The 56,393-nt window shown below is 56.1% G+C and carries 66 protein-coding genes, 1 CRISPR repeat array and 1 riboswitch (2 of these 68 running past the window's edge); of the genes, 16 read left to right on the forward strand and 50 right to left on the reverse strand.

Annotated features, from left to right (window positions below):
* The 3 genes from glnL to glnA all read right to left on the reverse strand — a co-directional run.
* Nucleotides 1-698: the 5' portion of a nitrogen regulation protein NR(II) gene (gene glnL / locus HALO_RS21565; RefSeq protein WP_050714225.1), read on the reverse strand. The gene continues 361 nt to the left of window position 1, outside the view; 698 of the gene's 1,059 nt are visible here — the first part of the coding sequence; the start codon lies at nt 696-698; its stop codon lies off the left edge, out of view.
* A 250-nt stretch (nt 699-948) separates the two neighbouring features.
* Nucleotides 949-1,509 carry a DUF4124 domain-containing protein gene (locus HALO_RS21570; protein WP_035582761.1) on the reverse strand — a complete coding sequence of 187 codons (561 nt, stop codon included), beginning with the start codon at nt 1,507-1,509 and terminating at the stop codon, nt 949-951.
* 119 nt (nt 1,510-1,628) lie between these two features.
* Entirely contained in the window at nt 1,629-3,035 is a 1,407-nt protein-coding gene (gene glnA / locus HALO_RS21575) for a glutamate--ammonia ligase (protein ID WP_035582759.1), read from the reverse strand.
* 542 nt (nt 3,036-3,577) lie between these two features.
* Here glnA and HALO_RS21580 point away from each other — a divergent pair.
* Entirely contained in the window at nt 3,578-4,201 is a 624-nt protein-coding gene (locus HALO_RS21580) for a hypothetical protein (RefSeq protein ID WP_035582757.1), read from the forward strand.
* A gap of 49 nt (nt 4,202-4,250) precedes the next feature.
* Here HALO_RS21580 and HALO_RS21585 read toward each other — a convergent pair whose 3' ends face one another.
* Nucleotides 4,251-5,279, reverse strand: a complete 1,029-nt coding sequence (locus tag HALO_RS21585) for an acyltransferase family protein (protein ID WP_035582755.1) — start codon at nt 5,277-5,279, stop codon at nt 4,251-4,253.
* 152 nt (nt 5,280-5,431) lie between these two features.
* On the opposite strand from HALO_RS21585, the gene HALO_RS21590 reads away from it, so the two are divergent.
* Together HALO_RS21590 and HALO_RS21595 are read left to right on the forward strand one after the other, a co-directional pair.
* Nucleotides 5,432-6,379, forward strand: coding sequence for an alpha/beta hydrolase (locus HALO_RS21590; protein WP_035582753.1), 948 nt, complete (start codon nt 5,432-5,434; stop codon nt 6,377-6,379).
* 75 nt (nt 6,380-6,454) lie between these two features.
* A complete protein-coding gene (locus tag HALO_RS21595) occupies nt 6,455-6,757 on the forward strand; it encodes a hypothetical protein (RefSeq protein WP_050714013.1) in 303 nt (100 codons plus the stop codon).
* Nucleotides 6,758-7,194: 437 nt separating this feature from the next.
* Nucleotides 7,195-11,067: a CRISPR direct-repeat array (repeat unit 29 nt; unit sequence CGGTTCATCCCCGCAGGCGCGGGGATCGG).
* 110 nt (nt 11,068-11,177) lie between these two features.
* Here the strand turns inward: HALO_RS21595 and cas2e are convergent.
* From cas2e to HALO_RS21635, 8 genes are all read right to left on the reverse strand, one after another.
* Nucleotides 11,178-11,471, reverse strand: a complete 294-nt coding sequence (gene cas2e, locus HALO_RS21600; RefSeq protein WP_035564117.1) for a type I-E CRISPR-associated endoribonuclease Cas2e — start codon at nt 11,469-11,471, stop codon at nt 11,178-11,180.
* Nucleotides 11,472-12,392 carry a type I-E CRISPR-associated endonuclease Cas1e gene (cas1e, locus tag HALO_RS21605; protein ID WP_050714014.1) on the reverse strand — a complete coding sequence of 307 codons (921 nt, stop codon included), beginning with the start codon at nt 12,390-12,392 and terminating at the stop codon, nt 11,472-11,474. It lies immediately after the preceding gene.
* Nucleotides 12,393-12,401: 9 nt separating this feature from the next.
* The gene (gene cas6e / locus HALO_RS21610; RefSeq protein WP_035582746.1) at nt 12,402-13,091 is read right to left on the reverse strand and encodes a type I-E CRISPR-associated protein Cas6/Cse3/CasE; all 690 of its coding nucleotides are present in this window, start codon (nt 13,089-13,091) and stop codon (nt 12,402-12,404) included.
* Nucleotides 13,091-13,843, reverse strand: coding sequence for a type I-E CRISPR-associated protein Cas5/CasD (gene cas5e, locus HALO_RS21615; RefSeq protein ID WP_050714015.1), 753 nt, complete (start codon nt 13,841-13,843; stop codon nt 13,091-13,093). Before cas5e ends, cas6e begins: the two co-directional genes overlap by 1 nt.
* A 9-nt stretch (nt 13,844-13,852) precedes the next feature.
* A complete protein-coding gene (gene cas7e, locus HALO_RS21620; protein ID WP_050714016.1) occupies nt 13,853-14,944 on the reverse strand; it encodes a type I-E CRISPR-associated protein Cas7/Cse4/CasC in 1,092 nt (363 codons plus the stop codon).
* 60 nt (nt 14,945-15,004) lie between these two features.
* Nucleotides 15,005-15,670, reverse strand: a complete 666-nt coding sequence (gene casB, locus HALO_RS21625) for a type I-E CRISPR-associated protein Cse2/CasB (RefSeq protein WP_050714017.1) — start codon at nt 15,668-15,670, stop codon at nt 15,005-15,007.
* Nucleotides 15,670-17,373: a type I-E CRISPR-associated protein Cse1/CasA gene (casA, locus tag HALO_RS21630; protein ID WP_035582738.1), complete on the reverse strand. Its 1,704-nt coding sequence runs from the start codon at nt 17,371-17,373 to the stop codon at nt 15,670-15,672. The genes casB and casA overlap by 1 nt, the downstream gene beginning before the upstream one ends.
* 545 nt (nt 17,374-17,918) lie before the next feature.
* Nucleotides 17,919-20,597: a CRISPR-associated helicase/endonuclease Cas3 gene (locus HALO_RS21635; RefSeq protein WP_050714018.1), complete on the reverse strand. Its 2,679-nt coding sequence runs from the start codon at nt 20,595-20,597 to the stop codon at nt 17,919-17,921.
* Between the two features lie 160 nt (nt 20,598-20,757).
* Between HALO_RS21635 and HALO_RS21640 the strand changes: the two genes are divergently transcribed.
* From HALO_RS21640 to HALO_RS21655, 5 genes are all read left to right on the forward strand, one after another.
* Nucleotides 20,758-21,429: a hypothetical protein gene (locus HALO_RS21640; RefSeq protein WP_035582734.1), complete on the forward strand. Its 672-nt coding sequence runs from the start codon at nt 20,758-20,760 to the stop codon at nt 21,427-21,429.
* Nucleotides 21,430-21,584: 155 nt separating this feature from the next.
* Nucleotides 21,585-21,734 carry a hypothetical protein gene (locus tag HALO_RS23250; protein ID WP_166650368.1) on the forward strand — a complete coding sequence of 50 codons (150 nt, stop codon included), beginning with the start codon at nt 21,585-21,587 and terminating at the stop codon, nt 21,732-21,734.
* Entirely contained in the window at nt 21,731-22,468 is a 738-nt protein-coding gene (locus HALO_RS21645) for a metal ABC transporter ATP-binding protein (RefSeq protein WP_035582732.1), read from the forward strand. Before HALO_RS23250 ends, HALO_RS21645 begins: the two co-directional genes overlap by 4 nt.
* Nucleotides 22,452-23,342 carry a metal ABC transporter permease gene (locus tag HALO_RS21650; protein ID WP_035582730.1) on the forward strand — a complete coding sequence of 297 codons (891 nt, stop codon included), beginning with the start codon at nt 22,452-22,454 and terminating at the stop codon, nt 23,340-23,342. Before HALO_RS21645 ends, HALO_RS21650 begins: the two co-directional genes overlap by 17 nt.
* Nucleotides 23,343-23,377: 35 nt before the next feature.
* A complete protein-coding gene (locus HALO_RS21655) occupies nt 23,378-24,451 on the forward strand; it encodes a metal ABC transporter solute-binding protein, Zn/Mn family (RefSeq protein ID WP_035582727.1) in 1,074 nt (357 codons plus the stop codon).
* A 24-nt stretch (nt 24,452-24,475) separates the two neighbouring features.
* Here the strand turns inward: HALO_RS21655 and HALO_RS21660 are convergent, their stop codons facing one another.
* Nucleotides 24,476-25,348, reverse strand: coding sequence for a LysR family transcriptional regulator (locus HALO_RS21660; protein WP_269449311.1), 873 nt, complete (start codon nt 25,346-25,348; stop codon nt 24,476-24,478).
* A 161-nt stretch (nt 25,349-25,509) separates the two neighbouring features.
* Between HALO_RS21660 and ampC the strand changes: the two genes are divergently transcribed.
* Both ampC and HALO_RS21670 read left to right on the forward strand, forming a co-directional pair.
* Nucleotides 25,510-26,676, forward strand: a complete 1,167-nt coding sequence (ampC, locus tag HALO_RS21665) for a class C beta-lactamase (protein ID WP_442906071.1) — start codon at nt 25,510-25,512, stop codon at nt 26,674-26,676.
* A 103-nt stretch (nt 26,677-26,779) separates the two neighbouring features.
* Nucleotides 26,780-27,445, forward strand: coding sequence for a cupin domain-containing protein (locus HALO_RS21670; protein WP_035582721.1), 666 nt, complete (start codon nt 26,780-26,782; stop codon nt 27,443-27,445).
* On the opposite strand, the gene HALO_RS21675 is transcribed toward HALO_RS21670, so the two are convergent.
* Together HALO_RS21675 and gloA are read right to left on the reverse strand one after the other, a co-directional pair.
* Nucleotides 27,442-27,810, reverse strand: coding sequence for a DUF6164 family protein (locus HALO_RS21675; protein ID WP_035582719.1), 369 nt, complete (start codon nt 27,808-27,810; stop codon nt 27,442-27,444). The genes HALO_RS21670 and HALO_RS21675 overlap by 4 nt on opposite strands.
* Nucleotides 27,811-27,819: 9 nt before the next feature.
* Nucleotides 27,820-28,356: a lactoylglutathione lyase gene (gene gloA / locus HALO_RS21680; protein WP_035582717.1), complete on the reverse strand. Its 537-nt coding sequence runs from the start codon at nt 28,354-28,356 to the stop codon at nt 27,820-27,822.
* A gap of 236 nt (nt 28,357-28,592) precedes the next feature.
* Here gloA and HALO_RS21685 point away from each other — a divergent pair, with 236 nt between their 5' ends.
* The 6 genes from HALO_RS21685 (at nt 28,593) to HALO_RS21710 (ending at nt 32,820) form a co-directional block, all read left to right on the forward strand.
* Entirely contained in the window at nt 28,593-28,937 is a 345-nt protein-coding gene (locus tag HALO_RS21685; protein ID WP_050714020.1) for a hypothetical protein, read from the forward strand.
* Nucleotides 28,938-28,991: 54 nt separating this feature from the next.
* Nucleotides 28,992-29,090: riboswitch (TPP riboswitch) on the forward strand.
* A 23-nt stretch (nt 29,091-29,113) separates the two neighbouring features.
* Entirely contained in the window at nt 29,114-29,923 is an 810-nt protein-coding gene (gene thiM / locus HALO_RS21690; RefSeq protein ID WP_035582712.1) for a hydroxyethylthiazole kinase, read from the forward strand.
* Entirely contained in the window at nt 29,913-30,545 is a 633-nt protein-coding gene (gene thiE / locus HALO_RS21695; RefSeq protein ID WP_035582710.1) for a thiamine phosphate synthase, read from the forward strand. Before thiM ends, thiE begins: the two co-directional genes overlap by 11 nt.
* A complete protein-coding gene (locus tag HALO_RS21700) occupies nt 30,542-31,459 on the forward strand; it encodes a LysR family transcriptional regulator (protein WP_035582708.1) in 918 nt (305 codons plus the stop codon). Before thiE ends, HALO_RS21700 begins: the two co-directional genes overlap by 4 nt.
* An 81-nt stretch (nt 31,460-31,540) precedes the next feature.
* Nucleotides 31,541-31,966, forward strand: a complete 426-nt coding sequence (locus HALO_RS21705; protein WP_050714021.1) for a DoxX family protein — start codon at nt 31,541-31,543, stop codon at nt 31,964-31,966.
* Between the two features lie 116 nt (nt 31,967-32,082).
* Nucleotides 32,083-32,820 (forward strand): DODA-type extradiol aromatic ring-opening family dioxygenase, encoded by a 738-nt coding sequence (locus HALO_RS21710; RefSeq protein ID WP_035582704.1) that lies wholly within the window; start codon nt 32,083-32,085, stop codon nt 32,818-32,820.
* On the opposite strand, the gene HALO_RS21715 is transcribed toward HALO_RS21710, so the two are convergent.
* The 35 genes from HALO_RS21715 to rpoC all read right to left on the reverse strand — a co-directional run.
* Nucleotides 32,817-33,692, reverse strand: coding sequence for a DMT family transporter (locus HALO_RS21715; RefSeq protein WP_231896767.1), 876 nt, complete (start codon nt 33,690-33,692; stop codon nt 32,817-32,819). The genes HALO_RS21710 and HALO_RS21715 overlap by 4 nt on opposite strands.
* Before the next feature lie 80 nt (nt 33,693-33,772).
* Nucleotides 33,773-35,155 carry a D-alanyl-D-alanine carboxypeptidase family protein gene (locus HALO_RS21720; RefSeq protein ID WP_231896768.1) on the reverse strand — a complete coding sequence of 461 codons (1,383 nt, stop codon included), beginning with the start codon at nt 35,153-35,155 and terminating at the stop codon, nt 33,773-33,775.
* 240 nt (nt 35,156-35,395) lie between these two features.
* The gene (gene rplQ / locus HALO_RS21725; protein ID WP_008959150.1) at nt 35,396-35,782 is read right to left on the reverse strand and encodes a 50S ribosomal protein L17; all 387 of its coding nucleotides are present in this window, start codon (nt 35,780-35,782) and stop codon (nt 35,396-35,398) included.
* Nucleotides 35,783-35,821: 39 nt separating this feature from the next.
* Nucleotides 35,822-36,817: a DNA-directed RNA polymerase subunit alpha gene (locus HALO_RS21730; protein ID WP_050714023.1), complete on the reverse strand. Its 996-nt coding sequence runs from the start codon at nt 36,815-36,817 to the stop codon at nt 35,822-35,824.
* Between the two features lie 98 nt (nt 36,818-36,915).
* Entirely contained in the window at nt 36,916-37,536 is a 621-nt protein-coding gene (gene rpsD / locus HALO_RS21735; protein ID WP_050714024.1) for a 30S ribosomal protein S4, read from the reverse strand.
* 12 nt (nt 37,537-37,548) lie between these two features.
* The gene (rpsK, locus tag HALO_RS21740) at nt 37,549-37,935 is read right to left on the reverse strand and encodes a 30S ribosomal protein S11 (RefSeq protein ID WP_007111985.1); all 387 of its coding nucleotides are present in this window, start codon (nt 37,933-37,935) and stop codon (nt 37,549-37,551) included.
* 39 nt (nt 37,936-37,974) lie between these two features.
* Nucleotides 37,975-38,331, reverse strand: coding sequence for a 30S ribosomal protein S13 (rpsM, locus tag HALO_RS21745; RefSeq protein WP_007111986.1), 357 nt, complete (start codon nt 38,329-38,331; stop codon nt 37,975-37,977).
* A gap of 124 nt (nt 38,332-38,455) precedes the next feature.
* Nucleotides 38,456-38,569 carry a 50S ribosomal protein L36 gene (gene rpmJ, locus HALO_RS21750; protein WP_008959154.1) on the reverse strand — a complete coding sequence of 38 codons (114 nt, stop codon included), beginning with the start codon at nt 38,567-38,569 and terminating at the stop codon, nt 38,456-38,458.
* A gap of 62 nt (nt 38,570-38,631) precedes the next feature.
* Complete coding sequence (gene secY / locus HALO_RS21755; RefSeq protein ID WP_035582695.1) at nt 38,632-39,963, reverse strand: preprotein translocase subunit SecY; 1,332 nt, start codon at nt 39,961-39,963, stop codon at nt 38,632-38,634.
* Nucleotides 39,964-40,398: a 50S ribosomal protein L15 gene (gene rplO / locus HALO_RS21760; RefSeq protein ID WP_050714025.1), complete on the reverse strand. Its 435-nt coding sequence runs from the start codon at nt 40,396-40,398 to the stop codon at nt 39,964-39,966.
* A gap of 3 nt (nt 40,399-40,401) precedes the next feature.
* Nucleotides 40,402-40,584: a 50S ribosomal protein L30 gene (rpmD, locus tag HALO_RS21765; RefSeq protein WP_050714026.1), complete on the reverse strand. Its 183-nt coding sequence runs from the start codon at nt 40,582-40,584 to the stop codon at nt 40,402-40,404.
* Between the two features lie 6 nt (nt 40,585-40,590).
* Nucleotides 40,591-41,091: a 30S ribosomal protein S5 gene (gene rpsE, locus HALO_RS21770; RefSeq protein WP_009723889.1), complete on the reverse strand. Its 501-nt coding sequence runs from the start codon at nt 41,089-41,091 to the stop codon at nt 40,591-40,593.
* An 11-nt stretch (nt 41,092-41,102) separates the two neighbouring features.
* Nucleotides 41,103-41,453, reverse strand: a complete 351-nt coding sequence (rplR, locus tag HALO_RS21775; protein ID WP_008959159.1) for a 50S ribosomal protein L18 — start codon at nt 41,451-41,453, stop codon at nt 41,103-41,105.
* A 9-nt stretch (nt 41,454-41,462) separates the two neighbouring features.
* Nucleotides 41,463-41,993, reverse strand: a complete 531-nt coding sequence (gene rplF / locus HALO_RS21780) for a 50S ribosomal protein L6 (protein ID WP_009288139.1) — start codon at nt 41,991-41,993, stop codon at nt 41,463-41,465.
* 9 nt (nt 41,994-42,002) lie between these two features.
* Nucleotides 42,003-42,395: a 30S ribosomal protein S8 gene (gene rpsH, locus HALO_RS21785; RefSeq protein WP_035582690.1), complete on the reverse strand. Its 393-nt coding sequence runs from the start codon at nt 42,393-42,395 to the stop codon at nt 42,003-42,005.
* A 32-nt stretch (nt 42,396-42,427) separates the two neighbouring features.
* Nucleotides 42,428-42,733 carry a 30S ribosomal protein S14 gene (rpsN, locus tag HALO_RS21790; RefSeq protein WP_050714027.1) on the reverse strand — a complete coding sequence of 102 codons (306 nt, stop codon included), beginning with the start codon at nt 42,731-42,733 and terminating at the stop codon, nt 42,428-42,430.
* A 10-nt stretch (nt 42,734-42,743) separates the two neighbouring features.
* Nucleotides 42,744-43,283 (reverse strand): 50S ribosomal protein L5, encoded by a 540-nt coding sequence (rplE, locus tag HALO_RS21795; RefSeq protein WP_035582688.1) that lies wholly within the window; start codon nt 43,281-43,283, stop codon nt 42,744-42,746.
* Between the two features lie 18 nt (nt 43,284-43,301).
* Nucleotides 43,302-43,616 carry a 50S ribosomal protein L24 gene (gene rplX, locus HALO_RS21800; protein WP_007111996.1) on the reverse strand — a complete coding sequence of 105 codons (315 nt, stop codon included), beginning with the start codon at nt 43,614-43,616 and terminating at the stop codon, nt 43,302-43,304.
* A gap of 14 nt (nt 43,617-43,630) precedes the next feature.
* Entirely contained in the window at nt 43,631-44,002 is a 372-nt protein-coding gene (gene rplN, locus HALO_RS21805) for a 50S ribosomal protein L14 (RefSeq protein WP_008959163.1), read from the reverse strand.
* 48 nt (nt 44,003-44,050) lie between these two features.
* Nucleotides 44,051-44,311 carry a 30S ribosomal protein S17 gene (gene rpsQ, locus HALO_RS21810; protein ID WP_007111998.1) on the reverse strand — a complete coding sequence of 87 codons (261 nt, stop codon included), beginning with the start codon at nt 44,309-44,311 and terminating at the stop codon, nt 44,051-44,053.
* Between the two features lies 1 nt (nt 44,312).
* Nucleotides 44,313-44,504 (reverse strand): 50S ribosomal protein L29, encoded by a 192-nt coding sequence (gene rpmC / locus HALO_RS21815; protein WP_007111999.1) that lies wholly within the window; start codon nt 44,502-44,504, stop codon nt 44,313-44,315.
* The gene (gene rplP, locus HALO_RS21820; protein WP_007112000.1) at nt 44,504-44,917 is read right to left on the reverse strand and encodes a 50S ribosomal protein L16; all 414 of its coding nucleotides are present in this window, start codon (nt 44,915-44,917) and stop codon (nt 44,504-44,506) included. Before rplP ends, rpmC begins: the two co-directional genes overlap by 1 nt.
* Nucleotides 44,918-44,932: 15 nt before the next feature.
* Complete coding sequence (rpsC, locus tag HALO_RS21825) at nt 44,933-45,634, reverse strand: 30S ribosomal protein S3 (RefSeq protein ID WP_009288141.1); 702 nt, start codon at nt 45,632-45,634, stop codon at nt 44,933-44,935.
* 10 nt (nt 45,635-45,644) lie between these two features.
* The gene (rplV, locus tag HALO_RS21830; RefSeq protein ID WP_007112002.1) at nt 45,645-45,977 is read right to left on the reverse strand and encodes a 50S ribosomal protein L22; all 333 of its coding nucleotides are present in this window, start codon (nt 45,975-45,977) and stop codon (nt 45,645-45,647) included.
* A gap of 18 nt (nt 45,978-45,995) precedes the next feature.
* Entirely contained in the window at nt 45,996-46,271 is a 276-nt protein-coding gene (gene rpsS / locus HALO_RS21835) for a 30S ribosomal protein S19 (RefSeq protein ID WP_009098993.1), read from the reverse strand.
* A 33-nt stretch (nt 46,272-46,304) separates the two neighbouring features.
* Nucleotides 46,305-47,135: a 50S ribosomal protein L2 gene (gene rplB / locus HALO_RS21840; protein WP_008959166.1), complete on the reverse strand. Its 831-nt coding sequence runs from the start codon at nt 47,133-47,135 to the stop codon at nt 46,305-46,307.
* A 17-nt stretch (nt 47,136-47,152) separates the two neighbouring features.
* Complete coding sequence (rplW, locus tag HALO_RS21845) at nt 47,153-47,449, reverse strand: 50S ribosomal protein L23 (RefSeq protein WP_008959167.1); 297 nt, start codon at nt 47,447-47,449, stop codon at nt 47,153-47,155.
* Complete coding sequence (rplD, locus tag HALO_RS21850) at nt 47,446-48,051, reverse strand: 50S ribosomal protein L4 (RefSeq protein ID WP_050714028.1); 606 nt, start codon at nt 48,049-48,051, stop codon at nt 47,446-47,448. The genes rplW and rplD overlap by 4 nt, the downstream gene beginning before the upstream one ends.
* A gap of 15 nt (nt 48,052-48,066) precedes the next feature.
* A complete protein-coding gene (rplC, locus tag HALO_RS21855; protein ID WP_035582685.1) occupies nt 48,067-48,705 on the reverse strand; it encodes a 50S ribosomal protein L3 in 639 nt (212 codons plus the stop codon).
* A 161-nt stretch (nt 48,706-48,866) separates the two neighbouring features.
* Nucleotides 48,867-49,178 carry a 30S ribosomal protein S10 gene (gene rpsJ, locus HALO_RS21860; protein WP_007112007.1) on the reverse strand — a complete coding sequence of 104 codons (312 nt, stop codon included), beginning with the start codon at nt 49,176-49,178 and terminating at the stop codon, nt 48,867-48,869.
* Between the two features lie 159 nt (nt 49,179-49,337).
* Nucleotides 49,338-50,531 (reverse strand): elongation factor Tu, encoded by a 1,194-nt coding sequence (gene tuf / locus HALO_RS21865; protein WP_007112008.1) that lies wholly within the window; start codon nt 50,529-50,531, stop codon nt 49,338-49,340.
* Nucleotides 50,532-50,560: 29 nt separating this feature from the next.
* Nucleotides 50,561-52,684 carry an elongation factor G gene (gene fusA / locus HALO_RS21870; RefSeq protein ID WP_035582682.1) on the reverse strand — a complete coding sequence of 708 codons (2,124 nt, stop codon included), beginning with the start codon at nt 52,682-52,684 and terminating at the stop codon, nt 50,561-50,563.
* 230 nt (nt 52,685-52,914) lie between these two features.
* Nucleotides 52,915-53,385, reverse strand: coding sequence for a 30S ribosomal protein S7 (gene rpsG / locus HALO_RS21880; protein WP_009288145.1), 471 nt, complete (start codon nt 53,383-53,385; stop codon nt 52,915-52,917).
* Nucleotides 53,386-53,560: 175 nt separating this feature from the next.
* A complete protein-coding gene (gene rpsL, locus HALO_RS21885; RefSeq protein WP_008959173.1) occupies nt 53,561-53,935 on the reverse strand; it encodes a 30S ribosomal protein S12 in 375 nt (124 codons plus the stop codon).
* Nucleotides 53,936-54,143: 208 nt separating this feature from the next.
* Nucleotides 54,144-56,393 carry the 3' portion of a DNA-directed RNA polymerase subunit beta' gene (gene rpoC, locus HALO_RS21890; RefSeq protein ID WP_050714029.1) on the reverse strand. Its footprint extends 1,965 nt past the window's final position, so only the last 2,250 of its 4,215 coding nucleotides appear in the window; its start codon lies beyond the right edge, outside the window — the gene reads right to left on this strand; its stop codon occupies nt 54,144-54,146.

The raw sequence follows: 56,393 nt of genomic DNA on the forward strand, positions 1-56,393 counted from the left end.
TGAATCATTTGTGACTCATCGCCGGAAAGGTCGGGCAGGCTGGGGTCGTAATCACGGCTGATCGTCACGCAAGGGTGCTCGGCAATCAGCAGCGCCCGTACCCGTTCTAGCMCTTTGTGAATATTGACCGGCTCGTGCTTAAGAATACGGTTAGGGCCGAGCATGGAGTCGACCAAATCGCGCAGCCTATCCACCTCTTCCACAATGATATGGGTATATTCGCGCAGCGCCGGGTCGTCTAGATCCCGCTCTAATAGCTGCGCCGCACCGCGGATGCCGCCCAGGGGATTTTTGACTTCATGGGCAAGCCCGCGGGCAAGCACCTTGATCGTCTCCTGACGGGTAGTGAGCGCCTCTTCCCGGGAAATCTGCATCAACCTATCCCGCGGCTCCACTTCCAACAGCAGCTCATCGTCGGATAACGGCGTGACCGTGTAGTCAACCGTGAGCGGTTCACTGTTCAGCGGGGTAATGCGCGCTTCACGCTGGGTATAAGGGTGAAAGGCATCCCGGGCCTTGGCCAATACATCGTCAATGCTTTCATCCCCGCCGAGCAGCGTGTCCAGGCTGATCCCGTGAACACGGCTAAGACTGACCGCTAACAACGCTTCAGCGGCAGGGTTCATCCAGCGCACACGCAGCTCGCCATCTAGCAGCAATACCGCCGTGGTGAGATGTTCAAGCAAACGCTGATGCATGGTGGTGTCCTGAAAAATCGCGTCTTCCATCGCCGATACAGACCTACAGGTGGATGATCAATGAGGGAACTGCAAAAAGCGCGCCAATTACGCACTTATGCCCATTTGCACGGCTTGCGGGCATCGTAAGGAGCGCGGGCGAATCGTTTTAGCGCACCCACGACGGCAAATGCACCTACCCACGCACCACTTTAGTGCACGCACGCGTCGGAAGGGAATGCTTAGTCGCGAGCTTTACGTATAAACGCTTTTAAGGAACCGTAATCGTCACGGCTGCCGAACGGTGCTGCAAACGCTGACGACTATCCAGTAGCTCTGCCTGAAGCTCGTGGCGCCCCGGTGGAAGCCCCGTTAGCCAGAAGACATCGCTGTGCAGCGCGGACTGGCTGATGTCGCCATTCACTAGCAGCCGCACCTGGTGATCGTCGCGCAGCGGAGGCGCAAGGGCCACCTCCACCGCCGTCATGCCACCTTCCACCCGTGCGCCTTGCTGGGGCAGGGCAATCGAGAAATGGTCATAAGGCATAAAGGGCTGCCCCGGCTTGTCCCGCGGCCGCTGTGGCGCTGATGGGGCCGCATTCGTGCCAGAATTGACGAGCGCCGCGCTTAATGCAGGCGGCAGGCTTGGCAACGGCGACAACTCTAAGGCCTCACCACCGCGACCAGGGTCATCGGTAAAGGTCACGTTGCCGTCCTCATCGGTAACTCGATATACCGTCTGCCCGAATGCCAAAACGGCTGCGCCAGCAAGCGTCGCGCCCAAAAGAGTCACCAGCACGCCGCGCATCGCGACTGTATTGATCCTACTCATCGCACCCCTTGCACTGCTTATAAGCCCCAATAATAAAAAACCCCGCCGAAGCGAGGTTCTATTAATAATCACCGTTTCCGCCGCCTGGCTGATAAACAGCCAGGGGTTAAAAACGCTGATTAGCAGCTGTAGTACATATCAAACTCAATCGGGTGCGTAGTCATGCGAATACGCTCAACTTCTTCCATTTTGAGTTCGATGTAGGCATCGATCATCTCGTCGGTGAACACGCCACCTTCGGTCAAGAACGCACGGTCAGCGTCGAGTGCTTCCAGTGCTTGATCCAGGCTATGCGCCACGGTCGGTACTGACTTGCCTTCTTCTGGCGGCAGGTCGTACAGGTTTTTGTCCATGGCATCGCCAGGATGGATCTTGTTTTTGATGCCGTCGATACCCGCCATCAACATGGCAGAGAACGCCAGGTAGGGGTTAGCGGTCGGGTCAGGGAAACGTGCTTCTACACGCTTACCTTTCGGGCTAGCGGTGTAAGGAATGCGGATTGAAGCAGAACGGTTGCGGGCGCTGTAAGCCAGCATTACCGGGGCTTCAAAACCAGGTACCAGACGCTTGTACGAGTTGGTAGACGCGTTAGTAAAGGCGTTCAGAGCACGAGCGTGCTTGATGATACCGCCAATGTAGAACAGCGCCATTTCAGACAGACCAGCATACTCGTCACCGGCGAACTGGTTCTCACCGCCTTTCCAGAACGACTGGTGCACGTGCATACCTGAACCGTTGTCACCTACCAGCGGCTTCGGCATAAAGGTGGCGGTTTTGCCATACGCGTGGGCCACGTTGTGGATCACGTATTTCATTTCCTGCACTTCGTCAGCTTTCTTCACCAGCGTGTTGAATTTCACGCCAATTTCGTTCTGACCTGCGTTGGAAACTTCGTGGTGGTGAACTTCCACGGTCTGACCAATCGCTTCCAGGGTGTTACACATGGCACCACGAATATCGTGGAAGCTATCCACCGGGGGAACCGGGAAGTAGCCGCCTTTAACGCGCGGACGGTGCCCCAGGTTGCCGCCTTCAACGACACTGTCGGTTGCCCAAGCGCCTTCGTCGGAAGTGATTTTATACATGGAGCCCTGGATATCAGACTTCCAGTGCACTTCGTCAAAGATGAAGAATTCAGGCTCAGGACCAAAGAAAGCGGTGTCGCCCAGGCCAGTAGACTGAAGGTAAGCCTCTGCACGCTTAGCAATGGAGCGCGGGTCACGGTCGTAGCCCTGCATGGTGGCCGGCTCGATGATGTCGCAGCGTAGAACCAGCGTGGCATCTTCAGTGAAGGGGTCCAGGTAACCAGTACCATCTTCCGGGCGCAGAATCATGTCGGATTCGTTGATGCCCTTCCAGCCTTCAATAGAAGAGCCATCAAACATTTGGCCATTCTCGAAGAATTCTTCGTCCACATCGCGAGCAGGCACGGTAACGTGCTGCTCTTTACCGCGAGTGTCGGTAAAACGCAGGTCTACCCATTTAACATCATGTTCTTCAATTAGCGCGAGGGTCTTGGCTGACATAGTGTCCTCCGGTATGAGCGTGGCTTAAAGCTAACGACAGTAAGCTACCGATAAAAGTGTTGTTCGACAAACTACGTGCTAAACCGCACGTTTGTCATTCTTGTTCGCTCAACGTTTGCCTGACATTTTTAACAAATCGCTCAGCGAGCATTTCAGACCGGCTATCGTTTTAGCATGCCGCAGGGCTTATGCCTACGGCCACTAGCCGCTTCAAAACTTACTACACAGTCAAAGCACATTTCATGCCAACACTGCACCAATATGGCGTAAAAAAACAATAAATGATTGTTTTGTATATCATAAAAAATAAAGCTAAATGCCTCTTGATGACGCATAACGGCTAAACAAGGTGTCTCAAGCCAGCTAAAAACCCCTCAATGCACCAAAATAGAACAAAAATAATGCTTTATGCGCCATTAAAGAGCACTAAATATACTGAACCCTCTTTTTTAGCTCGCAAGTTTTTTTACTTGCTACCCAAATAAACCAGATACTACAATAAATTACAAATTGATAGATTAGCTCACAATTGGAGTCGGCAAATGGGATCGGTCTGCTTTATCGTTGATGCCATGGTGACGGGTGAGATGTTGCCACGCCATTTAAAATCCATACGTGAGTCAGGTGTTGCCGACCACTTGCTGCCCATTTTAGTGACAGCCACTCAAGCTCAAGCGCGCCTGAGTGCTATTGAACAGCGCTACCACACCCACTCGCTGATTACCCCAACGCGAACGCTAGGGGCTCGCCTTAATAAAGCCGCGTTTGCCAGTCAAGCCGAATGGCTCATCATTGCGCTGCAAAAAAAACCGCTGCCTGCCGCACTTTGGGGCGCGCTCTATCCACAGCTCAACACTTACACCCTGGACGCGTTAATTATCGGCCTCACCCGGCCATCGCTGTCGGAACGCATTCTGCGGCGCCTGTTGGCAAGTGCGTTAATTTTGCCGCCCTACATCGCCGTTAGGCGCGTCTGGCTTGAACGCTTGGGTGGGTTTGACCCTGAGTTGGGCGATGACAGCACGATAGTCGATTTTTTGCAGCGCTTACACGCCTGCCCCACCCGCTTGAAAACCTACAGCGGCCACCTGCTTAGCCAAATGGATGATCCAGACGATTGTTCGCTACCTACCCCGCCCGGTGCGGCTTGCACTACGCGCCCTTGACACGGGCCCTATCACTATCTCTTACCGTCACTGCTTTTTTTGCTGCTGCCTAGCTGACCTTCAACTGCTTACCAAATAGCATGGCGCCGAGTGTGGTGGTATTGGCCAGCTTATTAAGGCCCACAGACCCCACTGCGCCCACCACTATGAGCACCAGCGCATACACCCCAACCGGTAACGACAAAGGCTCAATCGCCAGATCGGTGAGCACAAAGAACATAGGGTGCGCCAAGTAAATACCGAACGAATACGCATTGATGTGGCGCACCCATAAAGGCGCAGGACGCCTGGCCAAGTAGCGCATGGCGCACAGCGTAAACAGCACGAAGAAAGGAATTACCCATACCTCTTTGGAAGAGAAGGCCAGCCAGCCAGCGAAGGTCGCAGCAATAATCAGTGCCACCATTAGCGCTAACCAGAACGGGCGGGCCATTTGTTGCATCCAGACAGGCCGCGCCAACATAACGCTCTCAGGGGCTAGCGGGTAGTAGCGCACCAGCACCAGAGCAAGAAAAAACACATAGATCCAGCCCAGTGGAGCAATCCAGAGCAGATAACCGGGCAGGTCAACGTCAAACCAGTAAGCCAGCCCCCAATACGCCATGCTGATCACACAGGCGCCCCACAGCCACGGCACCGGGTTCAAGCGCCACAGCTGCCAACGGGTAAACAACCAATAAGCCACATAAAACTGCATCGCGATGATCAAAAAATAGCCATGCCAGCCCGCGTAGACATAATACTCAATGGTATTGGCCACAAACCCCACCGGCTCATCTGAGGCCTGCAGCCTTACCCATTCAGCCGTCGAATAGATAAAGCCATACACAAAGTACGGCACCATCACATACTTAACGCGCTGGGCTAGAAAACCTTCCGGCACGGCCTTGTCGTAGCGAACGGCAAATACAAAGACCGCAATAAACAGGAAAATCGGCGTACCCAAAACCAGCGGTATGCGCATCAAATCGGTGGCAACGTTATCGAGGCGTTGATTGACGTGATCTAATAAGTGAAACAAAAAAACGGCTATACAGCCGTAAGCACGTAACCAATAGATCTCTTCAATTTTCCGCATTGGGCCTCCCGCCGCTACCTATTCCTACCCTGGCATTTTGAATGGCGATGATGAATGACTATGCTAACTGACTGTCTTATATGGCTATGATGAACAATGAGGGCCTTCACGCTGTCCGACCCTATTGAACAGTTTTAATTCCCGGAGGAAACGTGTTCATCCCCAAACTACCGCTACTCTCGTACCGATGTAACGCCCTACTCACCGCGTTTATTGGCTGGCTAACGTTTAGCGGCCACAGTTTAGCCAGCGAGGTTGAACACCATCAGTTTTTCTCACCCACGCTTGGGTACGACTACCCCTATAGCGTTTATTTACCCGACCATTATGACGACCAAATGACCGACGCTTATCCGGTCGTTTATATGCTGCACGGCTCGTTTGGCACCGACCGCGACTGGGTTTCCCGCGGCAACTTACAGCAGGTGGCAGATAGGTTAATTCGCGCCGGGCATATTCCTCCGGCGGTGTTCGTTATGCCCGGCAGCCGCAGTTGGTGGGTGGATGGCCACAATGAGCCCGCCCGCAGCGCATTTTTTAACGACCTAATGCCCCACATAGAAGCGACCTACCGTGTGGGACAAGAGCGCCACTTGCGTGGCGTGGCAGGGCTCTCCGCTGGCGGCTACGGCGCGCTCAATTTTGCCCTGGAACGGCCTGAACTGTTTGCCGCAGTGGCCGCGTTAAGCCCCGCAAGCTATGCTCCCCTGCCACCGCGTAACTCCTCCGCCTGGCGCCACCCGGCCTTTCGCAATGACCAGGGGCAATTTGATCGCGAGCTATGGAAATCCCTTAACTACGTTGAACATTTGGAAGAGTACCGCCTGCGCGTGACACCCCGCGGCACTGAAGAAGAGGGCGACCTCTCCCCCGTACCGCTGTATATCAGCGCCGGGCGTAGCGACGTTTACGACGCTGAATTTCACGCCCGCATCCTGCGCCAAGCCATGGAACGCATTCAGCCCAACGATGTGCGCCTTGATCTCTACCCCGGCGGCCACACATGGCAGGTATGGCGCGCCAGCCTACCGGCAGCGCTCAACTTTCTATTTCAGTACGTGGGCCAGCCGGTCGTTGAAGCACAGGCTGAAGAAGACTAGGAGGAAGTAAGCGGTTGAGCGCACTACACTAAAGCAATACCCTTCAAAGCACTTTCCAACACAAGGAAGACAGCGATGCACCAGCATATCGAATGGGACGAACCCGGCAGCGCCAGCGTAGCTGAGTACTTTAAAAACGACCCTGATCACAACGCCCCCGACCCAGGCGACATTATTTCCGCCCGCTATCAAGGCGCCATGGTGCGCGTCAAAGTAGAAGCCTACCGAGAAGATGACGCCGTCAGCATCGGCGAAGTCGCCGCCAYCATCGACACCAAAGGCGGCCGCCACCAAAGCCATCACAAGCTCGAAGTCGGCCACATCGTCCGCGTACCCGACGACAAACGCGCCATGGAAACACCCACACAAGAAGATTAAAGATTAGCATTTTCTAAACTAACCACACCAGCCACTAACACGGTGGCTTTTCCGCGCAAAGCTAAACAACCAAGCAACACATCGAGTATCGTCAGCGCACCCGCACAGCGGTGCCAGGTGCACATACCTTAAGTCTATAGCCATACTGGCTGGGCGGCAGCGAACTCTGAGGTGGGAGCTAACGCCGCTGGCAAAGCTTTATGAACTGCCTATATGGCAACACCGACTTTGCCACACATGACGGATCATGCACTTTCGAGTAGCGCGTGGTAAGCCTAAGGCGCACCCGCGAAAGCACCGCGCAGCGGTGCCACGGGCACATATCTCAGGTCTAACCACGACCATCTATCTCAATGAGGTTCTTTCGCCACATGAGCAGCTCATCCCTATAAGCGCGGGGATCGGATTGCCTGCTAATTCAGCCATTACGAACACCTCGGTTCATCCCCGCTCGTGCGGGGAGCGGATAATCGCGATGCACTTTCTCGAAAGCAATCTCGGTTCATCCCCGCCCGTGCAGGGATCGGAAGTTGTCACCTATCGCCTCATAGCCATGGATCGGCTCATCCCCACAGGCACGGGGATCGGTCTTCCTGAATGATTTGCGGCGTGATGATCGGCGGTTCATCCCCGCAGGCGCGAGGATCGGCGKCGGTGGCAACTGGCAAACCAACCCATTATCAGTTCATCCCCGCAGGCGCGGGGATCGGGCCAGATACACGTAGGCGGCGGGCGTTTCTGCCGGTTCATCCCCGCAGGCGCGGGGATCGGTTGCTTGGTTTGGCGCTTGGTGCTGCGCCCAGCGGTTCATCCCCGCAGGCGCGGGGATCGGCGCTCMGCAATCCCTCGCCAGCGCTCCAGATTCGGTTCATCCCCGCAGGCGCGGGGATCGGGACGGTTAGGCCTGACTTGATGCCGACGTGGGCGGTTCATCCTCGCAGTCGCGGGGATCGGATAATTTGCGCACCGGAATCGCACAAAAGAACCGGTTCATCCCCGCAGGCGCGGGGATCAGATGGCCATGATTAGCGCTACCGCGCCATCGATCGGTTCATCCCCGCAGGCGCGGGGATCAGATGGCCATGATTAGCGCTACCGCGCCATCGATCGGTTCATCCCCGCAGGCGCGGGGATCGGGGGCGAGCGGGGTTCAGGTGGTGGCGTGGGCGCGGTTCATCCCCGCRGGCGCGGGGATCGGTGACACCCATATTCCATGGGCACGGCTAGATGCGGTTCATCCCCGCAGGCGCGGGGATCGGCCAGGCTCGACGCTAAAGCACTTTGCTCATCGCGGTTCATCCCCGCAGGCGCGGGGATCGGATCAACCGCTGAACCCAGCACCCCCATGGCGCCGGTTCATCCCCGCAGGCGCGGGGATCGGATACCCTCGGGCCCAGAAGGCGGCCGCCCATCCGGTTCATCCCCGCAGGCGCGGGGATCGGAAGCACTCACCCGTACGCGACCTGTTCGCCATCGGTTCATCTCCGCAGGCGCGGGGATCGGAGCTGTCTTACTGACACGCTCCAATGGTCAGGCGGTTCATCCCCGCAGGCGCGGGGATCGGTTTGACCCGGCATACTGGAAATAAACACATTGCGGTTCATCCCCGCAGGCGCGGGGATCGGGTGCGCATCCTCAATRCGTCCTACTCCAAAGACGGTTCATCCCCGCAGGCGCGGGGATCGGTCGTTTTCATCGGTAATGATAATGACCATATACGGTTCATCCCCGCMGGCGCGGGGATCGGYCAACACCCAGTTTCTGAACRCCGAGCGCCCACGGTTCATCCCCGCAGGCGCGGGGATCGGCCATTAGACCAGCGTGAGAAAGTGTAAGAATACGGTTCATCCCCGCAGGCGCGGGGATCGGGTCGACTTCGATGGGGCCGTCCATGCCGCCMCCGGTTCATCCCCGCAGGCGCGGGGATCGGGCGMACTGGTACTGCTCAATGCGATAGTGATGCGGTTCATCCCCGCAGGCGCGGGGATCGGGGCGGCAGAATCTGCGGCGATGGCGGTGGCGACGGTTCATCCCCGCAGGCGCGGGGATCGGGGKGGCGGTGAAGCCGATTTGGGTGATGGTGACGGTTCATCCCCGCAGGCGCGGGGATCGGAGCCGGTCGCTGCGCCCGTTGGCCTGGTTACGCGGTTCATCCCCGCAGGCGCGGGGATCGGCCAATGCGGGCCAATGGGATCAGTTCCTCCGCCGGTTCATCCCCGCAGGCGCGGGGATCGGTTCCAGATAGTGGATGCCGCCCGGCGTGAACTCGGTTCATCCCCGCAGGCGCGGGGATCGGGGCCATGATTGCCATAGCTCGGGCGGCAACAGCGGTTCATCCCCGCAGGCGCGGGGATCGGTCTGGAATGTGCCTTGTGCTGCCGGGCTAACGCGGTTCATCCCCGCAGGCGCGGGGATCGGGATCACAAAATCACCCTTATTGATCACCTCGCCGGTTCATCCCCGCAGGCGCGGGGATCGGAACGCCTAGGCCTCGCGGAAGAAGCACCACCGCGGTTCATCCCCGCAGGCGCGGGGATCGGTGAAAGCCCAAATCACTAATGAGCAAGAGCTGCGGTTCATCCCCGCAGGCGCGGGGATCGGAGCTAGACAGCGGTTCRCCGGCAGCGGTCACTCGGTTCATCCCCGCAGGCGCGGGGATCGGCGCCGAGGTAGTTCTCGGGCAGGCCGTTCAGTACGGTTCATCCCCGCAGGCGCGGGGATCGGCCGCTAGCAGGGTGACGCAGCCACGTAACGCGCGGTTCATCCCCGCAGGCGCGGGGATCGGCGTTATCAGCTTTCTTTCACGTGCCCACTTGCCGGTTCATCCCCGCAGGCGCGGGGATCGGTTTCTACAAAGGCATTTCCCCACAGGCAGATGCGGTTCATCCCCGCAGGCGCGGGGATCGGCTTTTTAACCATATCCAGCGCGGGCTGAAATACGGTTCATCCCCGCAGGCGCGGGGATCGGCGCTTCATGAAGATGCGGCGCTCAACAATTTGCGGTTCATCCCCGCAGGCGCGGGGATCGGTTTATGGCGGCTCGTTGCTGCTATTGCTGGCGCGGTTCATCCCCGCAGGCGCGGGGATCGGGATCATCGGGGGTTCGATGGACTCATCGCGCACGGTTCATCCCCGCAGGCGCGGGGATCGGACACCAGACCATCAAGGTCATTAGCACGKCGTCGGTTCATCCCCGCAGGCGCGGGGATCGGTCGACCAACACACCATCAAAACGCTACGCACCCGGTTCATCCCCGCAGGCGCGGGGATCGGATGATAGACGCCCGCACCCAACACGACACAACCGGTTCATCCCCGCAGGCGCGGGGATCGGAGGCATCATCATTTTCATGGCTGCAGCGGCGGCGGTTCATCCCCGCAGGCGCGGGGATCGGGTCGCTAAACACCGCGTAGCGGCGCATTCCGTCGGTTCATCCCCGCAGGCGCGGGGATCGGGAATTCATCGTTAACGGCAGCGTTAAATAACGCGGTTCATCCCCGCAGGCGCGGGGATCGGTTGAAACGCTTGCGCGCTGTGCCTTCTGGCCGCGGTTCATCCCCGCAGGCGCGGGGATCGGGTGAAATCACTAGCAAGCGCCAGTAATTCTATCGGTTCATCCCCGCAGGCGCGGGGATCGGGAAATAAACGGTATAGCGATAGGCGCGGCAACCGGTTCATCCCCGCAGGCGCGGGGATCGGCTCAAAGTTAGTGATCTCTGGCATCAGTTAGCCGGTTCATCCCCGCAGGCGCGGGGATCGGGCCCGTGATGGCGGCATTGCTGAAATTGCCATCGGTTCATCCCCGCAGGCGCGGGGATCGGGCGCTGAGCGCTTCCATGGGCAGTGTGTGCAGTGGTTCATCCCCGCAGGCGCGGGGATCGGGCGCGAATACTGGACGCTGGAAACCCCTAACGCGGTTCATCCCCGCAGGCGCGGGGATCGGTAACCCGCAACGGCGTCGGTCACGTTGTTTCGCGGTTCATCCCCGCAGGCGCGGGGATCGGAAAGCGGCCCGTTATAATCGCGGCTTCCMGTTCGGTTCATCCCCGCAGGCGCGGGGATCGGCTGCAGACGTCGCCTGCAGGTCGCCCTTCAAACGGTTCATCCCCGCAGGCGCGGGGATCGGTTCACTTCGCCTTCCTGGATCCGCGCGAACAGCGGTTCATCCCCGCAGGCGCGGGGATCGGAACTGCTGCAGGCGTTCAGGCTCATGGGCAGGCGGTTCATCCCCGCAGGCGCGGGGATCGGCGCAAAGGGAGCCACTCCAGGCTGGAAGGATACGGTTCATCCCCGCAGGCGCGGGGATCGGACTTGTCGTAGACAGTTGATCTACAAGAAGAAAATAGCAGATAAAAATTCTACCAGCTATTTTGCTTACTTTTTAACCATCTTAAATTTTTAAAGATCCAATAAAATCAGCTAGTTAACTTGTGGCGGTAAAAAGCGCACCAAACGTAACCCGTCATGGTCGACGGGTTCGCGGCGGTTTTCTCCATAGGTTTGGAATTCAAAACCGGATTCATGGTTGCTGGCCCAGGCCATTGCCACGTTGCCATCTTCGGCTAGGGCCTCGACCTGTTCCCAAATCATTTCACGAATACGCCTGCTAACATCGCCAACGTAGACACCTGCTCTGATTTCTAATAGCCATACCGCTAACCTGCCACGCAGGCGCGGCGGCACAGCTTCTGTAATTACCACGAGCATCGCCATTTATCCGCTCCTGTGCCCGGCATTGCCGACCGATGGTGGTTCTGGAATGGCAGGTGGAACCGCGTCGGGTGCTGGCGGTGGCGGCTGTATATCGCCTGCGGCCAGCACATCTTCGATCATAGGAATTAAGCGCTGGAGTATGCGCGACTGCTTGAACGCATCGCGGCAGGCGATACGAACCTCCCTTTCCGGCATGGGCGGATTGCGCGCAGCGACTCTAAAGGCCGCTGGTACTACGGTTTCAAACTTCACGATGTCGGCAATATCGTACACAAAACTCAACGGCTTGCCGGTGTGCAGATACCCAATCGCTGGGGCGTAGCCAGCTGCCAAAATAGCGGCTTCGGTTATTCCGTATAGGCAGGCGGTTGCCGATGATAGGCATTKGTTGGCAACATCGGAAGCATCCCACTGCTTAGGGTCATAACGGCGTCCGTTCCATTTAACGCCATACTGTTTAGCTAACAGTTGATATGTTTTGCGCACCCTTGCGCCCTCCATACCACGCAGTTGCTCGATGCTGCGACGCGAAGGCGGCTCTTCACCAAAACGCAGTTCAAACATCTTTCGCACTACTTTAAGGCGTAGCTTTTCATCCAACGCCAGCTGCGCCTGATAGAGCAATTTATCTGACCGCGCGCCACCCGGTTGGCCAGCGCTATAAAGCCGTACGCCAGCATCCCCTACCCAAATCAGTAATGTTCCTACCGTAGCCGCCAGCTTTATAGCGGCATGTGAAACCCGCGTACCCGGTTCAAGCAACAGACAAGCCACCGAACCCACCGGGATATGCATGCGCTCGCCATTCACTTCATCTATGACGACAAAAGCACCGTCGCGTACATCTATCTGCCCCATCCCGATAAAAATCATCGACATTCGGTCTTTTTCGGGAATGGGCTTTAGCGGAATAAAGCCCATGTTGGTCTCCTAAGGTCGGCGCAGTAGTAGCAAACCACCACCAAATGCCTTGGCCCGCCCAATGCCGTGGGCCATTGTTTCGACTAGCTTTCCTGGATTGGTAACTTCCAGCAGGCCTTCGTAATCCACCGTTGAGAACTGAACCGGCTTGCCGCTCCCTTTATTCAGCACATGCTGGCGGTAGGCACCCAACTCTGGCGTAACCGGCAAGCTAAAGCCCCATGTTTCAGCGCGGTTTTCGAGCCACTCACGGGCTTTGCCATTCATCGCATCAACACAGGCTTGGCTGGTGCGCTGCCCCGGAGGGAATGGCTTTTTGGCCGCCATCAACACATCGGCACGCTGGCCACGTTGTCCAGGCACGGAAATCGCCATTGTGGGGTTAGCGCGTAGGCGAAATGCTAGCGTATCGCCCGCTTTGAGTTCTGGCGCGTAGGGTTTGCTCTCTGCAGTCAGTAAGCCTGCCACTGATGCAGGTTCACGATCTGAAAGAACGTAAAATAGTGGTAGTCCTTTAGGGCCTTTACTCTCTTCGACTTCTTCCAGCTCTTGCCGAAAAATAAAGGGTCGCGGCCCTTCGTAGTCGGGGAATAGCTGCCATAAAAGCTGGTGAGCCGTATAGGCTTCAGCATTCATAACATCAAACAGCTTTTCTCGGGAGAGCCCGTTCAGGTCAACACGTACGCGTGAGAGATACATTAGCGCGCCTCCTCTGCTGCTATGGCCCGGCGAAACTCTAACCGGGGGCCAAACTGCCAGCGGCGTCGATTTAGCGGCAAATCCCACACATCGTTGTACTCTGCCGTTTGATCATTACCATCTAACCTACCGGCTTCACCTTCCCAGGCATATAAGGCTTCATCAGGAAAGCGAAGTACCGTTTTGTCTTCTCGACCGTTGAACGCCAGTGCAGGAAATGCCATATCAAGCGCTTCTTTAAGCGTGCTGCACTGCCGCCGCTGAGGGGCAAGCGGCGCAGCGGGCGGGCAGGATTTGCGCCCTAGATAAAGTGGGTAATAGGGTGTTTTGAGCGCTTGCTCAAGCTCAGAAAGCGTTAGGGTTGCCGCTGGCGTTAACCAGACGGCCACTGTCCATAGACCATCACAGCGATAGTCCCGGCTGGATAGTATAGTTTTCAGCGCATCACGCGGCGCGCTCAGCTCTTCTTTTCGAGTGCGATAGCTCMCTTTTGCCTGCGAGGCGGGCATCTGCACCGTGTGGTAGTCCCGCATCAGTAAGCCAGGCGTGTACTGCTTTACTCCCATGGCAATACTGTCACGCAGCTGCGCCTGGCCTGCATCATCGTCTCGGCGAATTCCCAGCGCTGCGCCGAGCAAACCAAGCACGGCGCCTTTGCCAGGATAAGTTGCCGTGGGGCGCGTTTCACCAACGGCAGCCTCCCCCCAACTGGCAAGCGGCGCATAGAGCCGAAAAATAAGATAGTCGGTCATGCCGCCCCCTTACTGGTCGGTTTTTAAGAAAGCGATCAGTTCAGCAAGATTCCCTTTCTTAATGTCGCCTTTCAACTGCGGTTTTTCATAGTCAGGTTCGGCACTGATTACAAAGCGGCTGTCAGCGCCTGCTTCATAAGCATCATCAAAGGCTTGAGCTTGGCGCTCCAGGCTCTTGATCGCATCAAGCGTTTGATCCTGGCCTGTCACGGGCCGCAGGTAAGCAGTAGAAAGTGAACGCGGCTGCTGGTAGCCCTTTTCCGCCAGTACATAGCTCGCGTGGGCGCGGGAACCAAAGCTGTTTTGTTTGCCCTTGGGAGACGTTTTAACCGCAGCCTCCACCAATGCCGCAATCGCTTGGTCGGCTAATTCACTATTTCCCTGCAGATTCTCAACCAGTTGCTGGCGGTCAATGCAGATATACAGATAGAACAATCCGGCCCCAAAGCCAGATTCACCAATATGTGCCGCGCCGCGGTCTTTATCACCCGTGTTTAAGTCGTCAACAGCGGTAAAGTAATCGTCTTCCACTTCGGCAGCATGCACAGTAATCGCGTGGGCGACTTGGCAGGCGGCATCGACGTTATATTTAGGCTTAGAGGCTAACATTCGGCCAAATAGAGCCACATCGGCAGCAGCGGGATTATGGCGTAGAAGATCCAGCTCGTCCTCGTTGGGCTCACGATTCTCTTTCGCCAACGTCGTCACTAGATCGCTGATCGCTTGACGTTCCTCTCGGCCAACATGCACCAACTGCTCAATTTCAAACTCTTTTGCTTGGCCTTTTTCTATTTTGCGCAAACTGCCAAACACGCTGGCTATTTTTTCTGCACTGGCCGCTGCGATTTTTTCATCCAGACCTTTATCTGTCATTTCTTTATAGGCTTCTGAACCTAAACGCTTGGTACGCGKACCCACATGCCCAGCCAATACTTCTTCAAAGAGCGTAGAGGTACGCCACGTGCGCTTGAGGCTTTGTGACGAAACGCGTAGGCGCTTTGCCCCACCCATCAAAGCAGTTTTGGGGCGGCCTAAATCATCGCGGTTCAGGTTGGCTGGCGGATAAGAAGTCAGCAGGTGCAGTTGAATAAAGTGGCTCATAGATAACTCCGTTCGTGATGTCTATATGAAGCTAGAAAGGGTGATAGTCAGTCGTAAAAATCAGTCATTGCGATGGCTATAGCGAGACGTTGCGGCGAAATAGTCATTTGCCAGTACAAATCCAAGCCGGTGAGTAGGCTTGGCAGATAAACGTCCACGATGCTCGCGCCMCCAGAGMGCGATAACACTCGCCAGCAGTACGACACTGATATCTTTCTTATCCGCAAGCGCCAGCGCTCGGCGTAAGCGCTGAATAAATTCTTCCGGCGTTCGGCAGGAAAGTAGCTGTTGAAAACGCAGCTCGCTCATCAAGGGCTTAACGGTTTGCTCTTTTTGCTGGCCAAGACGCGAGGCTAACGATGCGCCCTTCTTTTCTTCACGCAACTCCGCAGCTATTAACGCAATACATGACCACACTTGTAGCTTTTCATCGCGATAATCCGTTTGCTTCGTCGTCTCAGGCAGCATCGCCCATAGCTCACGAAAACCCTGGGTTAGCATGGCGGCCTCGGCGGTATCACAGCGGCGCAGTACCGCTCGTACACCACGGGGCAGTGATGGCTGAGGGGTCAATGCTTTCAAAGTCTGTGGGGTTAGCGTCAACCGCTGCCACCAACGGCGTAAGGCAACGGCTTCATCCAACTTCAAAGCAACTAGCGCTTTTTTCTCCGCCTCGGACAAAATATCTTCTTTTTCGATTGTTTCCGGCGTCTCCACATCACTCATCAGGCGTCTCCTGTCGTTGTTGCAGCAGAGGCCGTATTAATCTTGGCCTTAGCGGAGGGGTCAAAATCACCCTGTTGGATAAAGTCACTCACCACTTTGCTACCTTTGCTCTTGCCACTAAGAAAGCTTTGCAACTGCCGATGGGCAGCAGTAGCGCGTTCAAGGTTCATGCTTTCCTGGGAACCGCTTAGAGCTAGGTCTTCGAATACACGCATGGCTTCACGCTTAAGGGCTAAGTACCAACGCTCAGCAATGTCGGAAGGGATATGCGGTGGTGGCGAGTCTTGTTGCAGCATCTGCTGAAGGGCTAGCAACGCTTTAAAAAATTCAGGCTCGGTTGCATCGTAAAATTGGTTATCAATAGCGCTCATATCGCCCTTGGCATCCGATGGCCGTGAGAACCAAGCGTTTTTAACCTGAGTACGCACCATCCAGGCGACATTGCGCGACAGCTCGTTCAGTTGGTGAACCCAGGCACGTAGCCTTTCTTGCTGACCCTGTGGAATGTCTACCAGGGGCATTTCGACGCTGTACCAACCACGCGGCTTCATGTTGTCCATGTCGTAGCCAAACACCCATAGACGCGCCTCTCTTAGCAGCGCCTGGATGTCCTCATCGAAACGTCGCTCTTGTGTCACTAGCGGTTGCTTGCCATCGATATAGCTTTTCAACACTGCTGCCGCTATAGCACCACTGTTATCTTCGTCATTGAGCACGAAGCCGGACCAATGCCGATAACCCAGGCCACCAGGCTGGCCTTTGCTGGAAAGCGGCAACTCATTAGGTCTCTTGGGGTCACGTCGGTAAGGTGTCAGCGGGTGCAGCCAAGGGCCATCGTAGTTGGCTCCCTGTTTTTTAGCGCGGAGCTCACGCACCACTCGCTGCGTTTTCCGCCCGCATATATCGCACGGGCAACCGTCCACTTCTTCAAATAGAAGCCGGAAACGACGCGGCATTGACCAGTAAGAGTGCAGTGGGTGGGTATTTTCAGGCAGCACTTCGGTGCCTTTTTTGTCACTTACCCGAGTATTAGCCATCCAGAAAAATAGCGAAGGCTCTTCAGGATGTGGCGCTGTCCACTGCTGTCCCTTCTGGGTAGTTTCTTTCACCGTAATGACGTTTAGCCACAACCTTTCCCACAAGCTAGCTGTGGATAACTCCGGCATGACCAGTGTGGTCAGCGGGCCACCGCCCCGAAGCCCTACCCGAATACCGGCACCGCCCGCAGGAGCATTAATCTGCATGGTGTAAAGCGCTATGGCCGCGCAAGACTCGCACATCACATCAACGCGGCCCCGTTTCACGAAGAAATCGGTATTATTCTTGATACCATTGGCACCAGGGGCATCAATCAATAGACCGCTTATAGTGGCGTTTTTGACATCGTCCAGCGGATCAAGGTCCTGCATAAAGCGAGGGCCATCGCCGTCCATTTCAAAAGCGCTACTGAAAGGCGTGAATGCTTTATCCAACGCATTCACACTGGGTGGCTCCATTAACCAATCAAGCCAGTCGTCATGAGTTTTCGGCGGCAGTGCGGTTTGCAACAGGCCTATCAGGAACTGGTAGGCCGCCCCCTGGAAGTCTGCTCGCGGAAGAGCAAGATTGATGACGTCAGGATCCGCTATCGCCGAAGGCGGGTGATACTCCACCTCCCCATTGCTCAGTAGAAAGGGCAACCACGGGTCATTAAGTAGATTCATTAGTACCTCAGAAATGCTCAAAATTAAAAAAGCTGATCTCATTGCTGAGACCAGCCGATACAATCAACTATTTCTTTGGTTTTTTACCTTTTCGTGCTGGCCGAGGGGKAATTGGCCATGCTTGATATCCGTAGTCATGAGCATCTAGAACTTTTCCGCTTTTTGTCTTCCGGTAGCGTCGAAAAATCATTTCTGTCTCCCTTCGAAGGAGTTAAGTCCGAATTAAGCGACACCTGCTTGCGTAGCAGCACCGAAAACCGTAACTTGTTGGTGCGAGTAACAATGCATGGTTCGGTGATATGTCGCCGCTCTATGCATTCATAAAAATAAGGTTCTATCCAGATTCGATGGATTGAAACTCTGAATGCTTGAGCAGTATGTTCTCCCCATGCGGAAACTGTCAACTTTGATATAAGATGCTCATTCTCTGCGCCAGCGGAGATCAACCGGTTCTGTCCAGAGTCGAAGCACGTTCCCCGCACCTGCGGGGATTACTTAGAAGAATTAAAGGAGCCTGTGCCTTTAACCAAAAAGCACTGAACGCCTCAAGGCGCCTGCTCCTTATTGCCAAGCCTAACCCCCCATTCGGCATCGTAGCTGCAATCAGGATCATCACTGGCAAGCCAGGGTTGGCTATATTTCAATGCTTTATAACGCTCTTGAATGGCTACCCACTGGCCTTCATATCGGCCCGGCAGCGGTGCTAACTTGGAGGCTTGGCTTTGGCGAAGCTTCACTTGGCTGAGCATATCGGCATGGCTACTCCCTCTCGCCCATAGCGCCAGCTCGTTATCACCGGTGAGTAACAGCAGCACGACATTAACCGTGGGCTCATCCATCAGCCGTGTTCCTATCTCTTGCTCTTCCTGCCACTGATCACTTTTTGTGTAACCTTCAGCAAGATCGAGTGCGTTATAAGTGGCGAGTGAACCAGACGCTCTCTGTATGCTGCTTTGCTCAATGCGGCCTTGTTGCAATGTATCGGGAATATCGTCTATGCCTTGGCCGTAAACGCCTTCAATAAGATCTCTCGCCTCTTCGGGCATACGGATTGCTCCCAAACGACGCAGCATTCGCTGGGTTAACCAGCTTAACGATGTGTCGCGATAAACCGCCTGGGTGCCTGGCAGCGTGCGCTTGAGCCAATGTTCATCGGGATCATCCGCCCATGGCGGCGCTAGTACCAGCAGGCGTGGCTTACAGCGCTCCCCACGCTGGTGGCGCTGTAAGCGGCCTGCACGCTGGATAAGCAGATCAATGGGTGCAATATCGCTGATCATCACATCGACATCGCAGTCGAGAGACTCCTGAAATACCTGGGTACTGATCAACACTTGACCCTTACGTATTTCAGGCGTTGAGTCTTTGCCTAAACGCTCAATGACCTGGGACTCAATGCGTTGCCTATCCACCATGGCAAAGCGGCTGTGGAACAGCAGGCAGCGTTCAGGATCAGGGTGGCGGGCAGCGATAGCTTCGAATGCGCGAATAGCGTCATCAACAGTATTGCGCACCCAAGCGATACACTCACCTGCCTCCACTGCTTCTATCACCGCTTCTATCGTCTGCTCCTCTTCGGTTAGCCAAGCGACTTCAACGCTTCTGGACACCTCTTTGCGCGATCCTAGCGGCAGCTCCAATGGTTGCCCTTCGCTCACATGGGTCAGTAACGGAAAGTCATCTTTTTGTGGTTTCGTTGCTGGCTGCCCAAGCCCTGATTGCCAAGCAGCCATTAAGGCACTGCGCATGGCACGGGGGAGCGTGGCAGTCAGCAAAATAGCGCTACCGCCCTGGCGGGCATGGTAGGCCAGTAGTTGGCTGAGTAGTGTTTGCATGTAATTGTCGTAGGCGTGAACTTCGTCAATCACCAATACCTTGCGCGCCAGCCCATACAAACGCAGCGACTGGTGGCGAAACGGTAAAATGGCCATTAAGGCTTGGKCGATGGTGCCTACGCCCACCTCCGCCAGTAGCGCCTTTTTACGCGAATCCGCTAGCCATTGATTGCAACGACTGGTGGCAGACAGCTCGCTAGCGATGTAATCCAAATCAGCAGGCTGAGGCGCGGCAACGGCGGCGATAAAATCGTCGTTTAAATCCCGCGCACCGTGGGCAAGGACAAAAGAGGGGGAGGAGKCAGCGGTATAAAATCGGCGATGCAAATTTCCCAGCCGTGAATACATGGCGTTAGAAGTCGCCATGGTAGGCAGTGCAAAATAGAGGCCATCGCCGAGGCCTGCCGCTAATAGGCGCTGAGTCAAAATACAGGCGGCCTCGGTTTTTCCTGACCCGGTGACGTCTTCCAAGATAAACAGCTGCGGMCCATCCGTGAGTTCTACTGTCTCGGCAGCCTGCTGCAAGGGCGTTGGTGTGATGGATTGCGTGCCAAACCAATATGACATGCCAGCGTAAAGCAACGGCTGGGAAACCTTGTTAAACCCTGTTTCTTCCAATGCTTTCTCAGCATTGTGTAATGCAATTTGCCAATAATCGGCAAGCGGCATTCTCTTTTGACAGTAGGGAAAGTGATCTTGGTTAGAGCCTAGCCAGTCGCTTAAGGTTGCCCAGCCTGCGATTGACCAGCTTAGCGTCTGCAGGGCATACACCCACTGTTCAGAAGACAGCTGCTCAATTGGCCACGCTGGCGGAGCGATGTGAGCCCAATCGGCAATAAACTGCCGCGCTGCCTCTACATCATCAGCGTGTTCGTCACTACCAAAAAACTCATCTAATCTATGCTTTCCTGCCGCTACGGGTTTCCCGTGATGGCCAAAAAACGGAGCGGATAGCACAGAGAACACTTGAGATTCACGCAAAGCTCTTCGTTCATTGCGACCAAAGGGATGCTGCCATTTTAATGTACCATCCATAAACCAGTCGTCAGACTTAGCTTGCCACAACACTTCTCCCAAGCAGTCATGCTTCACTTTATAAATATATTGCGAAATGGGAGGAACAAGATGCGCGGACGAAGATTGAAAAAGCCCCTGAAAAGTGCGGGAGAATTTACCAATATCATGCAGACCCAACCAAAAAACCAATAGCTGACGTAGCGCTTCAGGTTCAAGACTCAGTTGCGCTGCCAGACGTTGTGTCAGCGGTCTATCCGGCGAAAGCAGCAACCAGCCCACCGCAGCAACATCTAGGTTGTGATACGGCAATAGATGACACTCTACACTCTGCCCCTTAGCTTGCGCTTTTCCCCAGTAGTGATAGTAAATCACCGCCTCCCCTCCACCGTTTTACCAATACCCCATCTAACCATTCTTCACCCCACCACGCCATTGACCTTAGTCATACTTCGCCAACCCTGAATCCACCCTCGTCTGATTTGATTTGCGTGCTACGCTTAGCGCTACTGCTCCCCTATATAGGCACCTCTTCATGCATGCTTTTCGTCTTCTCGCCGCGTTGGTGACCACCCTGGTGGTCGTTATGCCTGTCTCTCTACAAGCCCAGGCACAAACAGATGGGCAGTGGAGTGAGTACGATGAGGTATTTGAGAACGGCGCCAGCCACGCCAACGTTTGGCAGTGGGGCTGGACAGGCATTTATGGCACCAGCCTGGCGGTGAATGCGTACCAATCGAGTGAGGCAAGCGATCCGGATGACCGCTTTGATGCCCGGGTGGGCGTGGTGAAATCAGCCCTGGCCGTGGCCGGTATGCTGACGGATCGCCAGCCACACCCGGCGGCATTGGCCGAGTATGAGCGTTTGAAAGCCAGCGGCGATTTAAGCGGTGTGCAGGCGCTGGGCTTGCAGCTCGCCCAAGCCGAACGCGAACGGCGCGGCTGGGGTGCCCGGGTGAGCTCGTTGGTGGTCAATGGCGTGGCGGGTGCGGTGATTGCCGCCGATGGCCGGGAAAGTGACGGCGCTATCAACTTTGCCACCGGCATGCTGGTTAACGAGCTGCAAATTTGGTCGCAGCCCAATCAGGCGTCTTCGGCGATTAATCGCTTCCAGCCCGCTAACCTCTCGCTAGGGCCGATTACCATCCCCGGTGAATATGCGTTCAACGTGGGGCCACAGCAGCTGGGTGCTACCTGGCGCTACTGATTCTCTCTGCTTGTTACTCCTCTAAAGCGCTGGCGCGATTTTCCGCCAGCGCTTTATCTTTGCCAGTGCGGCGTGAACGCGTAAAATACACAGCAATTTTTTGGCTTTGCCAAACGTTATGTTATAACCTATTCGTCTTTATACGAGGCCGCTTGATGAGTGAGCATACGCACCGCCATAACAAGGAGGGCCCCTGCCATTTCTCCTTGATGTCGCTATCGGCTGTTAAACGGCTGCTGTTTGTTGCCGTGCCGCTGTTGGCGCTTTGGGGGTTGGTGGTTTGGGCTGGCGGGTGGTTAGGATGAGTCAGCGCTCTTTATCACGCTTGCAGCTGCACAATCTGCACCTGGCCCAGGCGCGCCGCACGGTGCTGGAGCACCTTGAGGGTGACTTTAAGCCGGGGGCCATTACCGCGCTGATCGGTGCTAACGGCGCCGGTAAAAGCACGCTGATTCAGGCCATTATGGGTGAACTTCGGCCTATTAGCGGCGAAGTGGTGTGCACCGTCGCGAAAGAGCGCCGGGCGTGGCTACCCCAGCAGCTGGCGTTAGACCTGACCTTCCCGATGAGCGTGGAAGAGCTGGTGATGACCGGCAGTTGGCCTAGCCACGGTGCGTTAACCGGCTACTGCGCAGCGCACTACCGCAAGGGCCGCGAGATTATGGCGCGGCTGGGTATTTCCCACCTGGCCCACCGCCCACTGGGCGAGCTTTCCGGCGGCCAGCGCCAGCGCGCTTTAATTGGCCGCACGCTGATGCAGGAAGCCGAGCTGTTACTGCTCGATGAGCCGTTTGCCAATGTGGATAGCGAAACCGTGGATATTTTGATCCGCATCCTGCGCCAGATGGCGGACGATGGCGCGACGATCATTGTCGTGCTGCACGATATGGATCACCTGCGCCGCCTGGCCGATGAAGTGCTGATGCTAAACGGCGGCCATGGCCGCTGGGTCGCGCCCAGTGCGCTTAATCATCAACATGCGCCTGCCCAGGTAGTGCCACTTACCCTGCTGGGAGGACACCATGCTGGATCTGCTTAACGCCTGGTTTGTCAGCCCCTTCGACTACGGCTTTATGCGCCGTGCGGTGGTAGGTGGTTTGGCACTTTCCCTGGCTGCCCCACCGCTAGGGGTATTTTTGGTGCTGCGCGGGATGAGCCTGATTGGCGACGCTATGGCCCACGCCATTTTGCCCGGTGTGGCGCTGGGCTTCCTGCTGGCAGGGTTTTCGCTGCCGATTATGAGCATTGGCGGGGTGCTGTTTGGCTTGATGGTGGCGCTGCTGGCGGGGGCGGTCTCGAAAATGGGCGGCCAGCGGGAAGATGCCGCCATGGCGAGCTTTTTTATTATCTCGCTGGCTGCCGGTGTGATGCTGATTTCGCTGGGCGGTAGCAGCGTTGATCTTACCCACGTGCTGTTTGGCTCGATCTTGGCGATCAACTCGACCGCGCTGCTGCTGATTGCGGGTATCAGTACGCTGATTGTCGTCACCCTGGCGGTGGTATTTCGTGCCTTGGTAGTGGAGTGCTTGGATCCGCTGTTTTTGCGTGGACAGAGCCGCCGCAGCGGTTGGGTACACAGCGTGTTTTTAGGGCTGCTGGTGCTGAACCTAACCGCTGGTTTTCAAACCCTGGGTACGCTGATGGCGGTGGGGCTGATGATGCTTCCCGCCACCTCAGCGCGCTTTTGGAGCAAACGCTTAGAGGGCTTAATCGGCATCGCCATTGTGCTGGCGATGGTGGCGAGCACCGGCGGCCTGCTGCTTTCGTTTCACCTGGATATACCTTCGGGCCCAAGCATTATTTTGCTGGCCGGGTTCGGTTATCTTTTTTCGGCCCTGTTTGGTCGCTACCACAGCTTGGCCGCCAAGCTACGGCGTAAAACCACGCCGCTTGAAGTGGAGCAAGGGGCTTAATTATCAGTCTTCATGCTTATCGTAAGGAGTGTTGTATGTCGCTTGCCTATTTATCACATCGGTCGTCGCGTTGGTTAGTGGGGGTGTCCGCTATGCTGGCGCTGCCTGCGGCCATGGCTAATGAGCGCGTTCAGGTGGTGACCAGTTTCTCTATCCTGGCGGATATGGTGGAAAACGTAGGCGGCGACCACGTTGACGTGACCTCCCTGGTCGCTGCTGATGGCGATGCCCACGTTTACTCCCCCAGCCCCGGCGATGCCCGCTCCCTGGCGAACGCTGACTTGGTGGTCTTCAACGGCCTGCTGTTTGAGGGCTGGATGGAGCGTTTGATTAGCGCCAGCGACTACTCTGGTGGCTTGGTCACCGCGACAGATGGTATCGAGCCACACTCTTTCGCTGAGCATGAAGAGCACGGTCATGAAGAACACGGTCATGAAAAGCATGGCCAGGACGACCATGCCGATGAGCATGCGGGTCACGAACATGGCAATCAAGATCCCCACGCCTGGCAGGATATGCACCAAGCCGAGGTGTATATTGCCAATATCCGCGATGGCTTAATCGCTGCAGATGCCGACAACGCGGACGAATACCGCGCCAATGCGGAGCAATATCTACACGAAATGGCTGAAGTAGACGCCGAGATCCGTGCGCTGATTGACGAGATCCCGTCCTCCACCAGCATCATTACCGGCCACGACTCCTTTGGCTACTTCTCAAGCGCTTATGGCGTGACCTTCCTCTCGCCGGTGGGACTTTCTACGGAAGCTGACCCCAGTGGCGCCAGCATGGCGGCGCTAGTGGATGTGATTGAGCAGGAGAACGTGAAGGCGCTGTTCCATGAGAACATGACCAATCAGTCGATCATCACCCAGCTCGCCGAAGAGACCGGCCTGCCGATTGCGGGCACGCTCTACGCGGATGCGCTGGCAACAGAAGGCGAAGCCAGCACCTACCTGGGGATGATGCGCCACAATGCCCAGGTGCTGCACGATGCGTTGGCCCAGCCTGGCAATCATGAAGAGCATGGCCATGAAGAGATCGGTCATGACGATCATGAACACAGTCACGAGCACGATGACCATGACCATGACGAGCATAGCCACTAAGCGGGCCGGATAACCAAGCGCTGCTCAGGCGTTAATCGCGGTGAGTAGCCACTCCCGGAAAGAGGCCATAGCGCGGGTTTCCGGGCGTGTCTGCAGGCGAGTCAACCAGTACCCTCCCAGGCTGACAGCGGTGTCGAAAGGCTGTACCAGCGCGCCGCTGTTCAGTTGACGGGGGAACATCAGCGGTGGCGCCAGCGCCACGCCTGCCCCTTGTATCGCGGCTTCCACCATGGCGATGGAAGAGTCGAACACAATGCTGTTAGTCATCGCAAAGCTGCGCGGCAGCCCCGCCGCTAATAGCCACTCTGTCCACTCATCGGCACGGTAAGAGCGCAGCCAGGTCTCGCCTAATAGATCGGCTGGCGTGTTAAGCCGGGCAGCAATGGTCGGCGTGCACATGACCGAAAGTGACGCCGGTAGCAGCGGCTGCGCCGCGGTAGCGTGCCAGGCCCCGGTGCCAAAGCGGATAGCAAAATCGAGCCCTTCACCCGCAATATCCGCCCGGTTGTTATGGGTGGAAAGGCGCAAATCGACAAACGGGTATTGGTCCTTAAAATCTGCCAGCCTTGGCAGCAGCCAGCCGACAGCGAAGGTCCCGACCACTCCAACATTTAACACTTCCCGGTAGCTGCTCTCGCCCACCCGTTCCAGTGTGTGGGAGATCTGATCAAATGAACTCTTCAATACCGGCAGCAGCAGCTCACCCTCCTGAGTCAGCATTAGCCCTCTAGGCAAGCGCTTGAACAGCGGCACCTTCAACTGCGTTTCGAGCAGCTTCACCTGATGGCTAACCGCGGCCTGGGTGACGTAAAGCTCTTCAGATGCTCGGGTAAAGCTTAAATGCCTGGCCGACGCTTCAAAGGCGCGCAGTGCTTTTAACGGTAGGTAGGGACGCACCACCTTGACCCCCAAATTTTTCTAATGGCTCGGGCAAAATATCGCTGTTTGTTAATCTACACAGCACGCCGTAAATTAACCACTGTCACGCTCTTTACGGCGGGTGAGACCACCCAGCTTTCACTCAATGCTAATCACAACAGGATACTGGTATGGGTAAGATGTTAGCAGCAAACTCCGGGCTTATCATGACGGGTTCTCTTCTCATCGGCAGCTTTGCCTGGGCATCTGATGCGACTGAAAACGCAGACATCGAGGCGCTGGTAAACGACACTATTGCGCCTTTGATGGCGGAGCACCGTATTCCAGGCATGGCGGTCGCTGTGAGTATCGGTGGCCAACAGCATTACTTTAATTATGGAGAAGCCGACCAAGAAGCGGGTACTCCGGTCACCGATGAGACACTGTTCGAACTTGGCTCGATCAGCAAGATCTTCACGGCGGCGTTAACGGGCTATGCCCAGTCCAGCGGTGTGCTTTCGCTTTCCGACCCGGCCAGCCAGTACCTGCCCGCCCTTGAAGGCAGTGCCTTCGATGAGATCACGCTGCTGGAACTGGGCACCTATACGGCAGGTGAGCTTCCGCTGCAGTTCCCCGATGCGGTACAAAACGAAGAGCAAATGCTCGRCTACTATCGCCAGTGGCAGCCTGAATCTCCCCCCGGCAGCCATCGGCTCTACTCCAACCCGAGCATAGGCCTGATGGGCTATTTAACTGCCCAACGCCTTGGTCAACCGTTCGAGATGCTGATGGAAGAAGCGCTGTTCGCCCCGTTGGGGCTTGAGCATAGCTATTACCAGGTACCGGAATCGCAGCAGGATCACTACGCCTACGGTTACTCAAAAGAGGATAAGCCCATTCGGGTCAACCCAGGCATGATGGATGCCCAAGCTTACGGTTTGAAATCCACAGCCGCCGACGTGTTGACGTTTGTGGAGGCGCACATGGAGGCGCCAGGGCTCGACGACGAGCCACTCCGCCAAGCCTTGGCAGCCACGCGCACAGGCTACTTTGAGTTCGGCGATATGACCCAAGGGCTGGGCTGGGAAAGCTACGCCTACCCGGTGACGCTTGAGCAGTTACTGGCGGGCAACTCCCTTGAGATGATTTTGGAGCCCAACGCCGCCAACCGCTTAACCCCGCCGCTCGCCCCCAGGCAGGAGGCGTTCTACAACAAAACCGGCGCCACCAACGGTTTTGGCGGCTATGTGGCCTTTGTGCCCAGCGAACAAATCGGCATTGTACTACTGGCCAACCGCAACTACCCCAACCAGGCGCGTATCGAAGCTGCCCACCATATCCTGACCGCATTAACTGAAACCCCATAACCGGCGCCGCCTTCGGGCGGCTTTTTTGTTGCAATTTTCGCTGTCGATAAGGAGACTATCACCCCTCCCCGTTACTAACCTTCACTGCGAAGAGCCCTTTCCCATGCGTTTAAACGCCGATTTTAGCCACTTTGCCTGTGTTACCCCGGAAGAGTATCAGTGGGTTGCCTCCCCCAGTGCGGGGGTAGAGCGCATGATGTTTGACCGCATTGGCGATGAAGTTGCCCGCGCCACCAGCCTTGTTCGCTATGCCCCTAACACCCAGTTTGAGCGGCACACCCACGGCGGTGGCGAAGAGATTCTGGTACTGGAAGGCGTGTTCGCCGATGAACATGGGCGCTACGCGGCGGGCAGCTACCTCAGAAACCCCATCGGCACCGGCCATACGCCAAACATTGGCGAGGAAGGCGCGCTGATTTTTGTCAAACTGCACCAGTTTGACCCCAACGACACGCTCCAACTGGCGGTACCTGCCCACCGGTTGCCCTGGCAGCCAGACCGGCGCCCGCGCATCGCCTACAAAATGCTGCACACTTACAAGCAGGAACGTACCAGCCTGGAACGCTGGTCGGCGGGCACTTCCATTGCCTACCCCACGCTGCTGGGCGGTCTGGAGTTTTTGGTTCTGGAAGGCACGCTGAGCGATGGAGAGCAAAGCTACACGGCGGGCACCTGGTGCCGCTACCCCAGCGGTGCGGCACCGGCATTAACCGCCGGTGATGATGGTGTGATGATGTACCTCAAGCGCGGCCACCTGCCAGCAGCTTAGGCCCGCGACAGCCCCAGGAACGGCAAAAGCGTGAGGGCGACAATCAGCGTCACCGCTAATAGCACCAGCACTACCTGCAGGGGGTGGGCTGCTAGGCGTTTCCATAGCGTCATCTGCTCGCCCCGCTCAACCACCGCCTGATGTTCCCGTTGGACACGCTCCAGGCGCTCCGCCTGATAGGCCTCTAACGCCGCGATGGCTGCGTCGTGCTGATGCGGGTTGCGCAGCCAAATAGCATCGACCCCCAGGCGGAAAAACCCCGCCTGGGTTTCGTAGGTATCAAAGCCATGGGCGGCCAGCAGGTCACGCACCTCCATGGCTTCTTCGTCGGTAACGTGGCGCAGCCGGAACAGTAGTTCAGCCATTGGCGTGCCTCAAGAGTCGCTCTTCCCCACCATCAGGTCTGCCTGAATCACTTCGATCCAGTAGCCGTCCGGGTCTTTAACGAAGATAACATCTTTCATCTTGCCCTGATCGGCGCGTTTCACAAAGGTGACATCATGCTGGTCAAACCACGCTTGAGCCGCCGCTAAATCCGGCACGTTAAAGCAGATATGCCCGAAGCCTTGGGGTTCGGCGTTACCATCGTGGTAGGCAAAGTCATCCTTGTCTTCGGTGCCCCAATTGTGGGTCAGCTCCAGCAGCCCTTTCTGGCTGAAGGTCCAGGCGGTACGCGCTTGCGCATCTTCCGGCACGCTGTCGCTGGGCTCCAAGCTAGCCAGGAAATACAGCGAGAACTGCATCTCTTCAAAATCCAGCCGCCGCATTACCTGCATGCCAAACACGTTTGAGTAGAATGCCAACGCGCGCTCAGGGTCTTTCACCCGCAGCATGGTGTGGTTTAAGCGAAACCCTTGGGTTTGGGGTGGGGTGGCGACGACGCCGGGGTGCTGCTCGCCTTGAAAACTCATTTCGCCCTCCTGTCGTTGATGTCGATCATTGCACCTTACATACCGCTTACCATGGGGTCTTTAGGGTCATAATACCAGCCCTTACAAGTACATAGGCAGCGTCGTATTACGCTATCCATAAGCGTACTGGCAATCATAAACAAAACCCCTACACTTATTATTCATAAGCTTTACAAAAAGCAGTTCCTGCCACATGAGCGACGCTTCACATTGACGGCGCCGTCCAGGAGTTTTCCATGAGTTCGATTGATATGACGCTGGGTGACCAGTTGACGCTAAAGCAACTTTCTAATGCCTTGCACAACGGCTTTTCGCCGATTGTGGAGGTTGAATCCATGGATGGCATCTACAAAGTGCGTTTTCATCACGCCAACGGCGTGTCTGACCTGAGCGACAACAAGGGCCATGTCAGCACTTTTTTKGGCACGGGCGAGATACGCGACACCCTAGGKCAACTGGGCCTGACCCACGGCGTACTGACCTTCGCTGACCAGTGCGGCGACGAGATGATCGGGGTAGAGGGGAAAGCCATAACGCCTGACGAAATGCTCACCTACGGTACACGTATTTCGTTTCGCTAGAGGGCCATCGTCCGCATTCGGGGCTTTACAGGGCTACTCCAGGCAAGGATAGTAATCATTCGACAGGGGCGCCCTCCGTTACCGGCGGGCTGAGAAGCACCCTTTGAACCTGAACCGGATAACACCGGCGTAGGGAGTCGTGGTAACGCTTACCACCTCCCTGCCGGGAGGATGCTATGACCCTACGCCCGCTTGGCGATTACCTAGAGACGCTGCGCGCAGTGACACCTCTGGTTCACTGCATAACCAACTATGTGGCCATGAACAGCACTGCCAACCTGCTGCTCGCCACCGGCGCGTCGCCCGCCATGCTGCATGCGCCTGAAGAAGTCGCCGAGTTTACGGCTATTTCCGCGGGGCTTTCGATCAATATTGGCACGATCTCCTCCCACTGGGCCGATGCGATGCTGACCGCCACAGCGACTGCCGATCAACACGCAATTCCTTGGGTATTGGATCCCGTCGCCGTTGGCGCCACGCGCTATCGCCAAACGCTGTGCGCGAAACTGCTCGCCGCTAAACCCAGCGTGATTCGTGGCAACGCGTCAGAAATTCTTACCCTTAACGGTTTAGCCAGCCAAGGGCGCGGCGTGGATGCTACCGCCGCCACCGACCAAGCCGTAGATGCAGCGGTAGCATTAGCGCAAAAACACGGCTGTATTGTCGCGATGACCGGCGAAAGTGATTGGGTAACGGACGGTGCGCAACACTACCGTATTAACGGTGGTCACCCGTTGATGCCCCGTGTAACAACGCTGGGCTGTGGGCTGAGCGCACTAGTGGCGGGATTTGTGGCTGCCAATCGCGATGCCCTACTGGGCGCAACGGCAGCCGCGCTGGCCTGCTTTGCCGTCGCTGGTGAGCGGGCGGGCAGCAGCGCCCAGGGGCCTGGAAGCTTCCAGGTCGCACTGTTGGATGCGCTCTATCAACTCACCCCTGACGACCTCACCACCCATGCCCAGTTGGAGGCTATCCATGCCGTTTGATCTATCGCTTTATTTAGTCACCGACGCTGCGCTGTGCGACGCCATTGGCTTGGAGCAGACGGTTGAGGCAGCGGTACGAGGCGGCGTCACCATCGTGCAGCTGCGTGATAAGCACGCCAGCGATGAACAGATGATAGCCCAAGCCAAACGGCTTAAAGCGGTGCTGGCGGGTACCGGTGTGCCGCTGATCATTAATGACCGTTTACAGGTGGCGCTGGAAAGCCAAGCGGATGGCCTGCATGTTGGCCAGAGCGACGCTGCCGTTCAAGAGGCGCGTCGGTTGTTAGGTGAGCAGGCGATTATTGGCCTGTCGATCAACACCCTCGCCCAGCTAGAAGCTGCMCCGGTGGAGTTACTCGATTATGTGGGTATTGGCCCGGTGTTTGCTACCGTGAGTAAGCAGGATCATGCCCAGCCCATCGGCTTTGGCGGCCTGGCGTCGTTGGTCAAGGCGTGCCCGCTGCCCAGCGTGGCCATTGGCGGGCTGAAAGCCAACCATGCGATTAGCGTGCAGCGCGCGGGAGCGAACGGCCTAGCGGTGATCTCGGCCATTTGTGGCCAACCCGACCCCTACCAGGCGGCACGGACATTTCAGGTTTTCCAAGCTGTTTCGGCGTCATGAACCAGTTAGAGCACATCGTCGCTTTTGTGCGGGTAGCCGAGCTGGGTAGCTATACCCGGGCTGCCGAAGCGCTGGATATTTCGCGCACCCGCGTATCCCGCCAGGTCATGGCGCTGGAAGAGACACTGGGTGCGCGACTGATACAGCGCACTACGCGACGGCTGCATCTCACGGAAGCCGGGGAGCGCTATTTAGCCCGCGCCCAAGGGGTGCTGCAAGCGCTCGATGAAGCCGCCGCCGAAGTAGGCCAAGGCACCAGCGATGTGCGTGGACGGCTACGCGTGAATGGGCCAATGAGTTTTGGCACTCGCTACCTGGCGCCTCTCGTTGCCCAATTTATGCAGACCCATCCAGCGCTTGAAGTGCGATTGGATCTGAACGACCGCCGCGTTGATCTGTTGGAAGAGGGGTATGATGTCGCCATTCGTATCGGCAGCTTGCCTGATTCAAGTTTAGTGGCACGCCGCCTAACCCGTTGCCGCCTGCTGTTTTGCGCATCACCTGAATACCTTGCCATCCACGGTGAACCCCGCAGCGTTAAGGCCCTTGCCGACCACCACTGCCTACGCTATCGCAGCGGCCAGCACAGCGCTGACTGGCAGATTGCCACACAGTCATTGACGGTCAGTGGCCCGCTGGAAAGCAATAACGGCGATGTACTCACCCACGCCGCAGAAGCGGGCTTAGGCATCGCTCAGCAGCCCAGCTTTCTGGTCACGGAGAGTATCGCCAGCGGGCGTTTAGTGCCCATTTTGACCCATGAGCCAACGGTGCGGCTCGATGTTCACGCGCTCTACCCCGCCCGGCGCTACCTGCCTGCCAAGGTGGAGCGCTTTATCGACCTGCTCACCGAGGCGTGGGGCGATCCACCGGTTTGGGAGCAGAACATCGGATTGTCGCCAATTACGCAATAGTGATGTGCAAAATATGCTGATTATCTCGATATGATCCGGCGGTAAAGTAGCGCCATCAACCACTCGATGGAAGCTACTTCTATGACAACCCTTACTCACGCCACTCCTTCTCTACAGCCCTCTTTACAGCCCCATGCTATCTCGCTACTGCGTATTGCCTTGGGGGTAATGGCCCTCGCTCACGGTTTGCTCAAGGTGTTTGTGTTTACCCTGCCGGGCACCGTCGGCTATTTTGAATCACTGGGTTTACCTGGATTTCTGGCCTACTTGACCATTGCTGCCGAAGTCGGCGGCGGCATCGCCCTGCTGCTTGGCGTATATACCCGCTGGGTGAGCCTGGCGCTGGTGCCAGTGCTGCTTGGCGCTGCCTGGGTGCATCTTGGCAACGGCTGGATGTTTTCAAATGCCGGCGACGGTTGGGAATTCCCGGTGTTCTGGGCGCTGGCGTTAATCGTGCAAGCGGGCCTGGGCAGCGGCCCCTGGGTGTTAAGCCGCCGCTTCGCCTAACACCTAACACCTAACACCTAACACCTAACACCTAACACCTAACACCTAACACCCAATCCTATCGCCAGCGCTTGCCTCACCGCCAGCGCTGGCAATGCTGCTGAGGAGACTCACCCATGTTACCTAGCCTGTTTATTTCCCATGGCTCGCCCATGCTGGCGCTTAATAAAACCCCGGCTCACGCCTTTCTACGCGAACTGGGCAAACGGCTTTCACCCAAGGCGGTGATCGTGGTGTCGGCACACTGGGAGAGCCTGTCGCTCAAGGTCAGTACCAGCGCCAAGCCAGAGACCATACACGATTTTGGCGGCTTTCCACAGGCGCTGTTCGAGTGCCAGTATCCCGCCCCCGGCGAGCCTGAACTGGCGGAACGGCTAGCCGAGTTACTGGACGCCGAACGGGTAGAGCGCGGTTTTGATCACGGCGCCTGGGTGCCCCTTTCGCTGATGTTTCCTGACGCCAAGGTGCCGGTTGTATCCCTGTCGCTACCGGTGCGCTGGAGCAATCAAGAGCTGGTCGCGCTGGGCGAGCGCCTGTCGGCACTGCGGGGAGAAGGCATGCTCATTATCGGCTCGGGCAGCCTGACCCATAACCTGCATGAACTCATGCCCCAGGATAGCCCCATGCCCGCCTGGGTAGATACGTTTGCCAATTGGGTCAGCGAACGCCTTATCGCCAATGAGCGTGAGGCTCTACTTAACTGGGAGCACGCGCCAAATGCCCGGGAGAACCACCCGACCCCAGAGCACTTCCTGCCGCTGTTAGTGGCAATGGGGGCAGGAGGAGAAGCTAGCCAGCTGCACCACAGCGTGGAGCACGGCGTGCTTGCCATGGACGTTTATCAGTTCGCTTAAGCGGTGGGACGGCGCTTAAGTGTGGTTCTACGGTCGTGATACGCCACCGCTAATCCGCTGCCCATGATCAAGGCGCTGCCTACCCAGACCCAGAGATCCGGCATTTCGCCCCAGAACCACCAGCCCAACAGCACCGCCCACAGCATGGCGGTGTAATCAAACGGCGCGGCGATAGCCGCAGGCGCAAACCGAAAAGCCAGGGTGATAAAAGCAGKGGCCGCGACACCAAGCACACCAGACGCGAAAAACCCCACCCAGTGCCACGGTAACGGCGTTTGCCACACCCACGGCAGCGTTAATCCAGTGACGATTAATGGCACAAAGGTCATGTAAAACAGCATTGCCCATAAGTGCTCGCGGGCGCCGTAGCGGCGCGCGGTAATCATCATCAGCGCATAAAATAGCGCGGCGGCCACAAGCACTAATGCGCCCACCTGAAAGGCATCGCCGTTGGGGCGAACCACAATCAGTACCCCCGCAAACCCCACTAACGATGCGATGAGTACCGGCGGATCAATTCGCTCACCCAACAAGGGCACCGAAAGTAGCGTTACGAACAGCGGTGCCACAAAAGCGATTGCCGTGGCTTCCGCCAGGGGTAGCAGCGTTAAGCCCCATACGAAACAGACCATGGTGGCGGTATAAATTAACCCGCGTAAAAAATGCACGCCCGGCCGTTTAGTCCGCAGCTTACGCAAGCCACCGGCAAAATGGGCCAGCAGCGCAATCATCGGTAGCGAGACTAACGCACGGAAGAAAATAATCTGCAGCGGGGAATGCACTTCGCCTAACCATTTGGAAACGGCGTCGCCTAGGGCTAAAAACAGAACGCCCAGACACATGCAGAGTATGCCTTTGAGTGACGTTGTCACCACAGTCTCCTTTTTTGTTAGCCGCTAAAAGCAAAAAACCCCGCCAACTTGCATTGGCGGGGTTATTGCCGCACACCGCCTTACAGGCTAGCGTTAACCACCATGCAGTCCATACCCTGAGAGTGTAGCTCTCGACATGCTTGGCGGGCACGCTGTTCATCTAGCGCCATTAGCCGGGCGCGATAAACCGGGTTCTGGCCCTCTACGGTGTCCACGGCGACACGCCCACCTAAGTTCTGGGCGAGGCGCTGTGCCGCCTGTTGGGCCAACTGCCGCGCTTGGGCTTCTTGACTGAAGGCACCTACCTGCACACCCCAGGCACCGCCAGTTTGGTTGGCAGAAGCTAGCTGCCGCTCGCGCTCAATAAAGGCCTGCAGTGGGTCGGGCTGTGAGGCCTCGTTTTCGGCAGCGGGACGCTGAATGGCGGCAATACCTGCAAGCTGCTCTTCAAGGTCTACAGCAGGCGCGGTAGGCGCCGCGTTCGCTGATGGTGACAAGGTGGTGGTTTCGACAACGGCAAGTAAGGGTTGGCGTGGCGCAGGCTGCTGTGGCGCAACAGGCTGAGCAGGTGGCGCGAAGGCCATAAATTCGCGCGAGAAATCAGTGTCGCCCATCCAGTTTTGCTGGTCGCGCAGCGAGGCACGCAGAAAGCTGCGATCTAGCAGGTTGGCCATATGGGTATCCCGGGACTGGGAGGAAAAACCACCCATCACAACACCCACCAACCGCCGATCACCGCGCATCGCGGTGGTCGCTACGTTAAACCCAGAGGCGCGAATAAAGCCGGTTTTTAAGCCATCGGCCCCCGGATAATCGCGCACCAACCGATTATGACTGGTATGCCGGGTCCCACGGTAGGTGAACTCCTGCAGACCAAAATAGTGGTAGTACTGGGGGAAGTCCTGCATCACTCTGACCGAGAGCGTTAGCATATCCCGTGCGGTGGTAATTTGACCCTCATCCGGCAAGCCGGAGGCATTGCGAAAGGTGGTGGCGTGCATGCCCAACTCGCGCGCCTTGGTGGTCATCATTTGCGCAAAGTGCGCTTCACTGCCACCCAGCGCTTCGGCGACCACGGCAGCAACATCATTGGCAGAACGAACCGCGAGCGCACGAATAGCAGTATCCACCGGGATAGAGCTGCCTGCAGCCAACCACAGTTTGACGGCAGGCTTGGCGGCCGCATAAGGGGAAACAGGCAGGGGCTGATCTAAACGTAGCGCCCCCTCTTCTAACGCTTCAAACGTCAGATAGAGCGTCATCATCTTAGTAAGCGACGCAGGGTAGCGCTGATCGTCAATATTCTCGGCGTAGAGCACTTCGCCATTATCCAAATCGACCACAATACCCGCATAGCGTGGATTGTCGGCATGCGCGCTGGTCGTCATCGCCAGTACAAGCAGCACTAGCATACTCAATATCGTGGCCGCTCCTGCCGCAGCGCTGTTTAACCTTGCATACATACCTACCCCTTGCTTGTTATCAATGCGCTAGACGATCAACGACTTAACTACCATGCCACACTCTGGGTGCAACGCAAGGCTTCCTATCGGCTCACCACAGGCCAACGCTGAATAGTTATGATGATAAGTAGAGTATATACACAGTTAAGCTTAGAAAAGAGAAGATAAATGCGCATATAAAAAAACCGACCCACTGGGGGTCGGTTTTCATTCGCTACCAAAGAGGCCTAGCGCAGAGGATTACTCTTCTGCCGCTGCTTCTTCAACAACCGGACGGTCAACTAACTCAACGAACGCCATAGGCGCGTTGTCGCCGGTGCGGAAGCCGCACTTAAGGATACGGACGTAACCGCCCGGACGCTCGGCATAACGCGGACCTAGTTCGTTGAACAGTTTGCCGACGGCTTCTTTAGAGCGCGTGCGGGCAAACGCCAAACGACGGTTTGCAACGCTATCCTGCTTAGACAAGGTGATCAGCGGCTCGATAACGCGACGCAGCTCCTTGGCTTTGGGCAGGGTTGTCTTAATGACTTCATGTTCGACCAGCGAGACAGACATGTTCTTGAACATGGCCTGACGATGCGAGCTGGTGCGATTCAGATGACGACCACTCTTACGATGACGCATGGTTGTAATTCCTTACCAAACTGGGACTCAAGTCGACGCTCACGCGGAGGCTTTGTCGTCCTTCAGGCTTGCCGGTGGCCAATTTTCCAACCGCATGCCAAGGGACAAGCCGCGAGCCGCCAATACGTCTTTAATTTCATTCAAAGACTTTTTACCGAGATTCGGTGTCTTCAACAGCTCAACTTCTGTGCGCTGAATCAGATCACCGATGTAGTAAATATTCTCGGCTTTTAGGCAGTTCGCGCTGCGAACGGTCAACTCAAGATCGTCTACGGGGCGCAATAGAATTGGATCAACATGATCCTCTTCCTCTTCGACTTCCTGTTCTTTATCAGCTTCCAGGTCGACGAAGGCGGCCAGCTGCTCTTGCAGGATGGKCGCACTGCGACGGATAGCCTCTTCCGGATCCAGGGTACCGTCGGTTTCCAGATCGATAATTAGCTTATCGAGATCGGTGCGCTGCTCGACACGAGCGGCTTCAACCGAGTAGGAAACACGGCGGACAGGGCTGAAGGTGGCATCCAGCTGCAGGCGGCCAATGGCACGCGTCTCTTCATCAGAGCCACGCGCGTCAGCCGGCTCGTAGCCACGACCCAGCGCTACCTTAAGCTGAATTTTCAGCTCGGCACCTTCATTGACGTGCGCAATGATGTGATCCGGGTTGACGATTTCGACGCTATGATCAAGCGCAATGTCGCCAGCGGTGACGACGGCTGGGCCCTGCTTGTTCAGCGTGAGCACCGCCTCATCGCGGCTGTGCATCTTGATCGCAACATCTTTCAAGTTCAGGAGGATTTCAATGACATCTTCCTGCACCCCTTCGAGCGCACTGTATTCATGCTCGACGCCGGCAATTTCAGCTTCTACCACGGCACAGCCGGGCATAGATGAAAGCAGAATGCGACGAAGTGCATTCCCCAGGGTGTGACCAAAGCCACGCTCGAACGGTTCGAGCACGATTCTGGCGTGATGTGCGCTGATTTCTTCGACCTTGATGTCGCGAGGACGGAGAAACTCTGTCACTGAACGCTGCATATGAACACCTTTCAGGCTGCCAAACGGATACTTGATACTCGGTACGACCTGGTGCGGGCGTTAAACCGGCACCAGATCGACAAGAAACAGAAAACTGCTTACTTGGAGTACAGCTCGACGATCAGGTTTTCGTTGATGTCGGCAGACAGGTCACCGCGTTCAGGCAGAGCCTTGAAAGTGCCTTCCATCTTCTTGGCGTCGATTTCGATCCAAGCGATATCGCCACGGTTTGCCGCAATGGACAACGCGCTTTGAATACGTGCTTGGTTTTTCGCCTTTTCGCGAATGGAAACAACGTCACCCGGCTTCACTTGATAAGAAGCTACGTTAACGGTGCGGCCGTTCACGGAAATCGCTTTGTGGCTGACCAGCTGACGCGCTTCAGAGCGAGTCGAGCCGAAGCCCATGCGGTAGACGACGKTATCCAGTCGGGATTCTAGCAACTGCAACAATACTTCACCGGTCGCGCCTTTCAGGCGAGCGGCTTCTTTGTAGTAGTTACGGAACTGTTTTTCGAGTACGCCGTACATGCGACGTACTTTTTGCTTCTCACGAAGCTGCAAGCCGTAGTCTGAAAGACGTTGACGACGCTGGCCGTGTACACCCGGAATCTGCTCGGATTTACACTTTTTCTCGAAGGGAGTCACACCACTCTTCAAAAAGAGATCGGTGCCTTCACGACGAGACAGTTTGCACTTCGGTCCAATATAACGAGCCATGAATCTGTCTCCTTAAACGCGGCGTTTCTTCGGCGGACGGCAGCCATTATGGGGAATGGGCGTCGCGTCTACGATGCTTTGCACGCGGAAGCCGGCGGCATTCAGTGCGCGCACGGCGGATTCACGACCGGGACCTGGGCCTTTAACCAGTACGTCTACGTTTTTCACACCATACTCGGCTGCAGCAGTTGCTGCMCGTTCGCTTGCCACTTGAGCAGCGAACGGGGTGCTCTTGCGAGAACCACGAAAACCCGAACCACCGGCAGTTGCCCAAGAAAGAGCATTGCCCTGGCGGTCTGTGATCGTCACGATCGTGTTGTTAAAAGAGGCATGGATATGTGCAATCGCATCCACTACCTGCTTTTTAACCTTTTTACGGTTACTACGCGGGTTAGCCATGTTGATGTCTATTCCTGTCTTTACGCCAGAACGTGCGTGTTATTTGCGGATCGGCTTACGCGGGCCCTTACGGGTGCGCGCGTTAGTCTTAGTCCGCTGACCACGCAGCGGAAGACTACGACGATGACGCAGACCACGGTAGCAGCCTAAGTCCATGAGACGCTTAATGTTAAGCGTAACATCACGACGAAGGTCGCCTTCTACGGTGTACTTGCCAACTTCAGAACGCAGGGTGTCGACTTCTTCAGAAGACAGGTCCTGGATCTTGGCATTCATGGCAATACCGGCTGCTGCACAGATGTGCTCAGCACGGGTACGGCCAATCCCGAAGATATAGGTCAGCGAGATCGCCGCATGCTTGTTGTCCGGGATATTGACGCCTGCAATACGGGCCATCAGCTTACTCCGAAATTTGAGCGGCTTGCTCGTTTATTCATCTACAAAAGGCGCAACAGCATACCCCTTTTAGTGCCCTAAGGCAAGGGGTATGCTGGCACCCGCTTAATACAACCCAGGGGTATTAGCCCTGGCGCTGTTTGTGCCGTGGTTCGCTGCAGATGACGCGGACAGCGCCATTGCGACGAATGATCTTACAGTTACGGCACATTTTCTTTACGGAAGCTCGAACTTTCATCGATCTTTCTCCAAAAACCGGCTCGCGGCGCGCCCTTCTAACTTAATAGGGTGGACGGCGCCTCAGCGCATGATACCGCCGCTACCGTAGCCTTTCAGGTTGGACTTCTTCATCACTGAGTCATACTGATGCGACATGAGATGCGACTGCACCTGGGCCATGAAGTCCATGATGACCACGACTACGATTAACAACGAGGTACCGCCGAAGAAAAACGGCACGTTCCACGCCACAATCAAGAACTGGGGCATCAAGGAAACCGCAGTGATATACAAGGCACCGAACAGGGTCAGACGTGTCATGACCTTGTCGATATAGCGAGCGGTCTGCTCGCCGGGGCGAATGCCCGGCAGGAAAGCGCCTGACTTTTTAAGATTGTCAGCCACATCCTTGGGGTTGAAGACCAGCGCTGTGTAAAAGAAGCAGAAGAATACCACTGCCGCCGCGAAAAGCAAGATGTAAAGCGGTTGACCTGGACCTAATGCCTGAGATGCACGCTGCAACCACTCCATACCTTCACCGGCACCTACCCACTGACCAATAGAGGCCGGGAAGAGTAGGATACTGGAGGCGAAAATCGCCGGAATAACGCCGGCCATATTAACCTTCAAAGGCAGGTAGCTACTTTGCCCTGCATACATCTTATTGCCCACTTGTCGCCTTGGGTAGTTAACCTTGAGGCGGCGTTGGCCGCGCTCAATGAAGACCACAAAGGCGACAGTCGCAATACCTAACACTGACAGCGCTAACAGCGGCAGAACATTCCAGGCCCCTTCATTACGGGCAAGCTCGAAGGCTTGGCCCACGGCACTGGGCAGTCCAGCGACAATACCGGCGAAAATCAGCAGCGAAATACCGTTGCCGATCCCCTTCTCGGTAATCTGCTCACCTAGCCACATCATAAACACCGCACCCGACACAAACGTAATCACGGCGGTGAAATAGAAGCTGAAGTCAGCAGTGTACGCGATGCCTTGGCTAGCCAGACCGACGGACATGCCGGTAGCCTGGACAAACGCCAGTATCACCGTGCCGTAGCGGGTGTACTGACTAATCTTGCGGCGGCCAGCCTCACCCTCTTTCTTGAGCTGCTCAAGATGAGGGGAGACCGCAGTCATGAGCTGCATGATAATCGACGCCGATATATAGGGCATGATACCCAGGGCGAGAACGCTCATGCGCTCCAGGGCGCCACCCGAGAACATGTTAAACATGCCCAGGATGGTGCCCTGTTGCTCCCTAAACAAGGCAGCAAGCTGGTCAGGATTGATACCGGGAACGGGAATGTGGGCACCAATACGGTACACCACGATGGCGAGGAGCACGAAGCGCAAACGCGCCCACAGTTCACTCAGACCGCTGCCCATCGCCGGCATGTTTCCTGACTTGGCCATTTAGTCCTCTACCTTGCCGCCAGCAGCTTCGATCGCTTCACGGGCACCTTTGGTGACCTTGATTCCGCGAACGGTAACTGCTGTTTTCAGTTCGCCAGAAAGGATGATCTTCGCGTGTAGCGTAGAGTCCTTCAGCACGTTGGCTTCTTTCAAAGACGCCAGGGTAACTTCACCACCGGCAACCTTGGCCAGCTCAGCCAGGCGTACTTCTTCAGAGACCAGAGATTTTGCAGACGTAAAACCGAATTTCGGCAAACGACGCTGCAAAGGCATCTGACCGCCTTCGAAACCGGGCTTAACACTGCCACCACTACGTGCTTTCTGACCTTTGTGACCACGGCCACCGGTCTTACCAAGACCGGAACCGATGCCACGACCAACGCGCTTTGCAGCGTGTTTGGAGCCCGGAGCCGGGCTTAGGGKATTAAGCTTCATGGATTACTCTCCCTCAACGCGCACAAGGTAAGTTACCTTGTGGATCATGCCGCGTACGGCGGGGGTGTCTTCCAGTTCAAMCGTATGACCGATGCGACGCAGGCCCAAGCCTTTCATAGTAGCCTTGTGCTTGGGCATGATGCCGATGGTGCTGCGGATCTGGGTAACCTTGATCGTTGCTGCCATGGTGTCTTACCCCGTGATCGCTTCGACAGACAGACCGCGCTTGGCGGCAATGTCTTCCGGTGCTTGCATGGAAGAGAGACCTTTAACAGTCGCTCGCACCACGTTAACCGGGTTGGTGGAACCGTAGCACTTGGCCAGTACATCGTGGACACCGGCGAGCTCTAGTACAGAGCGCATGGCGCCACCGGCGATAATACCGGTACCTTCTGAAGCCGGCTGCATGTACACCTTGGAAGCACCGTGACGGGCTTTAATGGGGTACTGCAGCGTATGGCCAGCAAGGTTCACCTTGACCATGTTGCGACGAGCTTGATCCATCGCTTTCTGGATTGCGACAGGCACTTCACGCGCCTTGCCACGTCCGAAACCGACACGACCTTTACCATCACCAACGACGGTCAGTGCGGTGAAGCCGAAAATACGACCACCCTTGACCACCTTGGCGACGCGGTTKACCTGCACTAACTTCTCTTGCAGATCACCGCTTTGCTGTTCGTTCTTCGCCATCGTAAAACCCTTTAGAATTCCAGGCCGCCTTCACGTGCGGCGTCGGCCAGCGCCTTGACGCGGCCGTGATACTTAAAGCCAGCACGGTCGAAGGCCACCTGGGTGATGCCTGCTTCTTTAGCGCGTTCAGCAATCAGAGCACCTACTTTAGAGGCCGCATCTGAGTTGCCGGTCGCACCCTCGCGCAGTGCTTTGTCCAGCGTAGAAGCACTGGCTAGCACTTTGCCACCATCCGGCGAGATAATCTGCGCATAGATGTGACGCGGGGTACGGTTGACGCACAGGCGATACACGCCCAGCTCGCGGATCTTTGCGCGAGCGCGGCGGGCACGACGGAGACGAGATTCTTTCTTCGCGTTCATAACCCTGCCTTACTTCTTCTTGGCTTCTTTGCGACGCACCTGCTCGTCGGCGTACCGAACACCCTTGCCTTTATACGGCTCGGGGGGACGGAAGGCGCGGATTTCCGCGGCGCACTGGCCGAGCATCTGCTTATCCGCGCTTTTCAGCACGATAACGGTGTTCTTCGGCGTTTCCGCTGAGACACCTTTAGGCAGTTCATAGTCGACCGGGTGCGAGAAGCCCAGTGAAAGATTGAGCGTCTGGCCCTTAGCTTGGGCACGATAACCGACGCCAACAATTTCGAGAGTCCGTGTAAAACCCTCGGATACGCCCGTTACCAGGTTCTGAACTAAGGCGCGGGTAGTACCGGCCATTGCCCAGCTCTTGGCAGATTCGCTCGGGGCGAAGGTCAGCTGGCCATCTTCCTGACCGACCACTACATCAGAGTGGATGGTCATAGATAGCGTGCCCTGGCCGCCTTTGGCGGTCAGCTGGTCAGCATTGATTTTAATCTCAACGCCGGCAGGCACTTTAACCGGATATTTCGCTATGCGGGACATTCCAGCCTCCTAGAATACGGTGCAGATGACTTCGCCACCGACACCCGCTTGGCGCGCGGCACGATCGGTCATGACACCATTAGATGTGGTGACAATCGCGATACCCAGGCCATCGGCAACCTTAGGCAAGTTGTCCTTGCCCATGTAGCGGCGCAGGGACGGCTTGGAAACCCGCTGAATGTGCTCAATGACCGGCTTACCCTCAAAGTACTTGAGAGTTACGGTTAGCTCGGGCTTAACACCCTCCGCTACCGCAAAGTCGGCAATGTAGCCTTCTTCCTTTAGCACTCGGGCCACTTGCACTTTCAGCTTGGAGGACGGCATGGTTGCCGTCTCCTTGGTGGCCATCTGCGCATTGCGGATACGGGTAAACATATCCGCCAGAGTGTCTTGCATGCTCATTTAATGTGCGCTCCTGATAATTCTACGTGGCGTTACCAACTGGACTTTTTCAGTCCTGGAACGTCGCCACGCATGGCGGCTTCACGCAGCTTGTTACGGCCGAGGCCGAACTTGTTGTAAAAACCGTGCGGACGACCGGTAATACGGCAGCGGTTACGCTGACGCACCGGGCTTGAGTCGCGCGGCAGTTGCTGCAGCTTCMGCGTCGCCYCGAAGCGGTCTTCCTCAGACGTATTCACGTCTGAGATGATCTTCTTGAGTTCAGCGCGCTTGGTCGCATACTTCGCGACCAGCTGAGTACGCTTAAGCTCACGCTCTACCATACTTTTCTTAGCCATGATCCCAGCCCTATTTCTTGAACGGGAAGTTCAGCGCGGTTAACAGCGCACGACCTTCCTCGTCAGTGTTGGCGGTCGTCGTGATAGTGACATCCAACCCCCGGATACGATCGATCTTATCATACTCGATCTCCGGGAAGATGATCTGCTCACGCACACCCATGGAGTAATTACCACGACCGTCGAAAGACTTCGGGTTGAGACCACGGAAGTCACGCACGCGGGGAATCGCGATGTACACCAAACGGTCCAAGAAGTCCCACATACGCTCAGCGCGTAGTGTTACCTTGATGCCGATTGGCCAACCTTCGCGCACCTTAAAGCCCGCGATGGACTTACGTGCTTTGGTCACCAGCGGTTTTTGACCAGAGAGCTTCTCTAGGTCGCCGATGGCATTGTCAATCAACTTTTTATCGTTGACTGCTTCGCCGATACCCATGTTCAGAGTCACTTTCGTGATCCGTGGTACCTGCATAACGTTGGCATAGCTGAACTCTTCTTTGAGTTGAGCTGCTACCTCGTTTTGATAACGTTCTTTCAAGTTCGCCATTTTGCTACCCGACTCGCGTTAGGCGTCGATCTGCGTCTGCGTCGACTTGTAGATACGTACCTTGGTACCGTCTTCCTTCACTTGGAAGCCGACGCGATCCGCCTTACCGGTCTCCGAATTGAAGATGGCTACGTTGGACGCGTGAATCGGAGCCTCACGCTCGACGATACCGCCCTGATTACCCGCCATGGGATTTGGCTTGGTGTGACGTTTAATCATGTTCACACCGGACACCAAAAAGCGGTTTTCTAATACCCGCTTAACGGTGCCACGCTTGCCTTTATCCTTCCCGGCGATGACGATGACTTCATCGTCACGTTTGATCTTTTGCATATCCGCCTCGCTCCTTACAGCACTTCAGGCGCTAAGGAAATGATCTTCATGAACTTTTCATTACGAAGTTCACGAGTCACCGGCCCAAAAATACGGGTACCGATGGGCTGTTCGTTGGTGTTATTCAACAAAACTGCCGCATTTCCATCGAAACGGATGAGCGAACCGTCGGGACGACGGACGCCACTACGGGTCCGGACCACGACCGCTTTTAGCACCTGGCCTTTTTTGACCTTGCCACGCGGAATCGCTTCCTTAACCGTGACCTTGATGATATCACCAACGCGAGCGTAACGACGGTGTGAACCGCCTAACACCTTGATGCATTGCACCCGGCGCGCTCCGCTGTTGTCGGCGACATCCAGCATTGTCTGAGTCTGAATCATCGGTTTTCTCCAAACCTAATCTGACTGCACTGATTGACAAGCCAGGGATTAACCCTTGGCGTGTTCAACCACCTCGACCAGCGTCCAAGCTTTTTTCTTGGAAAGCGGACGGCACTCTTGAATAGAGACCGTATCGCCTGCCTTAGCCTGGTTCGCCTCATCATGGGCGTGCAGCTTGGTGGAGCGCTTAACGTATTTTCCGTAGATCGGGTGACGCTCGCGCCGCTCGATCATGACGACGATGGACTTGTCCATCTTATCGCTCACCACTTTACCGGTAAGCGTACGCTTTGTGTTTTCTTCGGCCATCTCAATCACCTGCCTTCTCGTTGAGCAAAGTCTTAACGCGGGCGATATCCCGGCGGACCTGCTTGAGCAGATGAGTCTGGCTCAGTTGGCCAGTGGCCTTCTGCATGCGCAGGTTAAACTGCTCGCGGAGGAGTTCGAGGAGTTGCTCCTGGAGCTCTCCTGCGGACTTTTCACGAATTTCCTGGGCTTTCATCACATCACCGTCCGTTTCGCAAAGGTGGTGGATAAGGGCATTTTCTGTGCGGCAAGCTCAAACGCTTCACGAGCGAGCTCTTCCGACACGCCTTCAATTTCATACAGGACCCGACCCGGTTGGATCTGGGCAACCCAGTACTCAACAGAACCTTTACCTTTACCCATACGAACTTCGAGCGGCTTCTTGGAGATCGGCTTATCAGGGAAGACGCGGATCCAGATTTTACCGCCACGCTTAACGTGACGTGTGATCGCACGACGGCCTGCTTCGATCTGACGCGCAGTAATGCGGCCGCGACCGGTAGCTTTTAGGCCGTATTCCCCGAAGCTGATCTTGCTTCCGCGATGCGCCAGGCCACGGTTGCGGCCTTTCATCATCTTGCGGAATTTCATACGCTTGGGCTGTAACATCGACTCGCTCTCCCCTTACCTGGAACCTTTCTTCTTGGGCGCGTTGCCGGCAGGCTGTTGTTTCGCCTTGGCACGTACTTCCTCGATACCGCCGAGGATTTCACCCTTGAAGATCCACACTTTGACGCCGATAACGCCATAGGTGGTGTGAGCTTCGTAAGTGGCGTAGTCGATATCCGCACGCAACGTGTGCAGCGGAACGCGACCCTCGCGGTACCATTCGGTACGTGCGATTTCAGCGCCACCAAGACGACCTGACAGCTGAATCTTGATGCCACCAGCGCCAAGACGCATTGCGTTCTGTACCGCGCGCTTCATAGCACGACGGAACATCACGCGACGCTCAAGCTGACCCGCTACGTTAGCAGCGACTAGCTTGGCATCCAGCTCCGGCTTGCGAACTTCTTCGATGTTCACATGCACGGGAACACCCATCATCTGGGTGAGATCGCGACGTAAACGGTCGACATCTTCACCTTTCTTACCAATCACGATACCCGGACGGGCAGTGTGAATGGTGATGCGGGCATTGTTCGCCGGACGCTCGATGTGGATGCGGCTAACAGAGGCGCTTTTAAGACGCTCTTCCAGGAAGCTACGCACTTCGAGATCGTTATTGAGCTTATCGGCGTAAGCGCCGCGCTCAGCATACCAGACAGAAGCATGGTCTTTGACGATGCCCAGTCGAATGCCTGTTGGATTGACTTTCTGACCCATCGGTCGACTCCTACTTCTCGGCTACCTTGACGGTGATGTGGCACGTGCGCTTCAAGATACGATCCGCACGCCCCTTGGCACGCGGCTTGATACGCTTGAGCGTCATGCCCTCATCGACGCAGATGGTCGAGACACGCAGCTCGTCAATATCCATGCCGTTATTTTCTTCCGCATTCGCAATCGCGGATTGCAGCACCTTCTTAACCAGCTTGGCAGCCTTCTTCGGTGAGAAGGTCAGCAGGTCGAGTGCCTCGGCGACAGGTTTACCGCGCACCTGGTCAGCCACCAAACGGGCCTTCTGGGCGGATAAACGAGCGCCAAGCAGCTTAGCTGTGACTTCCATCTCTCAATCCTCTCTGGCTTACCGTTTGGCTTTTTTATCCGCCGCATGCCCACGATAAGTGCGGGTAGCAGCGAATTCGCCCAATTTGTGGCCAACCATTTCCTCGGATACGTGCACCGGGACGTGTTGGCGACCATTATGGACCGCGATAGTGAGGCCTACCATATTGGGCAGGATCATAGAACGACGCGACCAAGTCTTGATCGGTTTGCGATCGTTCTTCTCCACTGCAGCCTCTACCTTCTTCAAAAGATGAAGGTCAATGAAGGGACCTTTCTTTAGTGAACGTGGCACAGCCGTTACCTCTTAATGTCTTGGCAATTTAGATCAACGCGTCTTATTACGACGACGAATGATCAGCTTGTCGGTGCGCTTGTTCTTACGCGTCTTGTGACCCTTAGTCGGCACGCCCCATGGGGATACCGGGTGACGACCACCACTGGTGCGGCCTTCGCCACCACCGTGCGGGTGATCGACTGGGTTCATCGCGACACCGCGAACAGTCGGACGCACGCCTCTCCAGCGCTTCGCACCGGCCTTGCCAAGTTGACGCAGGCTGTGCTCAGAGTTGCTCACTTCACCCAATGTCGCGCGGCACTCGGCCAACACTTTACGCATTTCGCCAGAGCGAAGACGCAGGGTGGCATAGTTACCTTCACGAGCAACCAGCTGGGCGCTTGTACCGGCACTGCGAGCAATCTGCGCACCTTTACCCGGCTTGAGTTCGATGCAGTGCACCGTAGAACCCAACGGGACGTTACGCAGCGGCAAGGCATTGCCTTTTTTGATTGACGCGTTAACACCAGATTCCAGCACGTCACCCGCGCTGACACCTTTCGGTGCAATGATGTAACGACGCTCACCATCGGCATACTTCAGCAGCGCAATGTGCGCACTGCGATTGGGATCGTGCTCCAGGCGCTCAACGGTGGCAGGAATGCCATCTTTGGTGCGCTTGAAATCGATCAACCGATAGTGGTGACGATGACCMCCGCCCACGTGGCGGGTGGTGATACGACCGTAGTTATTCCGGCCGCCGGACTTGGACTGTTTTTCTAAAAGCGGTGCGTAAGCACGGCCTTTAAACAGTTCCTCGCCAACGATCTTGACGACGTGGCGACGACCGGCGGAAGTGGGTTTGGTCTTGACGATTGCCATTATCCGTACTCCTGCCCTTATTCGGCGCCAGAGAAGTCTTCGAGCGTTTCACCCGCAGCCAGGGTCACATACGCTTTGCGGTAACCCTTACGCAGGCCAACGCCGTTCGCAGTACGCTTTGTTTTACCCTTCATGTTCAGAACCTGAACACTACCGACCTTTTTGCCGAAGAGTGCTTCAACGGCCTTTTTGATCTCGGGCTTGGTAGCATCAGATGCTACCTTGAAAACGTACTGGTTGCGCTCGGCTGCCATTGCGGCCTTTTCGGTCACGTGCGGCCCAAGCAGAACCTTAAATACGCGTTCCTGGTTCATGCCAGCTTCTCCTCGAATTTACGCAGGGCGGAGACGGTAATCAGCACCTTATCAAAGGCTACCAGGCTTACCGGGTCAGCTGCCGCGACATCCACCACGTCAACGTGGGGAAGGTTGCGCGCGGCCAAATAGAGCTTCTCGTCAACTTCTTCAGTGACGATCAACACTTTTTCAAGGTTGAGCTCTTTTAGCTTGGCAGCTACCTGCTTGGKCTTAGGCGCATCGACGACGAACTCTTCAATCGCGACTAAACGCTCTTGACGTACCAGCTCTGACAAGATGGAGCGCATCGCTGCACGGTACATCTTGCGGTTAACCTTCTGGGTGTAGTCTTGCGGACGCGCCGCGAAGGTTACGCCACCACTACGCCATAGCGGAGAGCGGATGGTACCGGCACGTGCACGACCGGTGCCTTTCTGACGCCACGGCTTCTTACCACCGCCACGAACGTCGGAACGACTCTTTTGTGCGCGAGTTCCCTGACGACCAGCCGCCAAATAGGCAGTGACCACTTGGTGAACGAGCGCTTCGTTGAATTCTTTGCCAAAAGTGGCGTCGGCTACTTCAACGGTACCCGCGCCTGCAGCAAGATTCAGATTCATTGGTAATTATCCCCTTCAGCCTGCTTTCACGGCGCTGCGAACGATAACGTCACTACCGGGAGCACCCGGTACGGCGCCTTTAATCAGCAGCAGGTTACGCTCGGCGTCGACACGGACGATCTCAAGGCTCTGCACGGTGCAACGGGCGTTACCCATTTGACCGGCCATCTTTTTGCCTTTGAAAACGCGACCCGGAGTCTGACACATGCCGATAGAACCCGGCGCGCGATGCGACAGAGAGTTACCGTGAGTCATATCTTGGGTACGGAAGTTCCAGCGCTTAACAGCACCCTGGAAGCCTTTACCCTTAGAGGTGCCAGTCACGTCAACCATTTGACCAGCTTCGAAGAGGGATACGGTGATTTCGCCGCCCACTTCAGGAATCTCCTCGCCTTCTGCAAGACGAAATTCCATCAGTGCACGACCAGCTTCAACACCCGCCTTGGCAAACTGACCAGCTTGCGCTTTGGTGAGGTGCTTAGCTTTGCGAGAGCCAGATGTGACCTGAATCGCTGCGTAACCGTCAGATTCGACAGATTTAACGCGTGTAACACGATTAGGATCAACTTCAATAACGGTTACGGGCACAGACGCGCCGTCTTCGGTAAAGACACGGGTCATCCCGGCCTTTTTACCGACTAAACCGATAGTCATACTCAGTCTCCTATAGTGTACGGGGCTATCACCCGCTATGGCTGCCCTTTCCAGAGCATTCCACTAGCACATTGTGTGGCGCCTCACGGCGCGGCGGCTGCTGCTTATGCCAACTCTTTACAAAGAGCGATGAGCGCTGGGCCGCAAAGTGACTAGTGTAATTAGTTGAGTTTGATTTGCACGTCTACGCCTGCGGCGAGATCAAGCTTCATCAAAGCGTCAACAGTTTTCTCGGTCGGCTCAACAATGTCGAGCACACGCTTGTGCGTACGAATCTCATACTGGTCACGCGCATCTTTGTTGACGTGCGGCGAGATCAGAATGGTGTAACGCTCGCGGTTGGTCGGCAGCGGAATCGGTCCACGAACCTGAGCACCAGTACGCTTAGCGGTTTCAACAATCTCCGCTGTAGACTGGTCGATCAGGCGATGGTCGAAAGCTTTCAACCGAATGCGAATCTTTTGGTTCTGCATTTGCCCTAAACTCCAATGGATGTCGACGGCGCGAGCCGTCTACCCACGCATTCAAAGGATGCGCATTATAGGCACGCCAAAAGCCCATGTCAAACATTTGCTGTTGGTGCGCAGAAAAGGGGGCTCATCAGAGCCCCCTTCATCATTCAAGCATGTTGCTTACTTGACGATCTTKGCCACAACGCCAGCACCGACAGTACGGCCGCCTTCACGAATAGCGAAGCGCAAGCCTTCGTCCATTGCGATCGGAGCGATCAAGGTAACAACCATTTGCACGTTGTCACCCGGCATGACCATTTCAACGCCTTCCGGCAGTTCACAAGTACCGGTTACGTCGGTGGTACGGAAGTAGAACTGCGGACGGTAGCCCTTGAAGAAAGGCGTGTGACGACCACCCTCTTCTTTGGACAGTACGTAAACTTCTGCTTCGAAGGTAGTGTGCGGGTTGATGGTGCCCGGCTTGGCCAGTACCTGGCCACGCTCGACGTCATCACGCTTAGTACCACGCAGCAGGGCGCCAACGTTCTCACCAGCACGACCTTCGTCGAGCAGCTTACGGAACATTTCAACACCGGTAACGATCGTTTTGGTGGTGTCGCGGATACCCACGATTTCCACTTCTTCGCCCGCTTTAACGATGCCGCGCTCTACACGACCAGTCACAACAGTACCGCGACCAGAGATGGAGAACACGTCTTCGATCGGCATCAGGAACGGCTGATCAATAGCACGCTCCGGCTCAGGGATGTAAGCATCCAGAGCTTTGATCAGATTAGCAACGGCGGTAGTACCCATGCCGTTCTCATCTTCACCGTTCAACGCCATCAGCGCAGAGCCAGTGATGATCGGTGTGTCGTCACCCGGGAAGTCGTACTGGTCGAGAAGTTCGCGAACTTCCATTTCTACCAGTTCAAGCAGCTCTTCGTCATCGACCATGTCCGCTTTATTCAGGAACACAACGATGTACGGTACGCCAACCTGACGAGACAGCAGGATGTGCTCGCGAGTTTGCGGCATCGGGCCATCTGCGGCAGAACATACCAGGATCGCGCCGTCCATCTGCGCAGCACCGGTAATCATGTTCTTGACGTAGTCAGCGTGCCCTGGGCAGTCAACGTGCGCGTAGTGACGATCTTCAGACTGATATTCAACGTGTGAAGTAGCGATCGTGATACCGCGCTCGCGCTCTTCAGGAGCGTTATCGATGGTATCAAACTCACGCCAGTCGCCGCCGAAAACCTCAGCAGACACGCGGGTTAGGGCCGCAGTCAGAGTCGTTTTACCGTGGTCGACGTGACCAATGGTGCCGACGTTGACGTGCGGTTTGGAACGTTCAAATTTTTCCTTAGCCACTGCTATAACCTCTTTACGTTAGCTAACGGTTAACCGTTTTGATTGATGACGGCTTCAACGACGCTGGAGGGCGCCTCGTCGTACTTCGAGAACTCCATAGAGTAGCTCGCACGGCCCTGGGTTTGTGAGCGCAGATCGGTTGCATAACCGAACATCTCGCCCAGTGGCACCGTCGCACGAATGACTTTACCAGAAGAGGAGTCATCCATACCCTGCACCAGGCCGCGACGACGGCTCAGGTCACCCATGACGTCACCCATAAATTCTTCGGGGGTCACGATTTCGACCTTCATCACCGGCTCCAGCAGCACGGCCTTGGCCTTCCTGGCACCTTCTTTTACTGCCATAGAAGAAGCAATCTTAAACGCAGTCTCGTTGGAGTCCACGTCGTGGAAGGAGCCGTCGAACAGCGATACTTTAACGTCAATCATCGGGTAACCCGCGATGACGCCGTTTTTGAGCTGCTCGTAAGCACCCTTCTCAACCGCAGGGACGTATTCCTTAGGAACCGCGCCGCCTACGATTTCAGAGGTAAATTTGAAGAAGATTTCTTCGTCGCCTTCACCCTTCTCTTCAGCTGTCAGCGGCTCGATACGCAGCCAAACGTGACCGTACTGACCACGACCGCCAGACTGACGTACGAACTTGCCTTCCTGCTCAATGCTGCCGCGAATGGTTTCGCGGTAAGCAACCTGAGGCTTACCGATATTGGCTTCAACCTTGAACTCGCGACGCATACGGTCAACAAGGATATCCAGGTGAAGCTCACCCATACCAGAAATAATCGTCTGGCCGGTTTCTTCGTCGGTTTTGACCTGGAAGGAGGGGTCTTCTTGAGCAAGCTTGCCCAGGGCAACGCCCATCTTCTCTTGGTCGGCCTTAGACTTAGGCTCTACGGCAACCGAGATAACCGGATCCGGGAATTCCATGCGCTCGAGAACAATCTTGTTATCGATATCGCAAAGAGTATCACCGGTGGTGACGTCTTTCAGGCCGATACAGGCAGCGATGTCGCCCGCCAGAACCTCTTTGATCTCTTCACGAGAGTTGGCGTGCATCTGAACGATACGGCCAACACGCTCTTTCTTCTGCTTAACGGAGTTATACACGCCGTCACCAGATTTCAGAACGCCCGAGTAGACGCGGATAAAGGTCAGCGTACCAACAAAGGGGTCGGTGGCAATTTTAAACGCCAACGCCGCAAACGGTGCACTGTCATCAGCCTCACGGGTATCGACGGTGCCGTCTTTATCGTCAAGCTCACCTTCGATCGCCTTAACTTCTGTCGGCGAAGGCATGTATTCGATAACGCCATCCAGCACTGCCTGAACGCCTTTGTTCTTAAAGGCAGAACCACAGGTAACCAGAACGATATCGTTAGCCAGGGTGCGCGCACGCAGGCCAGCCTTGATCTCTTCAATCGTTAGCTCACCGCCTTCAAGGTACTTTTCCATCAGCTCATCAGAGCCTTCGGCAGCGGCCTCAACCATCTCTTCGCGATACTTCTCGGCTGTTTCTTGCAATTCAGCCGGAATATCAACGAGCTCATAATTCATACCCAGGCTTTCCTCATCCCACAGGATAGCCTTCATCTGAATCAGGTCGATAACGCCTTTAAAGTCTTCTTCTGTGCCCCAGTTAATCTGGATCGGCACAGCGTTGGCACCCAAGCGCTCTTTCAGCTGCTCGACAACCATGAAGAAGTCAGCGCCGGTACGGTCCATCTTGTTGACGAAAACCATACGCGGAACTTCGTACTTGTTGGCTTGGCGCCATACTGTTTCGGTCTGCGGCTGAACGCCGGAAGAGCCACACAGTACAACCACCGCGCCATCCAGTACGCGCAGAGAACGCTCAACTTCGATAGTGAAGTCAACGTGCCCCGGGGTGTCGATAATATTGATACGGTGCTCAGGAAACTGCTTGCTCATGCCCTGCCAGAAACAGGTAGTCGCAGCTGAGGTGATAGTGATACCACGCTCCTGCTCCTGCTCCATCCAGTCCATGGTCGCAGCACCGTCGTGGACTTCGCCCACTTTGTGGGAGAGACCGGTGTAGAACAGTACACGCTCAGTCGTCGTGGTTTTACCCGCGTCGACGTGAGCGACGATACCGATATTACGGTAGCGATTTAGTGGAGTCTTGCGTGCCACGGTGAAACTCCCGTTTGTTGGCGATGCTCGTTAATTTAGCGGCGTATGCAAGCGAGGCTTATGCGACCGCCGCTACCCCTTGAGGGTAGCGGTTAGGTATTACAACAGAGCGACTCAGCAAACACTTCGCCATGCTGAACAACGTGCATATTGAAACCCTAAAGCCATACTTAAAAACGCCGTACTTAGAAACGCCGATTTTAGAAACACTGACCTTAGATACGCGTACCTTAGAAACGGTAGTGCGAGAAGGCCTTGTTGGCTTCTGCCATACGATGCACGTCTTCGCGCTTCTTAACGGCAGAACCTTTACCTTCAGCGGCATCAAGCATTTCACCAGCCAGACGCTGCACCATGGTTTTCTCACCGCGACGACGCGCCGCGTCTACCAGCCAGCGCATGGCTAGCGCTTGACGGCGTGACGGACGTACTTCAACCGGCACCTGATAGGTCGCACCACCCACGCGGCGCGACTTCACTTCGACCATCGGCTGGATGGCTTCCAGCGCTTTGTCGAAGATCTCCAGCGGATCTTCTTTACTACGCTCGGCAACCTTGTCCAACGCACCGTAGACGATACGCTCAGCTATGGACTTCTTGCCGCTGACCATCAGGTGGTTCATGAACTTCGCCAGACGCTCACTTCCGAACTTAGGATCCGGCAGAATCTCGCGTTTAGCTACTACTCTTCTTCTAGGCATGATAAGCCCTCAATTAAGGATCTTTCAGGTAAACCCGGAACTCGTGCTACTTGTGTACGCTATGTAAATACAACAAGCGCCGCCCGACCTTACTCTTATCAGACCGTCAAATTCGTGATAATCGTTACTCAACAAGCCCGTTTAACAGGGCAGTGCTGCACAGCAGCCCAACCCCTTAGGACTTAGGACGCTTAGTACCGTATTTAGAACGACCCTGACGACGATTCTGAACGCCGGAGGTGTCAAGGGCGCCACGTACGGTGTGATAACGCACACCTGGCAAATCCTTTACACGGCCGCCGCGAATCAAAACGACAGAGTGTTCTTGAAGGTTGTGACCTTCACCACCGATATAAGAAGACACTTCAAAGCCGTTGGTAAGGCGCACACGGCAAACCTTACGCAGGGCCGAGTTAGGCTTCTTCGGGGTGGTGGTGTAAACGCGCGTACATACGCCGCGTTTTTGCGGACAAGCCTGCAGCGCTGGCACGTCACTTTTGGTGACGGGGCGCTTGCGCGGCTTGCGCACTAGCTGATTAATCGTTGCCATGGTGTTTAGCTGACTCCAATGGTTGCCTTGCCTTTCAACAAGTACGGGCAGCGGATGCGGGCGCACCCACCCCACTGTTAAAGGCTGCGCATTCTAAAGGCTGACCCTAGGTCACGTCAAGCCTTGCCGGCGGTTTTACCGACAAGGCGACGCTTTTCAGGTCAGCTACTCGTTTTACGTACCACTTACTGTCGTGCCATGGGCCCGTTTACAGCTCATCGTCAGAATCGAGAGCGGTCAACTGAGCACCCAGCTCCTGCTCAACTTCGGTCGCCGAAGGATTGAACAGTTGCTCAACGTCTTCGCGCTTGCGACGACGTTCCGCGTGGTGAGTCAGACCGGTACCTGCCGGAATCAGACGACCCACTACGACGTTCTCTTTCAGGCCGCGCAGATAATCGCGCTTGCCGGTCACCGCCGCTTCGGTCAGTACGCGGGTTGTCTCCTGGAAGGAGGCCGCGGAAATGAACGACTCGGTGGCCAGGCTGGCCTTGGTGATACCCAGCAGCATACGCTGATACTTGGCCGGGAATTTCTTCTCTTTTTCCAGACGTTCGTTCTGTTCCAGCACGCGAACCAGTTCTGCCTGGTCGCCGGTGATGAAGTCAGAATCGCCCGAATCGGTTAGCTCTACCTTGCGCAGCATCTGGCGCACAATGACTTCGATGTGCTTATCGTTAATGCCTACGCCCTGTAGACGGTAAACGTCCTGCACTTCGGCAGTGATGTACTTGGCAAGTTCCTCAACACCCAGCAGACGCAGGATATCGTGGGGATTGCTCGGCCCATCGGAAATCACCTCGCCCTTCTCGACGGTCTCGCCTTCGAAGACGGCAATTTGACGCCATTTCGGAATCAGCGCCTCAAACGGGTCACCAGATTCCGGAGTAATCGTCAGACGGCGCTTACCTTTGGTCTCTTTACCGAAGCTGATCACACCGCTGATTTCCGCCAGGATAGACGACTCTTTCGGCTTACGTGCTTCGAACAAGTCAGCCACCCGCGGCAGACCACCGGTGATATCTTTGTTCGCCGACGCTTCTACCGGGATACGGGCAACCACTTCACCCACACCGATAGTGACACCATCGTCGACCGAAATAATCGAGTTACCCGGCAGCAAGTACTGTACCGGCGTGTTTGAACCAGAAACCGATACGTATTCACCCGCAGCGTCTTGCAGCATAACCATGGGGCGCTTATCACGGCCGGCCATAGGACGTGCGGCTGACTCGATAACCTCAATAGACGACAGGCCGGTCATCTCATCGACACTGCGGTGCATGGTGACACCTTCGTCGAGATCGATGAACTGCGCCTTACCTTCTACTTCGGCAACGATCGGGTGAGTGTGCGGATCCCACTTGGCAACCGTCGCGCCAGCGTCGACCACGTCGCCGTCACGTACAGACAGCTCAGCACCGTAGGGAAGCTTGTAGTACTCACGCTCACGGCCATGGTCATCAGCAACGGCCAGGGCGCTAGAACGGGATACCACTACCAGCTTACCGTCGGCACGCTCAACGTGCTTGATGTTGTGCAGACGAACTTTACCGCCGTGCTTCACCTGTACGCTATCTACCGCAGAGGAGCGCGATGCCGCGCCACCGATGTGGAAGGTACGCATGGTCAGCTGGGTACCCGGCTCACCGATGGACTGTGCGGCGATAACGCCGACCGCTTCACCGATGTTGACCTGGTGACCACGTGCCAAGTCACGGCCGTAACAGGAGGCACACACGCCGTGTGCGGTCTCACAGGTAATTGTGGAACGCACGATGATCTCGTCGACACCCATGGTGTCGAGCTCGGCACACCACTTCTCGTCGAGCAGGGTACCTTTAGCAATCAGCACGTCGCCGCTGCCAGGATGGACAACATCCTGGGCCACGACGCGACCTAGCACTCGCTGGGAAAGCGGTACGATAATGTCGCCGCCTTCGATAATCGGGTGCAGGGTCAAGCCGTTTTCGGTACCACAGTCAACCTCGGTGATCACCAAATCCTGCGCCACGTCGACCAGACGACGGGTCAGGTAACCGGAGTTGGCCGTTTTCAGTGCCGTATCCGCAAGACCTTTACGCGCGCCGTGGGTCGAGATGAAGTACTGCAGTACGTTCAGACCTTCACGGAAGTTGGCGACGATCGGTGTTTCGATGATCGAGCCATCCGGCTTAGCCATCAGGCCACGCATACCGGCAAGCTGACGAATCTGGGCAGCACTACCACGAGCACCGGAGTCAGCCATGATGAAGACGCTGTTGAACGAGTCCTGCTCAACTTCGTTTCCATCACGATCGATAACGGTCTCTTTGGAGATGCCCACCATCATCGCCTTGGCGACTTTATCGTTGGCCTTGGACCAGATATCGATAACCTTGTTGTACTTCTCACCCGCTGTTACCAGGCCAGAAGAGAACTGGTCTTCGATCTCTTTAACTTCCGCTTCCGCGGCGTC

This window comes from Halomonas sp. R57-5, assembly GCF_900070345.1.
GTDB classification, from domain to species: Bacteria; Pseudomonadota; Gammaproteobacteria; order Pseudomonadales; family Halomonadaceae; genus Vreelandella; species Vreelandella ventosae_B.

What these genes read in the sequence shown, in the direction of transcription:
- HALO_RS21645 (WP_035582732.1), top strand. Translation starts at nt 21,731, where the DNA reads ATGAGTCAGCGCTCTTTATCACGCTTGCAGCTGCACAATCTGCACCTG.
- rpsL (WP_008959173.1), bottom strand. Translation starts at nt 53,935, where the DNA reads ATGGCAACGATTAATCAGCTAGTGCGCAAGCCGCGCAAGCGCCCCGTC.
- rplX (WP_007111996.1), bottom strand. Translation starts at nt 43,616, where the DNA reads ATGCAAAAGATCAAACGTGACGATGAAGTCATCGTCATCGCCGGGAAG.
- rpmC (WP_007111999.1), bottom strand. Translation starts at nt 44,504, where the DNA reads ATGAAAGCCCAGGAAATTCGTGAAAAGTCCGCAGGAGAGCTCCAGGAG.
- HALO_RS21675 (WP_035582719.1), bottom strand. Translation starts at nt 27,810, where the DNA reads ATGGCTGAACTACTGTTCCGGCTGCGCCACGTTACCGACGAAGAAGCC.
- rplE (WP_035582688.1), bottom strand. Translation starts at nt 43,283, where the DNA reads ATGGCGAACTTGAAAGAACGTTATCAAAACGAGGTAGCAGCTCAACTC.
- casA (WP_035582738.1), bottom strand. Translation starts at nt 17,373, where the DNA reads ATGAATCTACTTAATGACCCGTGGTTGCCCTTTCTACTGAGCAATGGG.
- rplV (WP_007112002.1), bottom strand. Translation starts at nt 45,977, where the DNA reads ATGGAAGTCACAGCTAAGCTGCTTGGCGCTCGTTTATCCGCCCAGAAG.
- HALO_RS21640 (WP_035582734.1), top strand. Translation starts at nt 20,758, where the DNA reads ATGCATGCTTTTCGTCTTCTCGCCGCGTTGGTGACCACCCTGGTGGTC.
- HALO_RS21700 (WP_035582708.1), top strand. Translation starts at nt 30,542, where the DNA reads ATGAACCAGTTAGAGCACATCGTCGCTTTTGTGCGGGTAGCCGAGCTG.
- HALO_RS21650 (WP_035582730.1), top strand. Translation starts at nt 22,452, where the DNA reads ATGCTGGATCTGCTTAACGCCTGGTTTGTCAGCCCCTTCGACTACGGC.
- rpsJ (WP_007112007.1), bottom strand. Translation starts at nt 49,178, where the DNA reads ATGCAGAACCAAAAGATTCGCATTCGGTTGAAAGCTTTCGACCATCGC.
- glnA (WP_035582759.1), bottom strand. Translation starts at nt 3,035, where the DNA reads ATGTCAGCCAAGACCCTCGCGCTAATTGAAGAACATGATGTTAAATGG.
- cas6e (WP_035582746.1), bottom strand. Translation starts at nt 13,091, where the DNA reads ATGTATCTCTCACGCGTACGTGTTGACCTGAACGGGCTCTCCCGAGAA.
- gloA (WP_035582717.1), bottom strand. Translation starts at nt 28,356, where the DNA reads ATGAGTTTTCAAGGCGAGCAGCACCCCGGCGTCGTCGCCACCCCACCC.
- rplC (WP_035582685.1), bottom strand. Translation starts at nt 48,705, where the DNA reads ATGACTATCGGTTTAGTCGGTAAAAAGGCCGGGATGACCCGTGTCTTT.
- rplF (WP_009288139.1), bottom strand. Translation starts at nt 41,993, where the DNA reads ATGTCCCGCATAGCGAAATATCCGGTTAAAGTGCCTGCCGGCGTTGAG.
- rplN (WP_008959163.1), bottom strand. Translation starts at nt 44,002, where the DNA reads ATGATTCAGACTCAGACAATGCTGGATGTCGCCGACAACAGCGGAGCG.
- secY (WP_035582695.1), bottom strand. Translation starts at nt 39,963, where the DNA reads ATGGCCAAGTCAGGAAACATGCCGGCGATGGGCAGCGGTCTGAGTGAA.
- rplR (WP_008959159.1), bottom strand. Translation starts at nt 41,453, where the DNA reads ATGAACGCGAAGAAAGAATCTCGTCTCCGTCGTGCCCGCCGCGCTCGC.
- HALO_RS21705 (WP_050714021.1), top strand. Translation starts at nt 31,541, where the DNA reads ATGACAACCCTTACTCACGCCACTCCTTCTCTACAGCCCTCTTTACAG.
- rpsH (WP_035582690.1), bottom strand. Translation starts at nt 42,395, where the DNA reads ATGAGCATGCAAGACACTCTGGCGGATATGTTTACCCGTATCCGCAAT.
- HALO_RS21585 (WP_035582755.1), bottom strand. Translation starts at nt 5,279, where the DNA reads ATGCGGAAAATTGAAGAGATCTATTGGTTACGTGCTTACGGCTGTATA.
- HALO_RS21655 (WP_035582727.1), top strand. Translation starts at nt 23,378, where the DNA reads ATGTCGCTTGCCTATTTATCACATCGGTCGTCGCGTTGGTTAGTGGGG.
- rpmJ (WP_008959154.1), bottom strand. Translation starts at nt 38,569, where the DNA reads ATGAAAGTTCGAGCTTCCGTAAAGAAAATGTGCCGTAACTGTAAGATC.
- rpsQ (WP_007111998.1), bottom strand. Translation starts at nt 44,311, where the DNA reads ATGGCCGAAGAAAACACAAAGCGTACGCTTACCGGTAAAGTGGTGAGC.
- HALO_RS21710 (WP_035582704.1), top strand. Translation starts at nt 32,083, where the DNA reads ATGTTACCTAGCCTGTTTATTTCCCATGGCTCGCCCATGCTGGCGCTT.
- cas2e (WP_035564117.1), bottom strand. Translation starts at nt 11,471, where the DNA reads ATGGCGATGCTCGTGGTAATTACAGAAGCTGTGCCGCCGCGCCTGCGT.
- rpsG (WP_009288145.1), bottom strand. Translation starts at nt 53,385, where the DNA reads ATGCCTAGAAGAAGAGTAGTAGCTAAACGCGAGATTCTGCCGGATCCT.
- HALO_RS23250 (WP_166650368.1), top strand. Translation starts at nt 21,585, where the DNA reads ATGAGTGAGCATACGCACCGCCATAACAAGGAGGGCCCCTGCCATTTC.
- HALO_RS21720 (WP_231896768.1), bottom strand. Translation starts at nt 35,155, where the DNA reads ATGTATGCAAGGTTAAACAGCGCTGCGGCAGGAGCGGCCACGATATTG.
- HALO_RS21580 (WP_035582757.1), top strand. Translation starts at nt 3,578, where the DNA reads ATGGGATCGGTCTGCTTTATCGTTGATGCCATGGTGACGGGTGAGATG.
- rplW (WP_008959167.1), bottom strand. Translation starts at nt 47,449, where the DNA reads ATGAACCAGGAACGCGTATTTAAGGTTCTGCTTGGGCCGCACGTGACC.
- rplP (WP_007112000.1), bottom strand. Translation starts at nt 44,917, where the DNA reads ATGTTACAGCCCAAGCGTATGAAATTCCGCAAGATGATGAAAGGCCGC.
- rpsC (WP_009288141.1), bottom strand. Translation starts at nt 45,634, where the DNA reads ATGGGTCAGAAAGTCAATCCAACAGGCATTCGACTGGGCATCGTCAAA.
- rpsM (WP_007111986.1), bottom strand. Translation starts at nt 38,331, where the DNA reads ATGGCCCGTATTGCAGGCGTCAATATCCCGGACAACAAGCATGCGGCG.
- HALO_RS21570 (WP_035582761.1), bottom strand. Translation starts at nt 1,509, where the DNA reads ATGAGTAGGATCAATACAGTCGCGATGCGCGGCGTGCTGGTGACTCTT.
- rplQ (WP_008959150.1), bottom strand. Translation starts at nt 35,782, where the DNA reads ATGCGTCATCGTAAGAGTGGTCGTCATCTGAATCGCACCAGCTCGCAT.
- HALO_RS21670 (WP_035582721.1), top strand. Translation starts at nt 26,780, where the DNA reads ATGCGTTTAAACGCCGATTTTAGCCACTTTGCCTGTGTTACCCCGGAA.
- thiM (WP_035582712.1), top strand. Translation starts at nt 29,114, where the DNA reads ATGACCCTACGCCCGCTTGGCGATTACCTAGAGACGCTGCGCGCAGTG.